The organism is Streptomyces sp. URMC 124 (assembly GCF_051386455.1).
Classification (GTDB): domain Bacteria; phylum Actinomycetota; class Actinomycetes; order Streptomycetales; family Streptomycetaceae; genus Streptomyces.
The window spans coordinates 1-45,273 of sequence record NZ_JBPQTS010000045.1; the positions used below are offsets into that span (position 1 = coordinate 1).

Genomic DNA, 45,273 nt, shown 5'->3' on the forward strand with positions numbered 1-45,273 from the left:
GGCCCGCCCCTGACGCCCCCGGTCAGTTCTCCGCGAGCTCCGCGTACAGCTGCGACAACTCCGGTGCTCCGTCGGCCGCCCACTCCCGGCCCGCCTCGACCACGTCGACCTCCCGGCCGTTGGCGAGCCGCACGACCGGCTGGCCGTCCGGCCAGATCCACCAGCCCGCGCCCGGCACCGTGCGGATGACGACCGTGCCCAGGTAGAGGCCCGCGTCGTTGCCCAGCCAGGGCACCAGCTCCGGGTCGTCCCGCCAGCGCGGCTGCAGCTGGTCCAGCGCCTCCAGGGAAGCGGGCGAATCGTCGAGCACCACTCCTGCGGACTGTGCGTGCGTGCGCAGCAGTTCGCACTCGGACAGCAACTCCGCGAGACCTTCCGGGTCGCGGTCGACCGCGTTCGCCAGTGCCGCACCGCGCCCCGGTCCGTGTCGCTTTCGCCAACTGTCCAAGAAGGGAATGTTCATACCAACAGGATCGCACTCGCACGGATGGCCCCACCACAGGCGCGCGGCGCCCGACGTGACCGGATGGCCTCCTTGACGTTGCCCACGTGTCTCCTTAGCTTCATGCAGCCACTGACCGAGCGGGGAACCGAGGGAGGCATGAGACACATGCTCCGAACGCAGACGCCGGGCGGTACACGGCACAGACGGTGGACGGGGGCGCGGGCCGCGGTGGGGATCGTGGGCGCTGCCTGCGCCGTCGCTGCCGCAAACGCTCCGGCGCTCGCCGCCGGCACACCACCCCAAGCGCAACCCGACAGAGAGCCGCTCCCGCTGGAGCGGCTCTTCGACAACAGGGCCGTCAGTGACGACGCCCGTCCCGGCGGTGCCGACTTCGACGGGGCCGGTAACTCCCTGTCCGCCCAGGACCTCGGGGCCGCCGGCTGGACGCCCGGCCGCGAACTCGCCTTCGACGGCGCCCGGCTGCACTGGCCCCGCTCCGCCGCCGGGAAGCCCGACAACGTGCGCGCCGACGGTCAGAGCGTCCGGCTCGGCGGCCGCGGAGAGGCCCTGACGTTCCTCGTCGCCGGCACGACGAAGGGCGCGCCGGGCGCCGATGCCGCCGGCACGGGCACGGTGCGCTACCGCGACGGCTCGCGCAGCACCTACCGGCTGGCCGCGCCGGACTGGCGCAGCGGCCTCCTGACGACGAAGGCCGTCGGCCTGCCCCACCTCAACACGCGCAGCGGGCGGCAGACCGCGACCACCCGGCTGTACACGGTGTCCGTGCCGGTCGCGCCCGGCCGCGAGGTCGCCTCGGTCGTGCTGCCGCGCGACCCCGGAGCGGAGCGCGACCTGCACGTGTTCTCGCTCGCGCTGCGCGGCGGCAGCCGCGGCTGGACGGGCACCTGGGCCGCCTCCACCTCCGGCTACGCGGCCGTCGGGCCGTGGACGGACCGCACGCTGCGGCTGGTCGTGCACAGCAGCGCCGGCGGTCCCGCGACGCGCATCCGGCTGGAGAACACCTTCGCGCCGCGCCCGGTGCGCATCGGCCACGCCACCGTCGCCCTGCAGGGCAAGGGCGCGGCCGCGGCCGGCGCCCCGCGGGCCCTGGCCTTCGGCGGGCGGGCGGAGACCGTGATCCCCGCCGGCGCCCAGGCGTTCAGCGACCCGCTGGGCTTCCGGGTGCCCGAGGGCACCAACCTGCTGGTGAGCATCCACCTTCCCGGCACCGTGCAGGCCGTGCCCGTGCACAGCTACACCAGCCAGGTCTCCTACCTGACCGGTGACGGCAGCGGCGACCGTACGGGCGAGCGCGGCGCGGGCGCGTACACGGGAACGCTCTCGACGTGGCCGCTGCTGACGGGTGTGGACGTCGCGGACGGGCCCGGGTCCGTGGTGACGCTCGGCGACTCCATCACCGACGGCGAGCGGTCGACGCCCGGCGCCAACGGCCGCTGGCCCGATCTGCTGGCACGGCGGCTGCAGGGGCAGCACGGCCTGCCGCGGTTCGGGATCCTCAACCACGGCATCTCCGGCAACCGCGTGGTGACCGACCGCTACCCGGGCGACGGGACCAGCACCATCATGAGCGGCGTCAGCGCCCAGCACCGGCTGGAACGGGACGTGCTCGCGCAGACCTCGGCCCGTACGGTCATCGTCTTCGAGGGCGTCAACGACATCCGGTCGGGCACGAAGGCCGAGCAGGTCATCGCGGGGCTCAAGGCGATCGCGGCGCGCGCCCACGAGCGCGGGATGCGGGTCATCGCCGCGACCATCGCGCCCTGCGGCGGCTTCTACGACTGCACGCCCGACGCCGAGGCCCAGCGCACCGCCATCAACCGGCACATCCTGGCCGGCGGCGGCACGTACGACGCCGTGTTCGACTTCGACGCGGCGATCCGGGACCCGCAGCAGCCGGACCGGATGCTGCCGGCCTACGACGGCGGCGACCACCTGCACCCCAACGACGCCGGGATGAAGGCGTTCAGCGACGCGATCGACCTGCGCAAGCTGGTCTGACCGCGCCGGCCGCCGGCAGTGCGCGGCGGCGCGGGGCGAAAGAGCGCGGCGGGCGGGGCGCCCGGGCTCAGACGTCCAGGTCGACGACGACCGGGGCGTGGTCCGAGGCGCCCTTGCCCTTGCGCTCCTCGCGGTCGACGAAGGCGTCCTGCCTGGCCTTCGCGAAGGGGGCGTTGCCGTAGACCAGGTCGATGCGCATGCCCCGGTTCTTGGGGAAGCACAGCTGGCGGTAGTCCCAGTACGTGTAGGGGCGGTCGTACTTCAGCGGGCGCGGCACGACGTCGGACAGGCCCAGGTCGCGCAGGGCGCCGAGCGCCGCCCGCTCGGCCGGGGTGACGTGCGTGGCGCCCTCGAAGACGGCCGGGTCGTAGACGTCCTCGTCGGTCGGGGCGATGTTGTAGTCACCGAGGACGGCGAACGGGCGCTCGCCCTCCGCGTCGGCGGCGACGGCGTCGCGCAGGGCCTCCAGCCAGCGGAGCTTGTACGCGTAGTGGTCGTGACCGACCTCCCGGCCGTTGGGCACGTAGACCGACCAGACGCGGACGCCCCCGCACGTCGCCGAGATCGCGCGGGGCTCCTGCCCGCCGTCGTAGTCGGGCCCGCCCGGCAGGCCGCTCACCACGTCCTCCAGGCCGACCCGGGAGACGATCGCCACGCCGTTCCACCGGCCCGTGGCGTTCACCGCGGCCTCGTAGCCCAGCTCGCGGAGCTCGTCGAACGGGAAGGCCTCCTCCGCGCACTTCGTCTCCTGTATGCACAGCACGTCCGTGCCGCTGCTCTCCAGCCAGGCCAGCAGCCTCGGGAGACGGGCGGTGATCGAGTTCACGTTCCAGGTGGCGATGCGCATGCAGCAACCCTAACGGCCGGGTCCGACATTCAGCCGCCTCACAGGGTGATGGTCTCCCCGGGCGCCAGCCGGGCGTGTTCGGCGCCGACGCGGGGCGGCGTCAGCATCCGGTCGTACACCGGCCGCGCCAGGTCGGTCAGCAGCGCGTCGTGGATGTCGATCGCCAGGCGCGGCGCGAGCTCCCGCACGTAGTCGATGATCTCGGAGATCTTGTTCCACGGCGCCATGACCGGCAGCATCAGCGTGTCCACCGGCACCTCCGGCAGGGTCAGCGCGTCGCCCGGGTGGAAGACCGAACCGTCCACGAGGTAACCGACGTTCGTGATCCGCGGGATGTCCGGGTGGATCACGGCGTGCAGTTGCCCGTGCACCTGCACGTCGAAGCCCGCCGCCGTGAAGGTATCCCCCTCCCCGACCGTGTGCACCCGGCCCGGGAAGGCCGGAGCGATCTGTTCCGCGACGCTGCGCAGCGTCCACAGCTCGGCCGCGGGGTTCGCGTCCAGCGCGGCCCGCAGCCGGTCCTCGGCGAAGTGGTCGGGGTGCTCGTGGGTCACGAGGATCGCGTCGGCACCGACGGCCGCGTCCGCCTCGCTGAAGGCCCCGGGGTCGATGGCGAGCGTGCGGCCGTCCTTCTCCAGGCGGACGCACGCGTGGCTCTTCTTCGTCAGCTTCAGCTCCATGAGCCCATACTGCTACGCCCCCGTGCCCGCCTCCTCGGCGATGACACGCTGCGCGGCGGCGAACGCGGCGCCCGCGGCCGGCAGGCCGCAGTAGACGGCCGTGTGCAGCAGCGTCTCCTTGATCTCCTCGGGGGTGACGCCGCTGCGGAGCGCTCCGCGGGTGTACGAGGCGATCTCGTCGACGTGGCCGCGGGCCGTGAGGGCGGTCAGGGTGATCAGGGACCGGGTGCGGCGGTCGAGACCGGGCCGGGACCAGGCGCCGCCCCAGGCGGAACGGGTGACGAGGTCGTGGAAGTCGCCGGTGAACCCGTCCCGGTCGACGGGCTCGTCGCCCAGGACCTCGCGCCGGACGCGCTCACCGCGGTCGTGGGCGCCATCGCCGTCGTGGCCGGGCCCCATGCCGGCGGGCGGCGGCCCGAACGCGCCGGGTATGCGGACACCGGCGTGCCCGCCTGCGGCGAGCGGACCGGGAGCCGGGGCGTGGCCGCTGGGCGCGGGCATCCCGGGAGCGGCGAGGCCACCCGGCCCGGGAGCGCCGAAACCGGCGCCGGCACCGCTGTCGCCCGATGCCGGTCCCGGCATGCCGGAACCCGCAGCGCCCGGAGAGCCGGGTGCGCCAGCGGACCCGAAGGGCCTGCCCGGAGCGTCGGCGGAACCGGAGCCGGAGCCGGAAGCCCCGGGGCCGGGGACGGCGGGGCCGGTGCCCGGCCCCCCGAAACCGGCACCGCCGGGCGCCGCGGACCCCGCGCCCGCGGCGCCGAAGGCGGACTCGGCAGGAGCCGCGCCCGGAGCGCCGGGGCCGCCGTCGGCGTGGCCCGGCATGCCCGGCCCCGACGGGGCCGCACCCGGCGCACCGAACCCGGACCGCGTGCCGTCCGCGCCGCCGCCGGGCGTGCCCGCCCCCGTACCGCCGAAGACCCCACTCGCACCCGGCGGCACGGCCGGGCCCGCGCCGGTACCGGTCGCCGCACCGCCGAAGGCGCCGCCCGCCCCGGACCCCGGAGCGCCGAAGGCCGTGTGCGGGCCGTCCTGACCCGTGCCCGGTGGCACGCCCGGGCCCGCGCCGGACCCGGCGCCGCCGAAAGCCCCGGCCTTCCCCGGGCCGCCGGCCGGCGTGCCCGCAGCCGAGCCCTGCGCAGCGGCGCCCGGAGCCGCCGGTGCCGCGGATCCCGCCTGCGCCGCCTGCCCCGTCGCGCCCGCAGGACCGTGCGCCGCGGAGGAACCCGCCGTCACCGGCGACAATCCCTGCTGCGTCGACAGCTGCCAGGCGGTCGTGAAGTGGCGGACCAGCAGGTCCGTCACCGCCGCCGGCTGTTCGACCGGGGCGAGGTGGGCCGCCCCCGGCACCACGGCCAGCTTCGCGTCGTGGATGCCCGCGACCAGGACCCGCGCGTCGGCGGGCGGTGTCGTGGTGTCCTCGGCGCCGACGATGACGAGCGCCGGCACGCTGATCCTGGTGAGCTCGGCCCGTACGTCGAACGCGGCCAGCGCGTCGCAGGCGGCGATGTAGGAGTACGTGTCGGTGGTGCCGACCATCTGCACGGCCCAGTCCACGATGGCGGGCTGGGCGCCGGAGAAGTTCGCGGTGAACCAGCGCTCGGGCGCGGAACGGGCGACGGGGTCGAGCCCGTCCCTGCGGACCGTGGCGCCGCGCTGCCGCCAGGAGTCGGCGGTGCCGTAGCGGGCGGAGGCGGCGATCAGGGCGAGGGAGGCGAGCCGGTGCGGGTGGCGCAGCGCTAGGTCGATGCCGACGGCGGCGCTCAGGGAACAGCCTGCGTAGCCGAAGCGGTCGACGCCGAGCGAGTCGAGCGTGGCGACGAGCCGGTCGCCGAGGTCGTCGACGGAGGCGGCGGGCGCGGCGGGGGCGCCGCCGTGCCCGGGCAGGTCGAACCGGAGCACCCGCCAGTGCCGGGTCAGTTCGGGTACCTGGCGGTCCCACATGTGCCATGTGGTCCCGAGGGCCGGGCCCAGTACCAGGACCGGGGCGTCCTCCGGCCCGTCAGAGCGGTATTGCAGGGTGTTCGGCGTAGGCTCACTCACCCGCTCACGCTCCCACATCTCACGACCGCCCCTGTGGTGGGGGTGCTGCGGCGGAGTCAGCCGGAGGCCCGGTGCTTCCCTCGTGCGCACCGGCCGGTCCGGCCGACGCACTCAGGCGGAATCGGAACCGGAACCGGAAGCGGACCCGTCTGATTCCTGCTTCGCCATGCGGCGGTACTCGGCGTTGATGCGCTGTGCTTCCTCGAGCTGGTCCTCGAGGATGACGATGCGGCAGGCGGCCTCGACCGGTGTCCCTCTGTCGACCAGCTCGCGGGCGCGAGCGGCGATCCGGAGCTGGTAGCGGGAGTAGCGCCGGTGTCCGCCCTCGGAGCGGAGCGGAGTGATGAGCCGGGCCTCGCCGATGGCCCGGAGGAAACCCGGGGTGGTGCCGAGCATCTCGGCGGCCCTGCCCATCGTGTACGCAGGGTAGTCGTCGTCGTCCAAACGATCACTCAGTGGACTGTCTGCTGTCATGTCACCTCGTTCTGCAACGCGTCGAGGGGCCCTGGCGCCGTACGGCACCAGGGCCCCGAAGGAATTGAACACCATCTGCCGGCGCTAGTGCCGCGCCGCCCTTCTGTTTCCGCCGCCGGGCCCGGCAAGGGGCAGGGCGTACGGGGATCGCGGTTGCGTGACCGGGGACCACCTTCCGTTCCGGGGCCTGCGGTACCCGGACCGAACACTCTCGGGCCGGGCGATCCTGATGGCGTCTGCTCCCTCCGTCCTTCCTCCGGTGAATCTGTGTGCGAGAACCGGCGCTGCGGTCCTCTCTGCCGTCCCGCCAGTTCATGTCTGCCGGGCATCTCCGACTGCGTCTACGAGAGAAACTCTAACCAGGCGCCCGAGCAATGTCTACTCTGACAAACATAGATTTTGCTTGAGTCGGGCCCCAAGTATCCTCACGCCACCGCCCGCTGGATAGAATCGGCCCCCATGTCGAACCCTGACGAACTGCTCGTAGGCATCTCCGCCATGGTGGAGTCCGGGCAGAGCAATCAGATGTCGCTGACCGTGGTGGTCGGTGGTGCTGTCATCACCGGCCGGCTGGCTCCCGAAGCCGTGTGGAGGGAGCGGGTCTCGGAGGTGCTCGGAGACTCGGACCATCTCGGTTCGTTCTCCGGCCTCTTCGTCACGGACCGGCCGCAGGACCGCGCCGGCCCCGGGGAGGCGCCCACGCATCTGCACTTCCATCTCGCCCGGATCCTCCAGGGCAACATCGGAATTCCCGAGACCGGCGGGATGTACCGCGTCGCGATCAAGGATGTCAGCGCCTGGACCGTGGGCGACTTCAGCTACTCCGACCACTGAGACACCGCACCGGGACGACCGGAGCAAACGGAGCAACCGGACGACGACAGTGATGAAGGGGCCCTTCCGGCGCGCGCCGGAAGGGCCCCTTCATCACTGTCGTGTGCCGGACGTCGTCCGGTGGATCAGCTGTCCGCGGTTGTCGTCACCGCGCCGGGGGGCTGAGGATGCCCCAGCAGCGCCGACGCGGTCTCGAACGGCGTGGGGGCGTGCGAGGCGCCCGGGGCGGGCACGGCCTCATGGCTGCTGCGGCAGGTGAAGCCCAGCCGCGCCATGGCCCGGCTGACCTCTGCGGCGGTGAAGTCGCGGCGGTCCTGCCGGGTGATGACTTCGCCCACCTGCTTGACGGGATAGTAGCGGCGGCCGATGAGCACGGACTCTCCCGTGATGGGCTCGGGCTTCACGCCCTTCATCGAGTCCAGCACACCGCTGTGGGTGAGGTCGAAAGGGAACCGGGCGATGATGCAGCGCATGATGCCTCCACGGGGGAAGGGAAGAAGGGGATCGGGCCGACCAGGGGGGCGGGACGGGGCGTATGGCGGTGCCGGACGCGGCGGATCTAGGCGGCCGCGCCGGCGGCGGACGAGCGAGGGGACCCGCGGCGAGCCGCCTCGCCGGCGGACCGACCCCGCCCGCCGCGACCCTGCCGGCCACGGCCCGAGGGGGCGGCGCGCCGGAGACGTTCCGTGGCGGGCGCGGTGATGGTGACGGGGATGCCCGAGGGCGCCCGGGCACCGGTGATGCGGCTCAGTTCGGCGTCGCCCGAGCACACCTGCGTGGTCTGCGGGATGATTCCGGCGGCGGCCATCAGCCGGCTCACGTCACGGCGCTGGTGGGGGGTCACCAGCGTGACGACGCTGCCGGACTCACCGGCGCGGGCCGTGCGCCCGCCTCGGTGCAGGTAGTCCTTGTGGTCGCCGGGCGGGTCGACGTTCACCACCAGATCGAGGTTGTCCACGTGGATGCCGCGCGCCGCGACATTGGTCGCCACCAGCACCGTCACATGCCCGGACTTGAAGCGCGACAGGGTCCGCGCACGCTGCGGCTGGGACTTGCCTCCGTGCAGGGAGGCGGCGCGAACGCCATGGTTCAGCAGGTGCTCGGTCAGCCGGTCCACCGCGTGCTTGGTGTCCAGGAACATGATCACCCGGCCGTCCCGGGCCGCGATCTCGGTGGTCGTCCGGTGCTTGTCCGCGCCGTGCACGTGGAGTACGTGGTGCTCCATGGTCGTCACCGCGCCCGCGGACGGGTCGACGGAGTGGACCACCGGGTCGGTCAGGTAGCGGCGGACCAGCAGATCGACGTTGCGGTCCAGCGTGGCCGAGAACAGCATGCGCTGTCCCCCGGGACGCACCTGGTCGAGCAGCTTGGTGACCTGGGGCATGAAGCCCATGTCGGTCATCTGGTCGGCCTCGTCGAGCACGGTGACGGCGACCTCGTCCAGGCGGCAGTCGCCACGGTCGACGAGGTCCTTCAGCCGGCCCGGCGTGGCGATGACGACCTCCGCGCCGGTGCGCAGCGCACCGGCCTGCCTGCCGATCGGCATGCCGCCGACCACGGTGGCCAGCCGCAGCCTCACGGAGCGGGCGTACGGAGCGAGGGCATCGGTGACCTGCTGGGCCAGCTCGCGGGTCGGCACGAGGACGAGGGCCAGCGGCTGCCGCGGCTCGGCGCGCTGCCCTGCCGTCCGCGCAAGCAGGGCGAGGCCGAAGGCAAGGGTCTTGCCCGAACCGGTGCGGCCACGGCCGAGTACGTCACGGCCCGCGAGGGAGTTCGGCAGGGTCGCCGCCTGGATCGGGAACGGTACGGTCACGCCCTCGTGCCCCAGCGCACTCAGCAACTGCGCCGGCATGTCGAGATCGGCGAACGCCTCGACGGCGGGCAACGCCGAGGTGACCGTCTTCGGCAGTGCGAACTCGCCCTGGAGCGAAGGCCGCCGGCGTCCGTCGCCTTCGGCACGGTGCGGGGCGGCGGAGCGGTTCCCGCCCCTCGCGGAGCCCGGATTTCCTGAGCGAGTGCGGGCGGAGCGATCGCTTATGCGCGTGCGGTTCACATGGAACCTTCCTCGACGCGGCACGTACCAAGGAATTTCCGCAGAAACGAGCAGTGCAGAGATCGCAAGAACGAGCCGGAGAAAATAGGAGCCGATTCGGATGAGCAGTCGAACCGGCGGAGGGTTGCTCGTGGAGTCTTCGCAGGAGCGCACGATGCGATTCCCGCGCGGGGCCGGGCGTTCCGCAGGGAGGCCCCGACGGATTTTCGCCCGGCAGTCAGGCGGGACCCGGACAGCGGATCGCGGATCCCCTGAAACGCGGCGAGCCGGGGCCCGCACCCCAAGGTGCGGGCCCCGGCTGCGAGGTGCATGCCGACGTCAGGCGGGAACGATGTTCTCGGCCGTCGGGCCCTTCTGGCCCTGCGCGATGTCGAACGTGACCTTCTGGCCCTCCAACAGCTCGCGGAAGCCCTGGGCGGCGATGTTCGAGTAGTGGGCGAAGACGTCGGGGCCGCCGCCGTCCTGCTCGATGAAGCCGAAGCCCTTTTCCGAGTTGAACCACTTCACGGTTCCGGAAGCCATATTGTTTCTCCTTCGGGGCGGTGCCCGGAGTCCACACTGCGTGCACTCCGCGTCGCCGTGATGATCACCCCGCCGGAAATAAACCGGAGCCAAAAAGGATCGCCACCGGAATGAACCGGTGGGGACACTTGCAAGATTTCGGGAACCACAACTGCAACTGAGATCGAGACTAGCACGGCACGGTCGGCCGCGGGCGGCGAATAACTTCAACCCGCCTGCCGGGTAAGGAATGTTCATCGTGCTCCGACGTTAATTCTCACTTCGCGAGCACAGATATTGGCGTGCCCGGGCCCCCTTTTCCCGGGCGGGCCGGGCCGGACCGGGCGTTGTCGGATGTGCGGACAACCCCGGACAACGCCGGACAACCGTTGACGCCCGGGGCACAGGGCGGGAAATCTGGCGCAGGCAGAGATTTCCCGGAGGCCCGGCTACGGCGCGGTGGCCGGGACGCCCAGGCAGTTCAGTGCCAGGCGGATGCCGAGCGAGCTGCTGGGGGCGTCCGTCGTCCGGGTGCCGCCACCGGACGGGCGGTGGTCCCGTACGACGCTCTCACCGGCCAGTTCCGCAGCGTAGGCGCCCAGGAGCGAGTCGCAGAGGTAGCGGCCCGGAGCCGTGAGTTCCAGGAGGTTGTTCCGGTGCAGGACTTCCATGAGCCGCGCGGCAGCGGCCGGGGGGACCCCGAGCACGTCCGCCGCGTCCCGTACGGGCATGCCCGCGCCGGCGCGCGGTCCGAGCAGCCGGAAGGCGCGGGCCGCGTCCTCCTCCAGCCGTGCGTACGACCAGGAGAAGGTGCTGCGCACCGAAGCGGTCGGGTCCTCGGGGCAGTGCAGGAAGTCCAGCAGCGCTTCCGGTGCGTCCAGCTCCCGGACGACCGCGTCCAGTCGGCCGGGAGGGAACGCCGACAGCCGCTCGGCGGCGATGCGCAGGGCCAGCGGCAGCAGGCCGCAGCGCTCGGCGAGCGCGGACACGGCTTCGGCAGGGGCGTCCCGCAGCCCGGGCCCGGCGGTCCTGGCCAGCAAGTGCGACGAGTCGGCGAGGGAGAGGGACCGCAGGGACAGTCGCGCGGCGCCGTCCCGCGCCACCAGTCCGGCCATGCGGCTGCGGCTGGTGACGAGGACCGTGCAGCCGGGCGTCCCGGGCAGGAGCGTACGGACGTCGTCGGCGCTCGCCGCGTTGTCGAGGACGACGAGGACCGAGCGCCCGGCGAGCACGCTCCGGTGGAGCGCGGCCCGCTCCCGGGGGTCGGCGGGCTGCGCGCCGTGCTCGACGCCCAGGGCGCGCAGGCCGGCGGCGAGGGCCTCGTCCGCGCGGACCGTGGACCCGGCGGGGCCGTACGCCCCCAGGTCGTGGAAGAGGACGCCGTCGGGGAAGGACGCGGCGTTGCGGTGGGCCCATCGCAGCGCCAGCGCTGTCTTGCCCACGCCGGGTTTGCCGTCGATCAGCACCACGGGCGCGGCTCCCCCGCCCGCGGGGCCGGGCAGGGCCGCGAGCGCGTCGAGCTCGGCCGTCTCTGCGTGCCGGCCGGTGAAGTGGCGCGGGTCGGGAGGGAGCTGGAACGGCGGGCAGGACGTACGCCCCTGGGACCGCTCGGTGCTGAGGGCCCGGTGGGCGGCGAGCAGCTCGCCTCGTGCCCCGAGGGCCTCGTCGCACCGGCGGGCCAGGTCCTCCGAGGGCCGTTTGTCCCCCGATTCGATCCGGCTCAGATGCCCCTTGCTGTAGTGGATCGTCTTCGACAGTCCGGCGAGGGAAAGCCCCTGCTCCAGCCGCCGTTCGCGCAGCGTCACCCCGAAAGTCATGCTCACGACCCTGGCAGCACCCGGCAACCGGTGGTAGGCGGGCGATGGATCATCTACCTGCCATGCACGTTGCGGAGGCATGGCCGCCGGAAGTCTCCGGGGCCCGCCCCGGGGTACCTGCCGCGCCTCACGGGGCGTCGTCGTGGTGAGGGTGGGAGGTCAGCCCCCGGCGTTCGGCGACGACTCCGGCCTCGAAGCGGCTCTGCACGCCGAGCTCGTCCATGAGCTCGGAGATGTGGCGGCGGCAGGTGCGCAGCGAGATGCCGAGCCTGCGGGCCACGGAGTCGTCCTTGAGGCCCTTGGCGAGCAGGACGAGGATGCTCTGTTTGAGGGTTCCGGACACCTCGTGCGCGGCGCGCGGACCGGTGGCGAAGGGCGTGGCGTTGGCCCAGTCGCGGTGGAAGACGGCGAGGAGGTAGGCGATCAGGTCGGGTTCGCGCACGACGAGCGCACCGCCCTTGCCCGCCGGAATGAAGGCCATGCGGCCGTCCACCACGATCATCTGCGGGACGACCTCGGGCAGGGTGCGGATCTGCGCCCCGGCGCGGATGAGCTCGGCCGCGTGGGCGCGCGTGGCCTGGTCGTAGCGGGTGGTGTGCTGGTAGAGGCAGTGCATGCGGATGCCGCGCGCGAGGAGCGCCAGATCGCGTGGAAGGGCTTCGCGCAGCGCGTTGGGCGGGAAGGAGCCGCCGTGTTTGGACACCAGGATCTCGCTGGTGCAGCTGTCGATGACCTCGGTGAGCAGGGTGCGCACGGTGCCCTTGTCGGGCAGCCGGTCGATGGTCGCCCGGGGGAAGGCGGTCTGCCGGGACTGGAGGTAGACCGGGACGAGGGCGCCGAGGGCCTCGTGCTCGCGCTGCAGCTGGGTGCGCCGGCGGTGCAGGTCGTCCTCGCGCAGCCGGAGTTCGGCGCCCCGGGTGGCCAGCAGCCGGTCCGAGGCGGCCTGCGGGCTGACCGCCTGCCAGGCGACGGATCCGCCCTGGTCGACCTCGCGCACCAGGCAGGCCCGGGTCAGGGCCGCCAGCGCCCGGTGCAGCGCCTCCGTGTCCAGGCCGGTCGCGGCGCACACCTCCGGCAGGTCGCCCGAGGTGATCTGGTGGTGCCGGATGGCCCAGCGGTAGAGCACGACGGTGTCGTCGTCGATCGCGGACGGTTCCTCAGAGACAGCGTGGATCAATGTCGCCCCTTGCAACATAAAACTGCCATGGCACTTTTATGATCCCTTAGCCGCCTACCGTTCATGATCAGCGGGTGACAGGCTTGCCGCGTCGGGAGGGCCGGTGTGCACGGCCCGGGGAAGCGGACGTGACTGAGGGGCTGACATGCGAGCGGTTGTGCGGGTTGCGGTGACGGCGGTCGTGCTGGGGACGTGCCTGGGCTGGGGCGGTGCGGCGACGGCCGACACCGGCCGGGCGGAGGCGGGCGCGTCCGTGACGGCCCCGGTGAAGTTCGAGCTCCCCGACGGCTGGGAGACGCGCGGCCCGCACGGCGACGACCACTGCATCACGACCACGGCGTGGGGCGACTCGGTGTGCCCCGGCAAGCCGCTCCTGTGAGGCCGGGGCGCCCCTGACCGGCGCTCCGTGACACCCGCGCGCCCCGGCAGGCCGCTCCGGTGAGGCCGGGCCGGTCAGGGCATGCCGGTCAGGGCGTGGTCGTGGACACCACGAAGACCCGCGGATACTTCGGGTCGTCGAGGTTGGCGGTGATCTCCAGGGACGGCTTGGGCTTGTCCTGATCCACGGTGGTGCCCGCCCAGTGGTGGCCCTCGCCCAGGTCCCAGCCGACCTCGGCGGCCTCGTCCTCGTCGATGGTGACCTCGCCGTCCTCCAGCTCGGAGGCGCTGGTGCCGACGTCGGAGAGCCACTTGTCGAACTTCTCGCGCGTGGTGGTGAACTGCAGGAAGAGCGAGCTCGCCTTCCACGCGTTGGTCTCGTAGCTGGCGACGTCCTCCGCGTAGGGCGGGACGGTCACCTCGTACAGGCGGCGCTGGAGCCGGGTGGGCCAGCCCTCTTCCAGGCCGGACGCGGCCGCCTGCTCCTTCTTGGACTCGCTGCCGCCGCGGCTCTGCATCGCGGAGATGTAGAGGTAGCCGGCGGGGATGGCGACGAGCAGGAAGACGACGACGGCCTTGAGGCAGCGGCGGCCGAAGCCGCCGTCCGCCCGCGGGGGGCCGGGCGGCAGCTCCGTGCGCTCGGCGGAGTGCTCCGTGGTGGTCATCAAGCGCGGCCCGCCCTCGCGTACCGCTCGTAGCGCTCGACGCGGCGGCGGTTGGCGCGCCGGAAGCGGCGGGCGACGAGCCGGGCCAGGTCCGCGGCGCCGACCATGCCGGCCTCGGGGCCGAGCTGAGCCTTGACGATGCGGGCCTCAGGGCGGTAGCCGCGGCCGGTGAGGTGGCGGCGGAAGGCGTCCCGGGCGGGGCCGATCAGCAGGTCGTCGGCGGCGCTGACACCGCCGCCGATGACGAAGCAGGAGGGGTCGAGGGCGGCGGCGAGGTTGGCGATGCCGACGCCGAGCCACTGGCCGATGTCCTGCAGCAGCTCCACGCACATGGCGTCGCCGGAGCGGGCCAGCTCGGTGATGAGCGGGCCGGTGATCTCGGGGATGTTGCCGCCGACGCGGTCGATGATCCCGTACGCGACGGGGGACTCGGCGGCGGCCAGCTCGCGGGCCTCGCGCACCAGGGCGTTGCCGGAGCTGTACTGCTCCCAGCAGCCGCGGTTGCCGCACGGGCAGCGGTGCCCGCCGGGCACGACCTGCATGTGGCCGAACTCGCCGGCGACGCCGAACTTGCCGCGCTTGACCTGGCCGTCCTCGAGGATCGCACCGCCGATGCCCGTACCGAGGGTGATCATGACGAGGTGGTCCTCGCCGCGGCCCGCGCCGAAGCGCCACTCCGCCCAGGCGGCGGTGTTGGCGTCGTTGTCGACCATGACGGGGACGGCGAGGCGGCCGGCGAGGCGGTCGCGCAGCGGCTCGTTGCGCCAGGACAGGTGCGGGGCGAACAGGACGCGGTTGCGGTCGGCGTCGACCCAGCCGGCCGCGCCGATGCCCACGGCGTGGACGTCGTGCCGGTCGGAGAGGTCGAGGACGAGCTCGACGATGGTGTCCTCGACGACCTTGGGGCTCTTGGACTTGTCCGGCGTCTCGGTGCGGACCTTCTCCAGGATCGTGCCGTCGGCGTCCACGACGCCCGCCATCACCTTGGTGCCGCCGATGTCGATGCCGACGGTGGGCACGCGCGGGGCGGTCAGGTGCGAGCGGCGCTCGCGCGTGCCGACGGTGCGCAGCACGGTGGCCCTCGCCGCACCCCGGTGGAGGTCGCGGTACATGCTCACGACACCACCGCCACGGCGTGGAGCTGTGCGGTTCTACGGTCGCTCCGGTTGCGTGCTCGCAAGAGTCGTCGTCCCTGCGGTGGTCTCGGGAGGTGGCTGCCTCGTGGATACGGTCGTCGCCGATTGTGCCTCAAGGAGGCGTCGCTTACCGCATCGCGGGAAGCGGGCCCGCCGCCGGCGGGCCCGCCCGGTGAGAGCTGCGTCACCCCTCGCCGGGGGCGACCGGCTTGCCGCCGATCACGTCCGGTCCGGGGGCCCGCTGCAGCTCGTGGCTGAGCTGTTCGAGCTCGCTGCCGCCCGCCATCTGGCGGGTGAGCTCGTCGAGCGCGATCTCCGACTTGGCGTGGCTGCCGGCCATCGCACCGCGCTTGAGCAGCACGAAGCGGTCACCGACCAGATACGCGTGGTGCGGGTTGTGGGTGATCAACACCACGCCCAGGCCGGCGTCGCGCGCCGCGGCCACGTACTTCAGGACGACGCCCGACTGCTTGACGCCGAGCGCCGCGGTCGGCTCGTCGAGGACGAGCACCTTCGCGCCGAAGTAGACCGCCCGGGCGATGGCCACGCACTGCCGCTCGCCGCCGGAGAGGGTGCCGATGGGCTGGTCGACGTCGCGCAGGTCGATGCCCATGCGCAGCAGCTCGCTGCGCGTGGTCTCGCGCATGTGCTGCACGTCGAGCCGCTTGAAGGGGCCGGCGCCCTTCGTGGGCTCGGAGCCGAGGAAGAAGTTCCGCCAGACCGGCATCAGGGGGACGACCGCGAGGTCCTGGTAGACCGTGGCGATGCCGCGGTCGAGGGCCTCGCGGGGGGAGGCGAGCTTCGTCTCCTCCCCCTCGATCTCGAAGCTGCCGGCGTCGTGCTGGTGCAGACCGGCGACGATCTTGATGAGGGTGGACTTGCCGGCGCCGTTGTCGCCGAGCACACAGGTGATCTCGCCCGCGTGGACCTCCAGGGAGACCCCTTCGAGGGCGCGGATGTTCCCGTAGAACTTGCTGACGTCGGTCAGCTTGACCAGGGCAGCAGCACTCATTTGCGGGCCTCCGCCCTCTTGCGCACCCAGGCGTTCAGCAGCGTGGCCAGGAGCAGCATCGCGCCGAGGAAGAACTTGAACCAGTCCGGGTTCCACTGGGCGTAGACGATGCCCTTGCTGGCCATGCCGAAGATGAACGCGCCGACCGCGGAGCCGATGGCGGAGCCGTAGCCGCCGGTCATCAGGCAGCCGCCGATGACGGCCGCGATGATGTAGAGGAGTTCGTTGCCGACGCCCTCGCCGGACTGCACCACGTCGTAGGACATGAGCAGGTGCTGGCCGGAGATCCAGGCGCAGAAGGCGACCGCCATATAGAGGGCGATCTTGGTGCCCTTGACGGGGACGCCGACCGCGCGGGCCGCGTCGGAGTTGCCGCCCACCGCGAAGATCCAGTTGCCGGCGCGGGTGCGCAGCAGGACCCAGGTGGCCAGGGCCACCAGGCCGAGCCACCACAGGATGGTGACCTGGAGGTCCACGCCGCCGACCGTCAGGTGGGAGGCGAAGACGGCGCGGGCGGAGTCGAAGCCCTCCATGTCCCCGATGGTCTTGGTGGAGACGGTGCCGCCGATGAGCTTGGTGAAGCCCAGGTTCAGACCGGTCAGCATCAGGAAGGTGGCCAGCGTGATGATGAAGCTGGGCAGCTTGGTGCGGGTGAGCACGAAGCCGTTGAAGAAGCCGACGGCGAGCATGGCGAGCAGCGAGACGCCGGCGCCGACCCAGACGTTGGCCGTCATCTGGTAGCTGAACATCGAGGAGACCAGCGCGGCGCTGGTCACCATCACACCGGCCGACAGGTCGAACTCGCCGCCGATCATCAGCAGCGCCACGGGCACGGCCATGATGCCGATGGTCGAGGAGGCGTAGAGCACCGTCGACAGGCTGGACGTCTGCAGGAAGCTGTCGGCGACGACGGAGAAGAAGACGAAGACCGCCAGCGCACCGACGACCGCGCCGAGCTCGGGGCGCCCGAGCAGCCGGCGCACGTGCGAGCGCTGCACCAGCCGCTCGTCGGGGGCGTCCTGGACGGGGGCCGTTGCGGGGGCGCTCATCGCGTGCCCCGCTTGGCGTACTCGGCGAGCTGCTTGGCGTCGTCCTTGGTGACGATCTGCGGGCCGGTCAGGACCGGGTGGCCACCGCCGAGCATGTCGCGGTTGTAGCGGTAGAGCCACAGCAGGTCGACGGCCTCGTAGCCCTGGAGGTACGGGTCCTGGTCGACGGCGAAGCCGAGCTTGCCGGACTGCAGGTCCGCGGCGACCTGGCCGTTGAGGTCGAAGGTGTCGACCTCGGCCTTGCTGCCGGCCTGCTCGGCGGCCTTGACGGCGGTGGGGGCGAAGGGCGCACCGAGCGTGACGACGGCGTCGATGTCCTTGTCGGACTGCAGCTTCGCCTCGATCGAGGACTGCACGCTCGGCATGTTCGTGCCCTCGACGTAGAGGTTCTGCACCTCGCCCTTGAAGGACTTCTTCACGCCGTCGCAGCGCTGCTCGTGGCCGACGTTGCCCTGCTCGTGCAGGACGCAGACCGCCTTCTTCTTCCCGCGCTGGTTGAGCTGCTCGCCGACGGCCTCGCCGGCGATGACCTCGTCCTGGCCGATGTGGGTGAGCGCGCCGAACTCCTTGGACTTGTCGGAGCCCGAGTTCACGGTGATCACCGGGATGCCGGCCTTCTTGGCCTTGGCCACGACGTCCTTCATGGCGTCGGGCTTGGCGAGCGTGACGATCAGGCCGTCGACCTTCTGGTCGATCATGGCCTGGACGCTCTGCGCCTGCTTGTTGCCCTCGGCGTCGTGCGCGTAGAGGAAGTTGATGTTGTCCTTCGCGGCCGCCTGCTTGGCGCCGCTCTGGACGATGTCCCAGAAGTTGTCGCCATCGCCCGAGTGGGTGACCATCGCGAAGGTCCAGCGCGGCGTGTCGACCGCGGCGCGGCCCTGCGCGGCCTTGGCGGCCCGCTCCTCCGCGCGCTTGCCGCCCGTAGCGCTGCACCCCGCCAGGGTGGCGCCGAGCACCGCTGCCAGCACGGCGCTCACCGCACGTACGCCTGTCCGAACCCTTGCCACGAGGAGTTGCCCTTCTCACTGTCTGTCACGGTGCGGCCGGGCCCCGATCGCGCGGGCCCAACCGCCCAAGTATCCGTCACCATCCGTCACCGCTGACCGCGGGGGCTTCAGCGGGTACCGCCGGGGGCTGCTGCATGTGGGTGGAGTTCTAGTGGCGGGCGCCCCACCGCGTCAAGGCTTTGTCCGAACATTCTGATGGCCTGACGTTACAGAGCCGGGCTGCCGGGGGCGGCGGGTCGCACCGCTACGAGCGGACCAGCAGCTGGAATTCGAAGGAGTAGCGCGAGGCCCGGTAGACGTGCGAGCCGAACTCGACGGCGCGCCCCGTGTCGTCGTACGTCGTCCGCTCCATCGTCAGCAGCGGCGCGCCCACCGGCTCGGCCAGCCGCTCGGCCTCCTCGGCGGTCGCGGCACGGGCGCCGACCGTCTGCCGGGCGCTGTGCAGCGTGATGCCGGCGGCACGGATGAGGCGGTAGAGGCCGGTCTCCTCCAGGCGGGCGGGATCGGCGTCGAGGAGGCCCACGGGCAGGTGGTTGCACAGGTGGGCCATCGGCTCGCCGTGCGCGAGGCGCAGCCGCTCGATCCGCAGCACCTCGGTGCCCTCGGGCACGCCGAGCGCCGCGGCGACCCCCGCCGTGGCGGCTTCGGCCGCGTGGTGCAGCACCCGCGTGGCGGGCTGCTGGCCCGCCGCTTCGAGGTCGTCGTAGAGGCTGCTGAGCTCCAGGGGCCGCTTGACCTGGCTGTGCAGCACCTGGGTACCGACGCCGCGGCGGCGGATGAGCAGGCCCTTGTCCACCAGCGACTGGATGGCCTGGCGGACGGTGGGCCGGGACAGGCCGAGCCGCCCGGCGAGGTCGATCTCGTTGCCGAGGAGGCTGCCGGGAGCGAGCCTGCCCTGCTCGATCGCTGCTTCGAGCTGCTGGGACAGCTGGTAGTAGAGCGGGACGGGGCTGCTGCGGTCCAGGCTGAACTGGAGGGGTGGTTGGTTCGCCACGAAGGGAGCCTAGCCGCGGGACCGGATGACGGGAAGTTCGTAGGTCAGGTTGTCCGGACAAATCACGGTGCGTATCCGGCGTTACCGATACGAGTGACCGCGGCGTCAACCTCGTGCCCCGTACAGACGTCTTGTGCAATACAGAAGTTGGAACCAATATCACTGGATATCCACTGATTTTCACCTATGCCTCCTGCAGGGGTCGGTGAGGAGAGATGGGCAGCACCGTGGAAGAGCTGGCTCTCGGCGTGGCACTCGGCTTCAGCGCGGGGATCAGCCCGGGCCCGCTGCTCGCGCTGGTGCTCTCGGGGACCCTGCGCGGCGGTCTCGGCGTCGGGCTGCGGGTAGCGGCCGTCCCCCTGCTCACGGACCTGCCGGTGATCGTGCTGGCCGTGACGGTGCTGGCCGTGCTGCCCGAGCGGGCCATCGCGGCCGGCGGCGTGGTCGGCGGCCTCTTCCTCGCCTGGCTGGCCGTCTCGACCCTGCGCGAGGCCCGCACCGCCGAGGTGCCCGACGTCCGCGACACCGAGGAGGCCCGGGTCCAGGGCCGGCGGACGCTCCGGCAGGGCGCGCTCGTCAACCTCCTCAGCCCGCACCCGTGGATGTTCTGGCTGACGACGGGGGCGCCGCTGCTCGTGGCCGCCTGGCGCAACGGCCCGCCCGGCGCCGGGGGCTTCCTCTTCGGCTTCTACGGGCTGCTGGTCGGCAGCAAGGCCGCGCTCGCGGTCGTGGTCGCCCGGGCGCGGCACCGGATCGGCACCCGCGGCTACCGGCTGCTGCTCGGCGGCTCGGGCGTACTGCTGCTGGCGGCCTCGGCCTTACTGCTGGTGGAGTTCGGCTCCGCGCTGACGGCGTAGCCCTCCTGGTCCCGATGGACGCCCGCCAGGGAGGTCATAGGACTGTTTTGCCCCGATCGCTCAACCTCGGTCCCGGTCCGGCCGGTTTTTCTGACTGACCGGAGTCCGGCTGACCGGAGAGCGTAACGGGGAGACACCCATGAACCACCGAGACGACCACCGCACACTCCCTGACGGCGGCGGGGCGGACGCCGGCCTCGCGCGCATCAGGCTCTACGACCCGCAGGAGGCCGCCGCGCACGACGTGCTGGGGCCCGTCGACGACTGGGTCCGCGGACGCATCGCCCGGCCCCACCCCGACCTCGGCCGCCGCGGGGCGGTCTGCCCGTTCGTGCCGCTCGCCCAGCGGCTCGGGCTGATCCGCTACGCGCTCGCCGAGCCACCGGTGCACGACGAGGCCGGGCTCGCGGCCGCCGCGGCCGCGCTCAAGGCGCACTGGCTGGCCATGGAGCCGCGCCGCGGCCCGCACACCATCGACAAGACCATCGTGCTGGTGCTGCCCGGCGTGGCCGCCGGGACCGTGGTCCGCGTCCACGAGCGGCTCAAGCCGGAGTTCGTGGCGGAGGGGATGATGCTCGGCGAGTTCTTCCCCGGGCACCCGGGGCCGGGCCTGCACAACCGGGGCTTCCGCCCGCTGCACAGCGACACCCCGCTGCTCGTCGCCCGCAGCATGGTCGGCAACGACCTGCCGTTCCTCGCCGAGGAGCGCTACCCGCCGGCGCGGCGCGCGGGATTCGTCGAGGCCTTCCTGCGGCACCAGCCGGGGGCGAGCCCCGAGGCCCGGCAGCGGGCCCGCGCCGAACTGGAGCGCGCCCGCGACGAGCTCGGGCACCCGCCGGTCGACTGAGGACGGGAACGAGGAGAGCGAGCGGGAGGGAGAAGAGGGGCGGGCGAGCCGGCTCAGAAGCGGACGGGCAGCCGGTGCGGGCCCCGGATGAGGAGGCCCTCGCGCCAGGTGAGGGCGTCCGGGTGGGCGTCCAGGGCGAGATCCGGGCAGCGCTCCAGCAGCGAGCCGATGGCGATCCGGGCCTCCAGCCGGGCCAGCGGGGCGCCGAGGCAGTAGTGGATGCCGTGACCGAAGGCCACGTGGCCGCGGGCGTCACGGCGGATGTCGAACCGGGCGGCGTCGGAGAAGCGGGCCGGATCGCGGTCGGCGTCGGCCAGCACGGGCAGCACGAGCTCGCCGCCTCCGGGGATGAGCGTGCCGCCGATCTCCACCGGCCCGGTGGTGAAGCGGTAGGTGGGGGTCTCCAGCGGCCCGTCGTAGCGCAGCATCTCCTCGACGGCGTTGTCCATCAGGCCGGGGTCGGCGCGCAGCGCGGCAAGCTGGTCGGGGTGCTGCAGGAGGGCGAGGACGCCGTTGGAGATCAGGTTGACGGTGGTTTCGTGGCCGGCGACCAGCAGGAGCCATGCCATGCCGAGGAGTTCGTCGGGGGAGAGCCGGTCGCCGTCCTCGTCCGCGGTGGTGATCAGGGCGCTCATCAGATCGTCACCGGGCTCGTCCCGCTTGGCGGCGATGAGGGCGTTCAGATAGGCGGTGACTTCCCGGGCGACGACTATCTTCTCCTCGGCAGGCCCCGCGCCGACGCTGGTGTTCGACCAGTGGCGGAAGGCCGCGCGGTCGAGGGACGGCACGCCGAGCAGGTCGCAGATGACGGCCATGGGCAGCGGGAAGGACAGGGCCTCCACCAGGTCGGCGCGGCGGCCGGGCGCCGCCAGCATGGCGTCGAGCAGCTCGTCCGTCATCTGCTGCACGCGCGGCGCCATCTCCTCGACGCGCCGCGGCGTGAACTCCTTGGCGATGAGCTTGCGCAGCCGGGTGTGGTCCGGGGCGTCCAGGACCAGCATGTTCGGCCCGGCGGAGGCCCGGATCAGGCTGATGTCGGCGGCGGCCTTCGCCCAGTCCTTCGTCAGCCGGGGGTCGTTGAGCGTGGCGCGCACCTCGTCGTAGCCGACGACGAGCCAGGCCTCGGCGCCCTCGGGCATGAACACGCGGTGCACGGGGCCCTGCTCGCGCAGGGCGGCGTAGACCCGGTGCGGGTGCCGGGTGAACTCCTCCCCCATGGCCGCCAGATCGACGATCGCCGCTGCTTCGGCCGCTCCCATGGCAATCCCCCTCGCTCCGAAAGATCATCATGAGATGCGGAGAGTGATCGACTCAAGGGCGTTTTCCGGACAGCCGTTCACCCTCCGGGCGATTCACCGCCGGGCGGGCCCGCCTCCGGTCCGCCTCCGGTCCGCCTCCGGTCCGCCTCCGGCCAGGAGCGGAGGGTGGCGACCTTGTTGCGGGCGTCGGCCGGTCCGCCCGCCCCGCCGACGACGTGCCGCAGGGCGCAGTCGCCGTCGAGCGAGACGGCGACGAGGCTGTGGAGGCGTACGCCGGGCCTGCGGGGCGCCTCGAAGGCCCGGTCGGCCACGAGCCCGGGCGCGGCCTTGAACGTGCAGTAGCTGCCCAGGCCCCAGGCCTCGTGGCGGGTCACGGAGGGGGCGACCCGGTAGGCGGGGTAGCCCGTGGCCCGGCCGTCGCTCCAGGCGGCGCGGCCGGGAGGGTCGTAGGGCAGCTCGTTCTGGAAGAAGTAGGTGCGGCCGCCTTCGCCGTTCCACAGCGTCTGCCGGCGCTGGTAGTGCTCCACGAACAGGCCGTACATCGTGACGTTCGCGCCGTCGACGACCAGCCCCTCGGCTGCGGTGTTGACGGACCATCCGACGCCGCGGCCGTGGTCGGCCCGCCACAGCCACAGGTTGTCGCCGATGACGTCCGAACTGTGCACGGCCAGGCTCCTGACGGCCCGCCCGGGACCGGCTCCGCCGATGCGGAAGTAGACGTCGTGCAGCGAGACGGGGTCGGCGGCGTGGCGGCGCCGGGCGCCGGGCGGGCCGATCTCCATCAGCACCGGCGAGGCCGTGCGCCCCGCGTCGACGAGCAGGCCGGCGACGCGCACGCCGTCGACGTCGGCGACGGTCAGGGCGGCGGTGCCCCGGTCCGGCACGAGGGTGGCGAGCCCCAGGCCGAGGACGACGGTGCCGGGGCGCCTGACGCGCAGGGGCCGGTCGAGGTGGTGCACACCGGGCGTGATCAGCAGGTCCCTGCCCCGCGCGAGCTCGTCGTTGATCCGGGCGGCGCCCGTCCCCGGCCGGACGACGAAGAAGCGGCCGAGCGGTCGCGAGGTGCCGGGGCCGGCCGCCCCCGCGGACCAGGTGACACCCCGGGCGTTCCTGCGCAGGGCGGGGACGAAGACCCGGTAGGCGCCCGAGCGGTCGATGTACAGGAAGGGCTTCTCGCGGATGACGGGGGTGCGCTCGACGGTGGTGCGGGCCGGATCTGGGAAGGTCGTCGGCGGGGCGCCCGGCACCCCGGCGAACACCATGTTCCACAGGGCGCCGGACCAGCCGCCGCCGAGCTCGCTGTTGCGCGTGAACCACTGCTGCTGGGTTCCCGAGAGGACCCGCCCGTCGATCACCGAGTCGGCGGTGAACCCGCCGCTCGACCAGCCGCCGTCGTCCAGGCGGAGGTCGCCGCGCAGGTGCACGCGGCGGTACGGGGCGGCCTGGGAGACGGCCCAGCGGTCGCTGCCGGAGGCGGGGGTGACGGAGAGGTTCTCGGCGGCGCGCCAGAAGTTCTGCGTCGCGTTGCCCTGGAACCAGTCGGCCTCGGCGTGCACCGCGCCCCTGATGGTGACGTCGTCGGGCCGCAGCCCCAGGCCCGCCACCTGCGTGTAGAAGCCGACGTCGACGTCCACGTCGTAGGTGCCCGGCTTGAACAGCAGCGCCTCGCGGCCGGGGCCGAACTGGGCGCTCTCCTGCCGCCGGAAGACCTCGTCCAGCGTGCGCTGGACGCGCCGGCGGGGCATGGCCGGGTCGAAGACGTGGACGCCCGGCCCGAGGTCGGGGGCGCCGGCCGCGGCGGGTGCACCCTGCGCGGCAGGTGCCGCGGGCGGCTGCTGCAGGGCGGGGGCGAGGCAGGCGGCGGCCGCGGCGGCGAGGGCAAGGGCGCCGAGGCGGACTCGGCACCCCGCGGGCCGGGTTCTGGACAAGGGCCGGTGTCTCCTCACGCGTGGGTCGGCTGCCCGGTGACCGGGTCTACCCGCTTCCGCGCGTGAGGAGACGGTGGATGAGCGCAATCCGCTCGGATGGCGCTGGGATGACGATCGATCAGCAGCTGCTCAGCAGCCGAAGTCGACCCGGTTGAACGTCGCGTAGTGGTCGCCGGTGTAGTAGTCCTCGTGGTCGCCCTGGCCCGCGACGATGCGGCGGGCGCCGCGGTCGGGCGAGCCGGGGGTCTTGACCGTGTACTCGTGGTAGTAGCCCGAGGACTGCTTGGGGAGCACGCCCTCGCGGTTGGAGAAGACGGTGCCGTCCTTCGGGTACGGGAACGGGCCGCCCGCGTCGATCAGGCGCAGCGTGTCGTGGGCCTGGGCCGGCAGGGCCGACTTGCAGATGTCGCCGACCGACTTCGCAGCGGCCGGGGCCGCGGCCGTGACGGCGACGGGGGCCGCCGGAGCGGCGAGCGGGGCGGCGACGGCCGGGCCGCCGGCGAAGAGGGCGGAGGCCAGCGCGGCGAGGACGGCCGTGCGGGCGAAGCGCGAAGAGCGCGGGGTGCGGTGGGGGGTTGCGTTCATGGGCCCAGCATGACGCGCGTAGCGGATGTCATGTCAATGACAACGCCGACTGTTTTCCAGGAGTTAACCGGAGGCGTCGTCCGACTGGGCGGAACCTTTGCTTCAGGGCGAGGTTTTGCCTCATGGGCAAAACTTTTGCCTTTCAGGCAGGAACGGTCCTATACCGGAAGCATGACACCGCTGCCCGACGAGCCCGCGGCCGACCTGCCCACCGTGGCCCCGCGCCTGCGTGACCTGCGCACCCGCAGTGGGCTGACCCTGGAGGCCGCCGCCGCGCGCGTCGGCCTGTCCCCCGCCCACCTGTCCCGGCTGGAGACCGGCCGGCGGACGCCGTCGCTGCCGATGCTGCTGGCCCTGGCCCGGACCTACGGAACCACGGTATCCGACCTGCTGGGCGAGGCCGCGCCCGAGCGCGACCCCATCGTGCGCGCGGGCCACATGGAGCCGCAGCGCGCCGGAGGCTGGACGTACTGGCGGGCCGGCGGCTCCGGCCGTGCCCTGCAGGCCCTGCGGCTGCACGTGCCGCCGGAGGCGGGCGGACAGGCCGAGCTGGTGCGCGTCCACCCGGGCGAGGAGTGGCTGTACGTCACGGGCGGGCGGCTGCGCCTCACGCTGGGCGGCAGCACCCACCTCCTGGACCCCGGCGACGCCGCCCACTTCGACTCGCTCACCCCGCACCGCATCGCCGCCGCGTCGCGCGGCGGAGCCGATTTGCTGTTCATGCACACGCTGCTGCAGAGCGGCGCGACCGAGCTGTGCCTCGGGGGCGCCGCACCCACCCGGAGGGACATGCCGTGAAGGACGCCCTGAACGACGCATCCGCGCACACCGGCGAGGCCACGGACGGGCTCGTGCCCGCGGCCCCCGCCCACAAGCCCATGGACGAGGAGGACCGGGCCCCCATGGGGATGACCGTCCGGGTCGTCATCTACCTCGTGGCCGTCCACTTCTTCGCCGCCTTCCTCTTCCTCCTCTTCTTTCTCGCCGGAGGGTGAGGCGCCCCTCCCGCAGGCGCCCCCTCCCGCCCGGGTGAGACGGTCCGCGTGCCTCCTGCGGACGCCGACGCCCCGGACTACGATCGCGGGAGGCAGCACGCGGACCGTCCCGGGACAGGAAGGCGGAGCGATGACCCGTACGGCCCAGGAGGTCCTGGCGGACGCGGTCCGGGAGCTCGCTCCCGGCGAGGGCGCGGGCCGCACCGTCCCGCTGATCGCGGCGGGCGAGGCCCCGCGCGAGGTGATCACCGCGTTCGCGCTCGAACAGCACCACGTCATCGCCGCCGACCGGCGCAGCTTCGTCCACCTCGCCGGGCGCGCGGCGGACGAGCCGGCCGCGGCCCGGTTCTTCGAGTCCCTCGCCCTCGGCGAGGACCTGGCCCTGAGCCTGCTCGGGCCGCTGGCGCTCGCGTGCGGGCTCGACGAGGAGGCCGTCCGCGCCCACGAGCCGCGCCCGGGCTGCCAGGCCTACCCCTCGTACGTGGCCTGGCTCGCGCTCAACGCCGATCCCGTGGACGCGGTGGTCGCCCTGACGGCCAACTTCGCGGCGTGGGGCGGCTACTGCGCCGCCGTCGGCGCGGCCCTGCGCGAGCACTACGGCTTCGACAACCCCGCCTGCGGCTTCTTCGACTTCTTCGCCGGTCCCGCGCCCGAGGCGGAGGAGCGGTCCGTCGAGGCCGTGGAGGCCGGCCTGGCGAGCGGGCGGCTGTCCGAGCCGCTGGCGCACCGCTACGGACGGCTGCTGCAGGCCTACGAGTCGATGTTCTGGGACGGAATCGCTGTACGGTAAAACCATGCCCGTAGCCGCACAGCCCGCAGCCGTCGTCTACCGCCCCGCCCGCCCCGGCGAGTTCGCCGCGGCCGAGGCGATCGACAACTCCTTCACGACGGCGACCGTCCTCGAAGTCAGCGCGTCCGGCGAGGGGTTCCGGCTGCGCGAGACGCCCGTCGACCCGCCCCTGCGCAAGGTGTACCCGGCCGAGGACGAGGAAGAAGAGGACGGCGGCGAGGGGGCCCACGTCATCGTCGCCCTCGACGGGGACGCCCTGTGCGGCGCCGTCACCCTCACCCACTCGGCGTGGAACGACCGGCTGGTGATCGCCGACATCAGGGTGGCGCCCGGGCACCGCGGGCGGGGCGTCGGTCCGGGCCTCATGGAGCAGGCTCTGGCCCACGGCCGGGAACTGGGCGCCCGTACGGCCTGGCTGGAGGTCACGAACGTCAACGCACCGGCCGTACGGGCCTACCGCCGCATGGGGTTCGCGCTGTGCGGGCTGGACACGTCCCTCTACCGGGGCACGGCCTCGGAGGGCGAGACGGCCCTGTTCATGAGCCGTCCGCTGTAAGGCCCGCGTCGGCACCCGCGGCGAGGCCCGCGGTAAGACCCGCTGCGAGGCTCCGCGCCCCCGTCTCCGTCAGCGAGCCGTGCACCCGCAGCCGTGCCACGCCCCCGTCCGGGTGGATGTCGACGCGCACGTGGGTCGCCACCGGGGCGCCCGTCAGGGGGAACCGGTGCACCGCGTCGGGCTGGAGGCGGGTGCGGGGCACGACCGCCGTCCAGCCGGCCGAGGTGCCGGCCGGGTCGGCGCCCGCCGCCGCGTCGAGGACGGACACCTCCGCCCAGCCCGCGGCATTGCCCTTGTAGCACCCGGTGTCGATCTCGACGGCGCGCAGCACCGCCTGCCCGGTGAGGCGGTAGCGGACCCAGTCGTGCCCGCGGTCACGGCGGCGGCGCGTCTCCCAGCCGTCGTCCATCTTCCGCGAGCGCCCGGGCAGCACGGTGTTGAGCGGGGAGGAGTAGAAGCGGTCCGAGGCGTCCTCGGGGAGGCCGCCGTTCTCCAGCGCGGCGAGGTCGAAGGTGCCGAGGGCGGCGAGCCAGGCCGGGTCGGGGCGCACCTCGCCGTGCACCCGCAGCCGGGCGATGCCGCCGTCGGGGTACTGGCACAGCCGGAGGTGGGTGAAGCGTTCCTCGCAGCGGACGGCGAAGCCGTTCGCCGCGTGGCCGCCGACGGGCGTACGGGGCACGAGGACCGTCCATGCGACGTCGTCGGCGAGGAGTTCGCCGGGCGAGGGCGTGCCCGGGAGGCGGGCGGCCTCGACGGAGACGGCCTGCGGGTGGTTGCCGCGGAAGTGGGCGGTGTCGACGACGAGTCCGCGGATCACCCCGGGGGCGCCGAGGCGGATCAGCGCCCAGTCGTGGTCGTCGTCCGTGGGGTGCGGGTGTGCGGCGTCCGGTCCGCGCCTGCGGCGGGTTTCCCAGCCGTCCATGACCTTGCCCTTGTGGCCGAAGAGAGCGGGGTCGAAGTGCGCGGGGGCAGGAGTGAGGAGATTCTCGCGTTCGGCGAAGAACTCGTCGTTGGCGGCGATGACGCCCGCGCCCAGGCGGCGGTCGGCGAGGTCGGGCAGGGAGGCGAAGGGGAGGTCCGCGGCGCGGTAGTCGGCGTACGGGTCGCCGCCCGCGTACGGTGCCGCGCCGCCGGTGAAGGAAGGTATGCCGGAGCTGCCGTCCGGTGTGCTCGTCATGCGCTGCGCTGCCTTTCGAGGAGGAGGCCGGCGGGCTCGGCGAGGGCGCCGTGGTGGGCGATCCTGCGGCCGCGCAGCCAGGTGGACCGCACGACGCCGTGGAGGGTCCTGCCGGCGTAGGCGGTGACGTGGTTGCGGTGGTGGAGCGCGCCCGGGTCGACGGTGAAGGCGGCCTCGGGGGCGAGGACGGCGAAGTCCGCGTCGCGGCCCGGCGCGAGGGCCCCCTTGCGGTGCAGGCCGGCCAGCGCCGCGGGGCCCGCGGACATCCAGCGGGCGACGTCGCCCAGGGTGTGCCCGCGGCGGCGGGCCGCCGTCCAGACGGCGGGGAGGCCGAGCTGCAGGGACGATATGCCGCCCCAGGCGGCGGCGAAGTCGGGAACCTTGAGGTCGGCGGTGCAGGGGGAGTGGTCGGAGACGACACAGTCGATCGTCCCGTCGGCCAGGGCCGCCCACAGGGCGTCCTGGTTGGCCGCCTCGCGGATGGGCGGGCAGCACTTGAACTCGGTGGCTCCGTCCGGGACTTCCTCGGCCGTCAGCGTCAGGAAGTGCGGGCAGGTCTCGGCGGTGACGGGGAGGCCCTCCGCCTTCGCCCCGGCGATCAGCGGGAGGGCGCCGGAGGACGACAGGTGCAGGACGTGCACGCGCGTGCCCAGGCGCCGGGAGATCTCGACGAGGCGCCCTATGGCCTCGTTCTCGGCGGCGCGGGGGCGGGAAGCGAGGAAGTCGGCGTAGCGCGGGCCGCCGCGCTGCGGCGCGCGCTCCAGGTGGGCGGGGTCCTCGGCGTGCACGATCAGCAGGCCGTCCAGCTCGGCGACGCGCGCCGCGACCGTCTCCAGATCGCCGGGGCCGAGCGCCGGGAACTCTTCCACGCCCGACGGCGAGAGGAACGCCTTGAAGCCGAAGACGCCCGCCTCGTGCAGGGGGCGCAGGTCGTCCGCGTTCCCCGGCACGGCGCCGCCCCAGAAACCGACGTCCACGTGGACGCTCGGGCGCGCCACGTCCCGCTTCACCCGCAGGTGGGAGACGGTGGTGGTGGGCGGAATGCTGTTGAGCGGCATGTCGAGGAGCGTGGTGACGCCGCCGGCCGCGGCGGCGCGCGTGGCCGTACCGAAACCCTCCCAGGCCGTGCGGCCGGGGTCGTTCACGTGCACGTGGGTGTCCACGAGACCCGGCAGCAGGGCGTCGTCGCCCAGGTCCGTCACGGTGGCGCCCGGGGGCGGGGGCGCCCCGTACGGGCGGACCGCGGTGATCGTGCCGCCCGTGACGGCGACCGAGGCCGGGCGGGTGCCCTCCGGCGTGACGACGCGCGTCGAGCGCAGCACCAGGTCATCCGTGGACACGCGGGCCACGTCCCCTCCCGGAAATTCAACGTTCTGTTGAACGACGGTGGGGGCAGTCTTCTGTCGCGCCCCTCACCCGTCAAGACCTCCGGGGGCGGAGGAGGGCCGCGCGAGCCCGGTAGGCTGCTCCCACCCCGTACCCGAAAGGACCTGCCGTGCCCCCGTCCGCCGAGCCCCGAACCCCCGCCCCCAGCGGAGGCGTCCAGTCCCTGGAGCGCGCCTTCGACCTGCTGGAGCGGATGGCCGACGCGGGCGGCGAGGTCGGGCTCAGCGAGCTGGCCACCAGCAGCGGGCTGCCGCTGCCGACGATCCACCGGCTGATGCGCACGCTCGTCGCCTGCGGGTACGTCCGCCAGCAGCCCAACCGGCGGTACGCCCTCGGGCCGCGGCTCATCCGGCTCGGCGAGAGCGCCTCCCGCCTGCTCGGCACGTGGGCGCGGCCCCACCTCGCGCGGCTGGTCGAGGAGACCGGCGAGACGGCGAACATGGCGCTGCTCGACGGGGACGAGGTCGTCTACGTGGCACAGGTGCCCTCGCGGCACTCGGTGCGGATGTTCACCGAGGTCGGGCGGCGGGTCCTGCCGCACACCACCGGCGTGGGCAAGGCCCTGCTGGCGCAGAGCCCCGACGAAGAGGTGCGCTCGATCCTCGCCCGCACCGGGATGCCGGCCGCCACCGAGAAGACCATCACCACGCCCGAGGGCTTCCTGGAGGCGCTCGGGCGCGTCCGCGAGAACGGCTTCGCCGTGGACGACAACGAGCAGGAGATCGGCGTCCGGTGCCTGGCCGTGCCGGTGCCCGACTCCCCCACCGCGGCCGCCATCTCCATCTCCGGCCCGGCCGGCCGCGTCACGGACGCGGCCACGGAACGCATCGTGCCCCTGCTGAAGGAGGTCGCGGCGGCCCTGTCGACGGACCTCGCGGGCGCCAGCGCGAACGCGAGCGCCGGGCTCGCTTGATACGCGTGCCCGGCGGGGCGGCGGCTCCTGCCGGCACGGAGCCGAGGCCGGCCGGGCCGGGCTGACGGCGCCCACGCGTGAGGCAGCCCCGCCGGGCTCGGCCGTTTCCCCCGTCGCCACCGCGTAACCATCACGGCGGAGACCGGCGGTGCCATGCCGACGGCAAGCCCGGCACCGCCGACGACGTCGCTCGTGGCTGCTCGCCGTCGCGGGGGAAAGAGATGCCGCCCCCAAGCGCCCCGCGCCGCTACGCGCCCCCTCTTGGCGGGGGGACCCGGCCGTCCGGGGACGGGTCCGCGAAGCGGTCCACCGCTGCGCGGAGGTCCGTCAGGGTCGGGGACAGGGCGCTCACCGAGCCGACCGCTCCGGCGACCAGCAGCAGGGAGCGCCGCAGGCGGGTGATTTCGGGCTCGCCGGCCCGGGCCATCGCGTCGAGCGCCGCGAGCTCGTCCTCCGCGGCGTCGCGGTCGGGTAAGGGCGCGGGGTGGCTCGCGAGGGCCCGGCGGAGCCGGGAGACCGCGCCCCGCAGTTCGCTCACCCTCGGATCTCCGGCCACTACGGTGCCTTCCGTCACGGCACTCCCCCTCCCACGCGCTCGCGCGGATCAGTTAACGCCACTTTCCGTACAGAGCGCCATACGCTCAGCGAAATGAAGTCCGGAGGTCGCACGCACGGGTGATGGCAGGTCGCCCGTCGCACCGCCGTCAGCGATGCGGTATGCAGGGGCCATGACATCCACCCCCTCACCGGTCGCCGGCCTGCTGCTCGCCGCGGGCGGCGGGCGGCGCCTGGGCGGGCGCCCCAAGGCCCTGCTCGGCCTGCACGGCCGGCCCCTCGTGGAGCACGCGGCACGGACGTTGCACGAGGGCGGCTGCTCCCGCGTGTACGTGGTGCTGGGCGCGGCGGCCGCGGACGTGCGCGTACACGCCCGCCTCACCCACTGCACCTTGGTGGACAACCCCGGCTGGCCGGACGGCATGGGCTCCTCGCTCCGGGCGGGCCTCGCCGCGGTCGCCGCCTCCGGCGCGCGGGCCGTGCTCGTCGCCCTCGTCGATCAGCCGCGGGTCACCGCCGCGGCGGTGTCCCGCGTGCTGGCCGCGCACCGTTCGGGCGCGGAGCTCGCCGCGGCCTCCTACGACGGCGAGCGCGGCCACCCCGTGCTGTTCGCGCGCCCCCACTGGGAGGGCGTGGCGCGCGCGGCCACGGGCGACCGCGGCGCCCGCACGTACCTGCGCGAGCACGCCGCGGCCGTGACGCTCGTGGAGTGCGGGGACGTCGCGGGGCCGGAGGACATCGACACCCCGGAAGATCTGCGGCTGCTGGGGTGAAGCCGTCCGGCAGCCCCGGTCCCGGCACCACGCCCCATTGAACTTCCACCATGAGGAAACTAGCCTCCGAAAGGCCACGACTCATCAAGGGAGTGACCACCCATGTCCGCACCAGCTCCGTCCTCCCCGGCCACCGTCACCGCCCGGCCCCTGGACCGGCAGGAGGAGGTCCTCACGGAGCCCGCGCTCGCGTTCGTCGCCGAGCTGCACCGCCGCTTCACCCCGCGCCGCGACGAGCTGCTCGCCCGCCGGGCCGCACGCAGGGCCGAGATCGCCCGTACGAACACGCTCGGCTTCCTGCCCGGGACGGCCGCGGTCCGCGAGGACGACTCCTGGCGCGTGGCCCCCGCGCCGCCCGTCCTGGAGGACCGCCGGGTGGAGATCACCGGCCCGACGGACCGCAAGATGACGGTCAACGCCCTCAACTCCGGTGCCCGCATCTGGCTCGCGGACTTCGAGGACGCCTCCGCGCCCACGTGGGAGAACGTCGTCCTGGGCCAGCTCAACCTCATCGACGCCTTCGAGCGGCGCATCGACTTCACCGACGCCCGCGGCAAGGCGTACGCGCTGCGGCCCGCGGACGAGCTCGCGACCGTCGTCGTCCGCCCGCGCGGCTGGCACCTGGACGAGCGCCACGTCACCGTCGACGGCCGCGCCGTGCCCGGCGCCCTGGTCGACTTCGGCCTGCACTTCTTCCACAACGCCCACCGCCTGATCGGCCTCGGCAAGGGCCCGTACTTCTACCTCCCCAAGACCGAGTCGCACCTGGAGGCCCGCCTCTGGAACGACGTCTTCGTCTTCGCCCAGGAGTACGCGGGCCTGCCGCACGGGACCGTCCGCGCCACCGTGCTGATCGAGACGATCACCGCCGCGTACGAGATGGACGAGATCCTCTACGAGCTCCGCGACCACGCCTCGGGCCTCAACGCCGGCCGCTGGGACTACCTCTTCTCCCTCATCAAGAACTTCCGGGACGGCGGCGCCCGCTTCGTGCTGCCCGACCGCAACGCCGTGACGATGACGGCCCCGTTCATGCGCGCCTACACCGACCTCCTGGTGCGCACGTGCCACCGGCGCGGCGCCCACGCCATCGGCGGGATGGCGGCGTTCATCCCCTCGCGCAGGGATCCGGCGGTCAACGAGGCCGCGTTCGAGAAGGTCCGGGCGGACAAGGACCGCGAGGCGCGCGACGGCTTCGACGGCTCGTGGGTCGCCCATCCCGACCTCGTCCCCGTCGCCCGCGCCTCCTTCGACGCGGTCCTCGGCGACCGCCCGCACCAGAAGGACCGGCTGCGCGAGGACGTCGCCGTGACGGCCGATCAGCTCATCGCCGTGGACTCGCTCGACGCCCGCCCGACCTTCGCGGGCCTGCGCAACGCCGTGGCCGTCGGCATCCGCTACATCGAGGCGTGGCTGCGCGGCCTGGGGGCCGTCGCCATCTTCAACCTGATGGAGGACGCGGCCACCGCGGAGATCTCGCGCTCGCAGATCTGGCAGTGGACCGCTGCCGGCGTCGTCCTCGACAACGGCGAGAAGGTCACGGCCGGGCTCGTCCGCGCGGTCGCCGCCGAGGAGCTCGCGGCGATCCGCGAGGGGGCGGGCGAGGAGGCCTTCGCGGCCGGGAAGTGGCAGCAGGCCCACGACCTGCTGCTGAAGGTCGCCCTGGACGAGGACTACGCGGAGTTCCTCACCCTGCCCGCCTACGAGCTGCTGGACTGAGACCTCACCTCACCGGGGCCGCACCTCACCGGGACCTCACATCAGGGCCCCCAGCGCCACGAAGCCGCAGATCAGCACCGTCAGCAGCACCAGCAGCGGCCAGACGAAGCGCAAGTACTTGTCGTAGCCGACCTTCGCCAGCGCCACCCCTCCCATGACGACGGCGGTGGTCGGCACCCACAGGTTCATCACGCCGCTCGCCGACTGCCAGGCCGTGACCACCACGGAGCGCGGCACGTCCGCGAAGCCGGCGAGCGGGGCGAGGAGGGGCATGGCGAGGGTGGCGTGGCCGGAGGTGGAGGGGATGAGGAAGGCCAGGGGGAGGTTGACGACGTAGACGAGGATCGCGAAGACCACGGGTGGCGTGCCGGATACGGTGCTCTCGACGGTGTGCAGCACCGTGTCGATGATCTTCGCGTTCGTCATCACCACGGTGACGCCGCGGGCGAGGACGATCACCAGCGCCGGGGCGATGAAGTCGGCCGCGCCCTGGACGATCGTGGCGCTCAGGCGCTGTTCGCCCAGCCGGGCCAGCAGCCCGATCAGCACGGCGGCGACGAGGAAGAGCGCCGCCAGCTGGGCGAAGGACCAGCCCAGTTCCCAGGCGTACGGGGTGGCGTCGGCCTCTCCGGTCAGGGCGCTCGCCCAGGGGATCACCGAGAAGACCATGAAGGCGAAGACGAGGGTCACCGCCACGAGCACGGCCCGGTGCAGCCGCGTCAGCTCCGGCGGCTCCGCGGCTGCTTCGGCCGCCAGCTCGCGGTCCCCGGGCAGGAAGCCCGTCAGGGAGCGGCCCGGGGTGGCGCGCACGCGGTGCGCGTACCGCAGGACGTAGCCGATGGTGACGGCCGTCAGGACGACCCACATGACGAAGCGCAGGCCGATGCCGTCGCCGAGCGAGATGTCGGCGGCCGAGGAGGCCACGCCCGTGGAGAAGGGGTTGACGGTCGAGGCGAGGACGCCGACGCCCGCGCCGAGGATGATCGTGCCGGTGGCGACCATCCGGTCGTAGCCGAGCGCGAGCATGAGGGGCACGATCAGGCCGTAGAAGCCGAGGGTCTCCTCGGCGAAGCCCTCGACGGTGCCGAGCAGCGAGAAGACGGTCATGACGCCGGCGATCAGCAGGGCGCCGCGGTCGCGCAGCCGGTGGGCGAGGCGTTCGATGCCGCGGTCCAGGGCGCCGGTGGCGAAGACGACGGTGATGAACGCGCCGATCGCCAGGACGAAGAGGAAGACCCCGGCGCTGCCGTAGAGCGCGCCGGTCGCGTCGGGGGCCACTTCGCCGGTGACGGTGTCGCGGATGCCGTAGAGGCCGTTGACGGGGGCGAGGAAGAGGTCGCCGAGGCGGTGCAGAAAGCCGCCGGGTGCGGCCTCGCGGTGGTAGGTGCCTTGGAGGGGGCGGCCATCCGCGTTGCGCTTGTAGGTGCCGGCGGGGATGACGAAGGTCAGGATCCAGACGGCGATCGTCACGGCCGCGAGGACGGTCAGCGCGCTGGGGAAGACGAAGCGCCGGCGCCCGCCGGGCGCCTTCGGGCCGCCGGCTGTCGCGTCCTCGGCTTCCGCGTCCACGACGGAACCCCTCTCCGCACTGAGGGTGGTCAATTTGACCTTATTGTCGCGAAACGCGGAGCTCGGCCCTAGTCGCCACGCACGGGAGCGGGCTCCGGCGATGCGGCGCCGGGCGGCGCGTCCCGTTCCCCCTCGCTCCGTCGCCCGCCCAGGTGGTTGAACGCGAGGTTGAGCACCACCGCGGTCAGACAGCCCGCGCTCACGCCCGAGTCCAGGAGCGTCCGCAGCGTCTCGGGGACGCCGGAGCCGTCGTAGAACGTCCGCGAGACCACCGGGATCGTGCCGATGCCCAGCGAGGCCGCCGCCACCAGCAGGTTGTCCCCCTTGTCGAGGCCGGCGCCGAGCAGGACCTGGATGCCGCTCACGGCGACCGTCCCGAACAGCACGATGCCCGCCCCGCCGAGCACCGGCCGCGGCACGACGGCCACCAGCGAGGCGAAGGCGGGGCTCAGGCCCAGCAGGACGAACATCGCCCCGCACGCGGCGACGACGAAGCGGCTGCGGACCCGGGTGATCGCCACCAGGCCGATGTTCTGCGCGAACGCGCTGTTGGCGAAGCCGTTGAAGACCGGGCTGACCGCGGTGCCCAGGGTGTCCGCGCGCAGCCCGCGCGCGATGGTCCGCTCGTCCGCCGGACGGCCGACGACCTGGCCGAGCGCGAGCATGTCGGCGGTGCTCTCCGTCATGCACACCAGCATCAGCACGCACATCGAGACGATCGCGGGGAGCGTGAACTGCGGGGCGCCGAAGTGGAAGGGCGACGGGAAGCCGACGAGGCCGGCGTGGGCGGCCGGCCCGAAGTCGACCGCCCCGGCCGGGACGGCTATCAGGGTGCCCGCCGCCAGGCCCAGCAGGATCGCGATCTGCCGCAGGAAGCCCTTCAGCACGCGGCGCAGCACGAGGACGATCACGAGGGTGGCCGCGGCCAGGCCGAGCCCCGTCGGGGTGGCCGGGCGGCCCGGGTCGCCGCCCTGGATCCAGGAGAAGGCCACCGGGAGGAGGGTGAGGCCTATCAGGGTGATCACGGTGCCGCTCACCAGCGGCGGGAAGAAGCGGACGAGCTTGCAGAACCAGGGGGCGAGGACGAAGCCGAGAGCACCGGCGACCATCACGGCGCCGAAGATGACGGGGAGGGCGTCCCTCTTGTCGGCCTGCGTGTCGGCCACGGCGATCATCGGGGCGACGCCCGCGAACGAGACCCCGTTGACGAAGGGCATCCGCGCCCCGACCTTCCAGAAACCGATGGTCTGCAGGAACGTGGCGATGCCCGCCGTGAAGAGGGCCGCGCCGATGAGGAAGGTCGTCTGGAGCGGGGGAAGCGCGAGGTACGCGCCGAGGACGAGGGGCGGGGCGACGACGCCCGCGTAGCTGGCGGCGACGTGCTGCAGCCCGCCGATGAGCAGTTGCCCCGGCCGGAGCACCTCGTCGACGGGGTGCACACCCGTGCCCTCGCCGGCCTCGCCTGTGCTGCCTGCAACCACGACGTGCCTCCTTCGCTCGCCGTTGCGGCGGGGTGGGTGTCCGCCGCCGCGGCGCGCGACCGCGGCGGCGGAGCCCGGCGGGTGGCGGGGTGCGGGCCCGGCCGAGGGCCGTCCCCCTCGGCCGGGGGTTTCAGGGGGTGCCGGCGATGCGGGCCAGGCGCCGGGCCTGTGCACGGGCGTCGCGGGCCACTTCGTCCTCGTCGACGGTCACGAGCCGACCGTTCTCGACGACGGGCCGGCCGTTGACCAGGGAGAGGGTGACGGGCGCGGGGGCGCCGAGGACGAGCGCCGCGACCGGGTCGGCGATGCTCGAATGGCCGAGCCCGTCGAGCTTCCACAGCACCACGTCGGCGAGTTTCCCCGGCTCCAGTGAGCCGATCCCGTCCGCCCGCCCGAGCACCTGCGCACCCCCGTACGTGCCGAGCCGCAACGCCTGACGCACGTTCAGCGCCTTCTCGCCCCCGGCCAGCCGGTGGACGAGCAAGGCGGTGCGCAGCTCGGTGTGCAGCTCGCCGGACTCGTTGGAGGCGGTGCCGTCGACGCCGAGGCCGACGGGGACCCCGGCCCGCAGCAGCTCGGGCACGCGGGCGGTGCCGGCCGCGATCCGGGCGTTGGAGGAGGGGCAGTGGGCGACGCCCGTGCCGGTGCGGGCGAAGGCGGCGATGCCGGCGTCGTCCATGTGGATGCAGTGGGCCATCCACACGTCGTCGCCGAGCCAGCCCGTGGACTCGAAGTAGTCCGTCGGGCTCATCCCGAACTTCTCCTTGCAGTACTGCTCCTCCTCGACGGTCTCGGCGCCGTGCGTGTGCAGGCGCACCCCCTTGCGCCGGGCGAGCGCGGCCGCCTCGCGGAGCAGTTCGGTGCTGACGGAGAAGGGCGAGCAGGGCGCGACGCCGAGGCGCAGCATGGAGTCGTAGGCCGGGTCGTGGTGGGCGTCGACGGCCTCCTCGGTGGCGGCGAGCGCGGCCTCGGTGCTCTCGACGGCGAAGTCCGGCGGCAACCCGCCGTCGGAGGAGCCGAGGTCCATCGAGCCGCGCGTGGGGTGGAAGCGCACACCGGCCTCGCGCGCCGCACGGATCTCGGCGCCGAGGAGGTCGCCGGCGCCCTCGGGGAAGACGTAGTGGTGGTCCATGGCCGTCGTGACGCCGCCGCGGACCATCATCGCGAGGGAGCCGCGCGCGGCCGCGTACATCATGGGTTCGTCGATGCGGGCCCAGACGGGGTAGAGGGCGACGAGCCAGTCGAAGAGGTTGCAGTCCTGGGCGAGCCCGCGGGTGATCCACTGGTAGAAGTGGTGGTGGGTGTTGACCAGGCCAGGGGTGGCCAGGTGGCCGGTGCCGTCGACGCGCCGGACGACGCCGGTGAGGCCTTGCGGCGCGGGCCCGGGGCCCACGGATTCGATGCGGTTGCCGGCGACGACGACGTGGCCCGAGTCGTGCTCGGTGTCGTGGGCGTCGACGGTGGCGATCGCGCAGTTCTCGATGACGATGCGCTCGGTGCCGCCGTGCGCGGTGCCGCCGTGCAGAGTGCCTTCGTGTGCAGTGCCTTCGTGTGCAGTGCCTTCGTGTGCAGTGCCTTCGTGTGCAGTGCCTTCGTGTGCAGTGCCGTCGTGCGCGGTGCCGCCGGCTGTTCCTGCGGGGGGTCGGGCCACGGTGATTCCTCGCTGTCGGTTCACGGAAGGTTCGTCAGGTCGGGCGGTACGGCCGCCCGCGCACCCTCGCGCAGGACGGTGGCCTCGATGAGCCCGTAGGGGCGGTCGGCCGCGAAGTAGACCTCGTTGTCGTTCTCGAGGCCGAACGGCCGGAGGTCGGCCAGGAAGTGGTGCTTGTTGGGGAGCGAGAGCCGGATCTCGTCGATGCCGGGGCCGTGTTCGACGGCGCGCGAGCCCATGGCGTAGAGCGTCTGCTGCAAGGAGAGGGAGTAGGTCTCGGCGAAGGCGGCCAGCAGGTGGCCGCGCGTCCGTTCCCAGCTGCCGTCCCAGTCGGGCGCGGCGGACCCGTCGACGCCGCCACCACCGCCACCGCCGCCGTCCCAGGCGTGCCGCCAGCAGGCGTTGACCTCGGTGGCGAGGATCCGGTCGCGGGTCTCGGGGAGGGTGGTGTAGCGGTCCTTGACGTAGCCGTGGAACTCGGAGTCGGTGGTGTTCATGACCACGAGGCCCTTGAGCCCGGAGAGGACCTGCCACCGCTCGCCCGCGCCGTCGAAGGTGACCTGCGCGGTGCGCGTCTCCCGGCCGCGGCGGACGAAGGAGTGCTCGGCGGGGCCGGGCGTGGCGATGCGGTCCCAGGCGTACTCCTCGATGCGGACCCGGGCGGTGCCGATCGACTCCTGGCCGGTGACGAAGTGGCGCGCCAGCCGCAGGGCGAAGTCCTCGGCGGACGCCACGCCGTGCTCCTTGGCGAACGCGAACACGGTGTTCTTGGTGGTGTCCGTCGGCAGGACGCGGGCGTTGGAGCCGGAGAGGTGGACCTCCTCCATGGCACCGGAGAGGGCTATGGAGACGTTGAGGTCTCTGATGTGGTGGACGGGCCCGTCGCGGGTGACCCGCACGACGCGGGTTTCGGCTTTGCCGTACTGGTTCTGGCCGAGAACGGTGGGCATGGGTGCTAGCTCCCTCGGTACACGGAATAGCCGAACGGACTGAGCAGCAGGGGTACGTGGTGGTGCTCGCCGGGCGCGACCGCGAACGCGACGGCCACTTCCGGGAAGAACGCGGTGCGCTGCGCGACGTCGAAGCGGAGCCGTACGTGGGTCGTGCCGGCCGGTGGCGCCGGGAGGTCGGTGCAGCGGCCGTCCGCGTCCGTCGCGGAGGCGCCGCACGCGCTCCAGGGCCCGTCGGCGCCGCTCCGCGCGGACAGCTCGACGGCGACGCCCTCGGCGGGGCGGCCGGCGGCCGTGTCCAGGACGTGGGTGGAGACGGACGTGGTCGGTTTCGCGGTCAACGGTCAGCTGCCTTCCTGTGTGCCGACCACCAGCCGGGCCAGCCTGATGCGGTTGATCCTGCCGAGTTCCTCCCGCACGATCTCGCGTTCGCGTTCCGGCGTGTTGCCGGTGCGGCGGCGGATCGCGTCGAGCATGTGTGCGGCGTCGAGACCGGTGGCGCAGATCAGGAAGACGTGCCCGAACTTCTCCTGGTAGGCCAGGTTGAGTTCGAGCATCTCCGCGCGGAGGCCGGGAGGGGCCTGCGCCATGCCGCGCTGCTCGCGGGCCGAGGCGAGGTCGCCCGGCTCCGGGCGCCCGATCGGCGGGTGCGCCGCCATGGCCTCGCCCAGACCGGCCTCGTCCAGTGCGGCCGTCGCGGCGTCGCTCGCTCCGTAGAGCGCCTCGGCGTCGGCGTAGGGCCGGCGGGCGAGGACGGCGTCCGCCCAGGCCCCCGCGGAGCAGACCGCGCGCAGTGCGGCACGGGCCGCGCCGGGGCCGGCCGCGTTGAACCGGGTGAGACCCGGTGTCTGACCCATCGGACTCATCGGACTCGTCGGACTCGAAGACACGAGCGCCTCCGTGGTGGGGACGGGCTGCGCATGGCTGTCGGGCTGCGCATAGCTAACGCCCCGCGGAACGCCGCGTCAACAGTTTGTTGAAGAACTCGGCCGCGGCCACGGCACGGTGACGGTTGCTACGTCAGCGGTGCGCAGCGCTACGTCAGCGCTACGCCGGTTGCCGCGACCGGCTTCCGGTCCGGGGCAGCGAGGCGTCCAGAGCGGCGCAGAGCCAGTCGTGCGCGGCGCCCGGGGTCGGCTCCGGCGGACCGTACGGCGGGGAGGTCAGGTCGGCCACGAGCTGCCAGTAGTGGTCGATGCGGGGTTCCGCGGCGAGTTGGGCGCCGAGCCGGTGACGGAAGGCGGCGGTGCCCCTGGCGCCGCGGGCGCGGGCGTGGGCGGAGACGAAGCAGTCGAGCGCCTCGCCCGGGTGCGGCGGCCGCTGCGCCCGCAGGTCCGGCGCCGCCAGCGCGAAGGCCTCGCGGAGGCCGTCGTAGAGCACGGCGGGACGGTAGCCCCGGCCGGACCGGTGAACCTCGGGCTGGCCGCGGTCCTCGCCGGTGCAGGGACCGGAGGTGAAGGCGTGCAACCGGGCGAAGGCCAGGACCTGGGCGGGGGTCGGGTCGTCGGGAGGCTGCGGCACCGCCTCCTCGACGATCGCGGCGACCAGCCGGGCGGGGAGCCGCGGGGGCAGCCAGCGCCGCCAGAATCCGGCCAGCGCGGCCGTGCTCGGCGGGGTGGAGACGGCGCCGATCAGGCTCAGCCGCTCGGCACGCTCCTCGGGGGTGCAGTCCTGGAGCAGCCGGAGGGCGGCCTCGCGCCAGCGCAGGGCGGTCAGTTGCGAGCCGAGTTCGCGCAGCTTGCCCGCGACGACGTCCTCCAGCGCGTCGTCCTGCTCCAGGACCCGGCCGACGTCCGGGACCGGCACGTCGAGGGTGCGCAGGGAGCGGATCAGGCGGAGCCGGTCGAGCGCCTCGGGGCCGTACCGGCGGTGGCCGCCGCCGCTGCGGGCGGCTTCCGGCAGCAGGCCGCGGTCGGAGTAGAAGCGGACGGTCTTGACGGTGGCGCCCGCGCGCTCGGCGAGCTCTCCGATGCTCCACGTGACGTCGCCGGACAAGGCTGGAACCTCTCCCTCGGGGCCCGGGGAGTTCCTACCGTACCGGCGGGTAGGGGCGGGTCGGGCGGCCGCCCTAGCGGGAGCCCCCGGAACCGCTCTCCCGGTTCAGGTAGTTGTAGACCGTGAAGCGGGAGACGCCGAGCGCCGCGGCCACGGTCTCCACGCCGTGCCGCAGGGCGAAGGCGCCGCGCTCCTCAAGGGTGCGGACCACCGACTGCTTGGTCCTGCGGTCGAGTTCGGCCAGGGGCCTGCCGTGGCGGCGTTCCAGGTCGGCCAGGATGTGATCGAGCGAGGCGGACAGGCGCGGCAGCCGCACGGCGACGACCTCGCGCCCCTCCCAGGACAGCATCACGTCGTCCGCCGCGGCCTGTTCGGGGTCGAGCATCTGCCCGCCCATGGCGGCTACCAGCGGGGCGACGGCCGCGCGCAGCGGGTGCGCGGCCGCGGCCTCGCCGACCGCGGGCTCGCCGACCGCGGGCTCGCCGGTCACCGCCTCGCCGGTCACCGCCTCGCCGGTCACGGCCTCGCCCGTCACGGCCTCGCCCGTCACGGCGTCCGCTCCTCGTCGACCACGCTGACCTGCAGTGACACGCGCGTGGCGCCGGATCGCAGCGACGCGCTCAGCACCTGCTGCACGGCGGCGAGCACCGCGTCGCCGACGCCCTCCGCGGAGTTCCCGAAGGGGCCCACGTCCACGGCGTCGAGGCCGGCGCCCTGCAGGACGTCCCGGGCGGCCTCGGCGTGGGGCGGCACCCGGTCGAGATCGAACGGTTCGGTCGTGAACTCCACTCGCAATCGCACGGTGGTCAACCTACCCGCCTTGACAGCAGTGAGGAACGGCAGCACGCTTCCGTAAAGCAGAATTGGATTTCCGCAATACGGAAGGAGAGTGGGTGGGATGCCTCTCCCCCGCCACCGCTTCGCCGTCAACCTCTCGATGCTGTTCACCGAACTGCCGCTGCCGGAACGGCCCGCGGCGGCCGCGGCGGCCGGCTTCCGCGCCGTCGAACTGTGGTGGCCCTGGCCCGCGACGCCCACGCCCGCGGCCCGCGAACTCGACGCGCTGCGCGGGGCGCTGCGCGACGCCGGCACGCAACTGGTGTCCCTCAACTTCTACGCCGGGCAGCTGCCCGGGCCCGACCGCGGAGCGCTCTCGGTGCCGGGGGAGGAATCCGGGCGCTTCCGCGCCAACCTCGGCGTCGCGGCGGACTTCGCGGCCTCGGTGGGGTGCACGGCGCTCAACGCCCTGTACGGCAACCGCGTCGCGGGTACGGACCCCGGGGCGCAGGACGCGCTCGCCCTGGAAAACCTCGTCCTGGCCGCGCGGGCGGCCGGCCGGGTGGGCGCGACGCTCCTGATCGAGGCGCTCAACCCGCTGGAGTCCCCGGCGTACCCGGTCACCGGATCGGCGCGCGCCGTGGAGCTCGCGGAGAAGGTCAACGAGGCCTCGGGGCTCGGCAACGCCCGGTTCCTGATGGACCTCTACCACCTGGCCATGGCCGGCGAGGACCCGACCGCGGCGATCTCCGCCTACGGGGCCGCGCACACGGGACACGTACAGGTGGCGGACGCCCCGGGCCGGGGCGAACCGGGCACGGGGACGTTGGACGTCCCCATGCTGCTCAAGCGGCTCGAACAGGCCGGGTACGACGGGTGGGTGGGCCTGGAGTACCGCCCATCCGGCCCGAGCGCGGACGCCTTCGGCTGGCTGGAGGGGTAACGGGTGCGGCCGGGGGCGGTGCGTGGTGGCGGCCCGGGCCGCCACCCACCAGCCCTCCGGCCGGCTCGGCACCGCCGGGATCCGCCATGGGGGTTTCCCACCGCTGCGGCGGAAGGAAGTGCCGTGCCCGGCACCACAACCGGGCCCCCGGACCGGCGCCCCCCGGCCCCACCGGAGCCTCCGGCCGCCCTGCATCCACGGATGCCCCGGCCTGCGCGGCACCGCCGGGGTCCGCCGTCGCGGTTCCCGCCGCTGCGGCGGAAGGAAGTGCCTTGCCCGGCACCGCAACCGGACGCCCCCCCGATCCGGCGGGTTCGCGGTGCCGGGGTCCATCGTCGTGCTGCCGCCACTGCGGCGGCGGCAGGAAGAAGGGAACCTCCATGTCCTCGCACACCCCCTCACCCCTCCCCCGCGTCGCGTGGATCGGTCTCGGGATCATGGGGTTGCCCATGGCGTCGAACCTGCTCAAGGCCGGGTACGACGTAACCGGGCACACCCTCGAGCAGGCCGGGCTCGACCGGCTGGCGGCCGCGGGCGGCACGCCCGCAGCCTCCGTCGCGGAGGCCGTCCGCGGCGCCGACGTCGTCGTCACGATGCTTCCCGCCTCACCGGAGGTGGAGTCCGTGGCGCACGGCGAGCACGGCGTCCTCGCCCACGCCGCGCCCGGCACACTCTTCGTGGACATGTCGTCCGTCACCCCCCGCACCGCCGTCGAACTCGCCGAAGCCGCCGCCCGCAAGGGCATCCGCGTCCTGGACGCGCCCGTGTCCGGCGGCGAGGCCGGTGCCGTCGAGGGCGTCCTGTCGATCATGGCCGGCGGCGAGCGGGCCGACTTCGAGCGGGCCCTGCCGCTCTTCCGCGCCCTCGGCACGACGGTCGTCCTGTGCGGCCCCCACGGGGCCGGCCAGACCGTGAAGGCCGCCAACCAGCTGATCGTGGCGGCGAACATCCAGGCGTGCGCCGAGGCCGTGGTCTTCCTGGAGAAGTCCGGCGTGGACCTGGAGGCCGCGCTGGACGTCCTCGGCGGCGGCCTCGCCGGCTCCGCCGTGCTCAGCCGCAAACGGCACAACTTCCTCTCCCGGCACTATCCGCCGGGCTTCCGGATCGACCTGCATCACAAGGACATGGGCATCGTCACGGACGCCGCCCGCGCGGTCGGCGCCGCCGTCCCGGTGGGCGCGCTCGTCGCGAGCCTGGTGGCCGCGGCGCGCGCTCAGGGCGACGGCGGGCTCGACCACTCGGCGCTGCTGCGGGGCGTAGAGCGGCTCTCCGGCATCGAGCGGCCCGCCGGCCGGACAGTGGCCGACGCCGGGTCCGGGCCCGAGTCCGGGTCCGCCTCCGCGTCCGGGAGGACGGGCCGATGACGACGATGCCCGCCATGCACGCCGCCGTCCACATCCTCAAGGACGAGGGCGTGGACGTCGCCTTCGGCTGCCCCGGCGCCGCGATCCTGCCGCTGTACCAGGCGCTCGAAGCCGTGGGCGGCATCGAGCACTTGATCGTCCGGCACGAGGCGGGGGCCACGCACATGGCCGACGGCTGGGCGCGCACCAACGGCAGGCCCGGCGTCGCCATCGCCACGTCGGGCCCGGGCGGCACCAACTTCGTCACCGGCCTGTACACCGCGTTCGCCGACTCGGTCCCGATGGTGTGCATCACCGGGCAGGCGGTCTCCGCCAAGCTCCACCAGGAGGCGTTCCAGGCCGTGGACATCGTGGAGATCGTCCGGCCGGTCACCAAGCGGGCCGTGCAGATCAAGGAGGCGGCGCAGATCCCGTGGGCGTTCCGGGAGGCGTTCCGCACCGCGCGCGAGGGCCGCCCCGGTCCCGTCCTGATCGACATCCCCGTCGACGTGGCCCGCCGGGAGATCCGCTACGACCCGGCGCTGGACACGCGGTTGCCGGTGCCCGTCGTCGCGCCGCACCCGCCGCGCGTGGAGGCCGCGCTGGACCTGCTCCTGGCCGCGGAGCGGCCGCTCGTCCTGGCCGGCGGCGGGGTGATCCTCTCGGACGCGGCGGAGGAGCTGCGGGAACTGGTGGAGTACCTGGGGGTGCCGTTCCAGGTGACGCTCATGGGCAAGGGTGTCATCGAGGACGACCACGAACTGCACATGGGCACCACCGGTATCCAGACCTCGCAGCGGTACGCCAACGCCTCCTTCCTGGAGGCGGACTTCGTCCTGGCGGTCGGCGCCCGCTTCGGCGACCGGCACACGGGGGCGGACCTGTCCGTGTACCGGGGGCGGCGGGCCTTCGTCCACGTCGACGTCGACCCGTCCCAGCTCGGCAAGGTCTTCGAGCCGGACCTGGGCGTCGTCTCCGACGCGAAGCTGTTCCTGGCCGCGCTGCTGGCGGCGGCGAAGACGCGGACCCGGTCCGCCGGGCCCGTCCAGCCCGCCCCGTCCACCCGGCCCGCCCGCCCCCGGCACCGCGCGTGGGC

At 73.5% G+C, this 45,273-nt stretch carries 45 protein-coding genes and 2 pseudogenes; 15 read left to right on the forward strand and 32 right to left on the reverse strand.

Translation table 11 applies throughout. The annotated features are described in order from the left end of the window. Positions 1-22: 22 nt before the first annotated feature. Entirely contained in the window at positions 23-463 is a 441-nt protein-coding gene (locus ACSNOG_RS12400) for a DUF6278 family protein (RefSeq protein WP_058043997.1), read from the reverse strand. A 147-nt stretch (positions 464-610) separates the two neighbouring features. Between ACSNOG_RS12400 and ACSNOG_RS12405 the strand changes: the two genes are divergently transcribed. Beyond that, a complete protein-coding gene (locus tag ACSNOG_RS12405; RefSeq protein WP_436752665.1) occupies positions 611-2,464 on the forward strand; it encodes an SGNH/GDSL hydrolase family protein in 1,854 nt (617 codons plus the stop codon). A gap of 67 nt (positions 2,465-2,531) precedes the next feature. On the opposite strand, the gene ACSNOG_RS12410 is transcribed toward ACSNOG_RS12405, so the two are convergent. The 5 genes and pseudogenes from ACSNOG_RS12410 to ACSNOG_RS12430 all read right to left on the reverse strand — a co-directional run bounded on the left by ACSNOG_RS12410 (position 2,532) and on the right by ACSNOG_RS12430 (position 6,505). Further along, positions 2,532-3,311, reverse strand: coding sequence for an exodeoxyribonuclease III (locus ACSNOG_RS12410; RefSeq protein ID WP_436752666.1), 780 nt, complete (start codon positions 3,309-3,311; stop codon positions 2,532-2,534). Between the two features lie 38 nt (positions 3,312-3,349). Further along, complete coding sequence (locus ACSNOG_RS12415; protein WP_436752704.1) at positions 3,350-3,985, reverse strand: MBL fold metallo-hydrolase; 636 nt, start codon at positions 3,983-3,985, stop codon at positions 3,350-3,352. Positions 3,986-4,003: 18 nt separating this feature from the next. Then, a pseudogene (locus tag ACSNOG_RS12420) lies at positions 4,004-4,522 on the reverse strand (carboxymuconolactone decarboxylase family protein); the annotation flags it as partial. Positions 4,523-5,251: 729 nt separating this feature from the next. After that, a pseudogene (locus ACSNOG_RS12425) lies at positions 5,252-6,049 on the reverse strand (alpha/beta fold hydrolase); the annotation flags it as partial. A 93-nt stretch (positions 6,050-6,142) separates the two neighbouring features. Then, positions 6,143-6,505, reverse strand: coding sequence for a MerR family transcriptional regulator (locus ACSNOG_RS12430; protein ID WP_436752667.1), 363 nt, complete (start codon positions 6,503-6,505; stop codon positions 6,143-6,145). Positions 6,506-6,964: 459 nt separating this feature from the next. Here ACSNOG_RS12430 and ACSNOG_RS12435 point away from each other — a divergent pair, with 459 nt between their 5' ends. Next, positions 6,965-7,339 (forward strand): hypothetical protein, encoded by a 375-nt coding sequence (locus ACSNOG_RS12435; protein ID WP_436752668.1) that lies wholly within the window; start codon positions 6,965-6,967, stop codon positions 7,337-7,339. A 125-nt stretch (positions 7,340-7,464) separates the two neighbouring features. Here ACSNOG_RS12435 and ACSNOG_RS12440 read toward each other — a convergent pair whose 3' ends face one another. The 5 genes from ACSNOG_RS12440 to ACSNOG_RS12460 all read right to left on the reverse strand — a co-directional run bounded on the left by ACSNOG_RS12440 (position 7,465) and on the right by ACSNOG_RS12460 (position 12,887). Further along, on the reverse strand, positions 7,465-7,812 hold the full coding sequence (locus ACSNOG_RS12440; RefSeq protein ID WP_436752669.1) for an SCO5918 family protein: 348 nt from the start codon (positions 7,810-7,812) through the stop codon (positions 7,465-7,467). An 86-nt stretch (positions 7,813-7,898) separates the two neighbouring features. Continuing rightward, the gene (locus ACSNOG_RS12445) at positions 7,899-9,392 is read right to left on the reverse strand and encodes a DEAD/DEAH box helicase (RefSeq protein ID WP_436752670.1); all 1,494 of its coding nucleotides are present in this window, start codon (positions 9,390-9,392) and stop codon (positions 7,899-7,901) included. A gap of 318 nt (positions 9,393-9,710) precedes the next feature. Then, complete coding sequence (locus ACSNOG_RS12450; protein WP_217143812.1) at positions 9,711-9,914, reverse strand: cold-shock protein; 204 nt, start codon at positions 9,912-9,914, stop codon at positions 9,711-9,713. Between the two features lie 428 nt (positions 9,915-10,342). Next, a complete protein-coding gene (locus tag ACSNOG_RS12455) occupies positions 10,343-11,710 on the reverse strand; it encodes a helix-turn-helix domain-containing protein (RefSeq protein WP_436752671.1) in 1,368 nt (455 codons plus the stop codon). 127 nt (positions 11,711-11,837) lie between these two features. After that, on the reverse strand, positions 11,838-12,887 hold the full coding sequence (locus tag ACSNOG_RS12460) for a LuxR C-terminal-related transcriptional regulator (RefSeq protein WP_436752672.1): 1,050 nt from the start codon (positions 12,885-12,887) through the stop codon (positions 11,838-11,840). Positions 12,888-13,032: 145 nt separating this feature from the next. On the opposite strand from ACSNOG_RS12460, the gene ACSNOG_RS12465 reads away from it, so the two are divergent. Beyond that, a complete protein-coding gene (locus ACSNOG_RS12465) occupies positions 13,033-13,266 on the forward strand; it encodes a hypothetical protein (protein WP_436752673.1) in 234 nt (77 codons plus the stop codon). Between the two features lie 88 nt (positions 13,267-13,354). Here the strand turns inward: ACSNOG_RS12465 and ACSNOG_RS12470 are convergent, their stop codons facing one another. From ACSNOG_RS12470 to ACSNOG_RS12495, 6 genes are all read right to left on the reverse strand, one after another. Then, positions 13,355-13,930 carry a hypothetical protein gene (locus tag ACSNOG_RS12470; RefSeq protein WP_436752674.1) on the reverse strand — a complete coding sequence of 192 codons (576 nt, stop codon included), beginning with the start codon at positions 13,928-13,930 and terminating at the stop codon, positions 13,355-13,357. Then, the gene (locus ACSNOG_RS12475; protein ID WP_436752675.1) at positions 13,930-15,048 is read right to left on the reverse strand and encodes an ROK family glucokinase; all 1,119 of its coding nucleotides are present in this window, start codon (positions 15,046-15,048) and stop codon (positions 13,930-13,932) included. The genes ACSNOG_RS12470 and ACSNOG_RS12475 overlap by 1 nt, the downstream gene beginning before the upstream one ends. Before the next feature lie 202 nt (positions 15,049-15,250). Continuing rightward, positions 15,251-16,078 (reverse strand): ATP-binding cassette domain-containing protein, encoded by an 828-nt coding sequence (locus ACSNOG_RS12480; RefSeq protein WP_436752676.1) that lies wholly within the window; start codon positions 16,076-16,078, stop codon positions 15,251-15,253. Then, entirely contained in the window at positions 16,075-17,127 is a 1,053-nt protein-coding gene (locus tag ACSNOG_RS12485; RefSeq protein WP_436752677.1) for an ABC transporter permease, read from the reverse strand. The genes ACSNOG_RS12480 and ACSNOG_RS12485 overlap by 4 nt, the downstream gene beginning before the upstream one ends. Then, complete coding sequence (locus tag ACSNOG_RS12490) at positions 17,124-18,104, reverse strand: sugar ABC transporter substrate-binding protein (RefSeq protein WP_436752678.1); 981 nt, start codon at positions 18,102-18,104, stop codon at positions 17,124-17,126. The genes ACSNOG_RS12485 and ACSNOG_RS12490 overlap by 4 nt, the downstream gene beginning before the upstream one ends. 274 nt (positions 18,105-18,378) lie before the next feature. After that, a complete protein-coding gene (locus tag ACSNOG_RS12495) occupies positions 18,379-19,098 on the reverse strand; it encodes a GntR family transcriptional regulator (protein WP_436752705.1) in 720 nt (239 codons plus the stop codon). Positions 19,099-19,343: 245 nt separating this feature from the next. On the opposite strand from ACSNOG_RS12495, the gene ACSNOG_RS12500 reads away from it, so the two are divergent. Next, the gene (locus ACSNOG_RS12500; protein WP_436752679.1) at positions 19,344-19,985 is read left to right on the forward strand and encodes a LysE family translocator; all 642 of its coding nucleotides are present in this window, start codon (positions 19,344-19,346) and stop codon (positions 19,983-19,985) included. Positions 19,986-20,124: 139 nt separating this feature from the next. Further along, positions 20,125-20,832: a DUF6875 domain-containing protein gene (locus ACSNOG_RS12505; RefSeq protein WP_436752680.1), complete on the forward strand. Its 708-nt coding sequence runs from the start codon at positions 20,125-20,127 to the stop codon at positions 20,830-20,832. A gap of 53 nt (positions 20,833-20,885) precedes the next feature. Here ACSNOG_RS12505 and ACSNOG_RS12510 read toward each other — a convergent pair whose 3' ends face one another. From ACSNOG_RS12510 to ACSNOG_RS12520, 3 genes are all read right to left on the reverse strand, one after another. Then, positions 20,886-22,091 (reverse strand): cytochrome P450 family protein, encoded by a 1,206-nt coding sequence (locus ACSNOG_RS12510; RefSeq protein ID WP_436752681.1) that lies wholly within the window; start codon positions 22,089-22,091, stop codon positions 20,886-20,888. 77 nt (positions 22,092-22,168) lie between these two features. Then, positions 22,169-24,019, reverse strand: a complete 1,851-nt coding sequence (locus ACSNOG_RS12515; protein WP_436752682.1) for a coagulation factor 5/8 type domain-containing protein — start codon at positions 24,017-24,019, stop codon at positions 22,169-22,171. Positions 24,020-24,148: 129 nt separating this feature from the next. Continuing rightward, positions 24,149-24,604, reverse strand: a complete 456-nt coding sequence (locus tag ACSNOG_RS12520; RefSeq protein WP_436752683.1) for a ribonuclease domain-containing protein — start codon at positions 24,602-24,604, stop codon at positions 24,149-24,151. A gap of 171 nt (positions 24,605-24,775) precedes the next feature. On the opposite strand from ACSNOG_RS12520, the gene ACSNOG_RS12525 reads away from it, so the two are divergent. The 4 genes from ACSNOG_RS12525 (at position 24,776) to ACSNOG_RS12540 (ending at position 26,945) form a co-directional block, all read left to right on the forward strand. Next, positions 24,776-25,402, forward strand: a complete 627-nt coding sequence (locus ACSNOG_RS12525; protein ID WP_436752684.1) for a helix-turn-helix domain-containing protein — start codon at positions 24,776-24,778, stop codon at positions 25,400-25,402. Continuing rightward, positions 25,399-25,599: a DUF6126 family protein gene (locus ACSNOG_RS12530; protein WP_436752685.1), complete on the forward strand. Its 201-nt coding sequence runs from the start codon at positions 25,399-25,401 to the stop codon at positions 25,597-25,599. Before ACSNOG_RS12525 ends, ACSNOG_RS12530 begins: the two co-directional genes overlap by 4 nt. 130 nt (positions 25,600-25,729) lie before the next feature. Continuing rightward, on the forward strand, positions 25,730-26,389 hold the full coding sequence (locus tag ACSNOG_RS12535; RefSeq protein WP_436752686.1) for a transcriptional regulator: 660 nt from the start codon (positions 25,730-25,732) through the stop codon (positions 26,387-26,389). A 4-nt stretch (positions 26,390-26,393) separates the two neighbouring features. Next, complete coding sequence (locus ACSNOG_RS12540) at positions 26,394-26,945, forward strand: GNAT family N-acetyltransferase (protein ID WP_436752687.1); 552 nt, start codon at positions 26,394-26,396, stop codon at positions 26,943-26,945. On the opposite strand, the gene alc is transcribed toward ACSNOG_RS12540, so the two are convergent. Both alc and allB read right to left on the reverse strand, forming a co-directional pair. Further along, the gene (gene alc, locus ACSNOG_RS12545) at positions 26,926-28,122 is read right to left on the reverse strand and encodes an allantoicase (protein WP_436752688.1); all 1,197 of its coding nucleotides are present in this window, start codon (positions 28,120-28,122) and stop codon (positions 26,926-26,928) included. The genes ACSNOG_RS12540 and alc overlap by 20 nt on opposite strands. Beyond that, the gene (gene allB, locus ACSNOG_RS12550; RefSeq protein WP_436752689.1) at positions 28,119-29,462 is read right to left on the reverse strand and encodes an allantoinase AllB; all 1,344 of its coding nucleotides are present in this window, start codon (positions 29,460-29,462) and stop codon (positions 28,119-28,121) included. The genes alc and allB overlap by 4 nt, the downstream gene beginning before the upstream one ends. A 155-nt stretch (positions 29,463-29,617) precedes the next feature. On the opposite strand from allB, the gene ACSNOG_RS12555 reads away from it, so the two are divergent. Continuing rightward, positions 29,618-30,421 carry an IclR family transcriptional regulator gene (locus ACSNOG_RS12555; RefSeq protein ID WP_436752690.1) on the forward strand — a complete coding sequence of 268 codons (804 nt, stop codon included), beginning with the start codon at positions 29,618-29,620 and terminating at the stop codon, positions 30,419-30,421. Positions 30,422-30,668: 247 nt separating this feature from the next. Here ACSNOG_RS12555 and ACSNOG_RS12560 read toward each other — a convergent pair whose 3' ends face one another. Next, complete coding sequence (locus tag ACSNOG_RS12560) at positions 30,669-30,959, reverse strand: DUF5955 family protein (RefSeq protein ID WP_436752691.1); 291 nt, start codon at positions 30,957-30,959, stop codon at positions 30,669-30,671. Positions 30,960-31,149: 190 nt separating this feature from the next. Between ACSNOG_RS12560 and ACSNOG_RS12565 the strand changes: the two genes are divergently transcribed. Both ACSNOG_RS12565 and aceB read left to right on the forward strand, forming a co-directional pair. Next, a complete protein-coding gene (locus ACSNOG_RS12565) occupies positions 31,150-31,749 on the forward strand; it encodes a nucleotidyltransferase family protein (protein WP_436752692.1) in 600 nt (199 codons plus the stop codon). Positions 31,750-31,851: 102 nt separating this feature from the next. Further along, a complete protein-coding gene (gene aceB / locus ACSNOG_RS12570; protein WP_436752693.1) occupies positions 31,852-33,468 on the forward strand; it encodes a malate synthase A in 1,617 nt (538 codons plus the stop codon). 36 nt (positions 33,469-33,504) lie between these two features. On the opposite strand, the gene ACSNOG_RS12575 is transcribed toward aceB, so the two are convergent. From ACSNOG_RS12575 to ACSNOG_RS12615, 9 genes are all read right to left on the reverse strand, one after another. Beyond that, positions 33,505-35,037, reverse strand: coding sequence for a YfcC family protein (locus ACSNOG_RS12575; RefSeq protein ID WP_436752694.1), 1,533 nt, complete (start codon positions 35,035-35,037; stop codon positions 33,505-33,507). Between the two features lie 68 nt (positions 35,038-35,105). Continuing rightward, positions 35,106-36,518 (reverse strand): nucleobase:cation symporter-2 family protein, encoded by a 1,413-nt coding sequence (locus tag ACSNOG_RS12580; RefSeq protein WP_436752695.1) that lies wholly within the window; start codon positions 36,516-36,518, stop codon positions 35,106-35,108. Between the two features lie 130 nt (positions 36,519-36,648). Beyond that, entirely contained in the window at positions 36,649-38,043 is a 1,395-nt protein-coding gene (locus ACSNOG_RS12585) for an 8-oxoguanine deaminase (protein WP_436752706.1), read from the reverse strand. Between the two features lie 146 nt (positions 38,044-38,189). After that, a complete protein-coding gene (gene pucL, locus ACSNOG_RS12590; protein WP_436752696.1) occupies positions 38,190-39,119 on the reverse strand; it encodes a factor-independent urate hydroxylase in 930 nt (309 codons plus the stop codon). 5 nt (positions 39,120-39,124) lie between these two features. After that, the gene (gene uraH / locus ACSNOG_RS12595) at positions 39,125-39,460 is read right to left on the reverse strand and encodes a hydroxyisourate hydrolase (RefSeq protein WP_436752697.1); all 336 of its coding nucleotides are present in this window, start codon (positions 39,458-39,460) and stop codon (positions 39,125-39,127) included. 3 nt (positions 39,461-39,463) lie between these two features. Next, the gene (gene uraD / locus ACSNOG_RS12600) at positions 39,464-39,976 is read right to left on the reverse strand and encodes a 2-oxo-4-hydroxy-4-carboxy-5-ureidoimidazoline decarboxylase (RefSeq protein WP_436752698.1); all 513 of its coding nucleotides are present in this window, start codon (positions 39,974-39,976) and stop codon (positions 39,464-39,466) included. A 190-nt stretch (positions 39,977-40,166) separates the two neighbouring features. After that, complete coding sequence (locus ACSNOG_RS12605) at positions 40,167-41,114, reverse strand: MerR family transcriptional regulator (RefSeq protein ID WP_436752699.1); 948 nt, start codon at positions 41,112-41,114, stop codon at positions 40,167-40,169. Between the two features lie 73 nt (positions 41,115-41,187). Then, positions 41,188-41,511, reverse strand: a complete 324-nt coding sequence (locus tag ACSNOG_RS12610; protein WP_436752707.1) for a helix-turn-helix domain-containing protein — start codon at positions 41,509-41,511, stop codon at positions 41,188-41,190. A gap of 149 nt (positions 41,512-41,660) precedes the next feature. Next, complete coding sequence (locus ACSNOG_RS12615; RefSeq protein WP_436752700.1) at positions 41,661-41,915, reverse strand: hypothetical protein; 255 nt, start codon at positions 41,913-41,915, stop codon at positions 41,661-41,663. Positions 41,916-42,012: 97 nt separating this feature from the next. Between ACSNOG_RS12615 and ACSNOG_RS12620 the strand changes: the two genes are divergently transcribed. The 3 genes from ACSNOG_RS12620 to ACSNOG_RS12630 form a co-directional block, all read left to right on the forward strand. Next, positions 42,013-42,834 carry a TIM barrel protein gene (locus tag ACSNOG_RS12620; RefSeq protein ID WP_436752701.1) on the forward strand — a complete coding sequence of 274 codons (822 nt, stop codon included), beginning with the start codon at positions 42,013-42,015 and terminating at the stop codon, positions 42,832-42,834. 380 nt (positions 42,835-43,214) lie between these two features. Next, positions 43,215-44,198, forward strand: a complete 984-nt coding sequence (locus ACSNOG_RS12625) for a 2-hydroxy-3-oxopropionate reductase (protein ID WP_436752702.1) — start codon at positions 43,215-43,217, stop codon at positions 44,196-44,198. Beyond that, positions 44,195-45,273 (forward strand): thiamine pyrophosphate-binding protein (locus ACSNOG_RS12630; protein WP_436752703.1); only part of this gene is annotated, 1,079 nt, incomplete at its 3' end. The genes ACSNOG_RS12625 and ACSNOG_RS12630, both read left to right, overlap by 4 nt.

Coding starts and splice junctions, on each gene's coding strand:
- ACSNOG_RS12400 (WP_058043997.1), bottom strand. CDS start 463: ATGAACATTCCCTTCTTGGACAGTTGGCGAAAGCGACACGGACCGGGG.
- ACSNOG_RS12405 (WP_436752665.1), top strand. CDS start 611: ATGCTCCGAACGCAGACGCCGGGCGGTACACGGCACAGACGGTGGACG.
- ACSNOG_RS12410 (WP_436752666.1), bottom strand. CDS start 3,311: ATGCGCATCGCCACCTGGAACGTGAACTCGATCACCGCCCGTCTCCCG.
- ACSNOG_RS12430 (WP_436752667.1), bottom strand. CDS start 6,505: ATGACAGCAGACAGTCCACTGAGTGATCGTTTGGACGACGACGACTAC.
- ACSNOG_RS12435 (WP_436752668.1), top strand. CDS start 6,965: ATGTCGAACCCTGACGAACTGCTCGTAGGCATCTCCGCCATGGTGGAG.
- ACSNOG_RS12440 (WP_436752669.1), bottom strand. CDS start 7,812: ATGCGCTGCATCATCGCCCGGTTCCCTTTCGACCTCACCCACAGCGGT.
- ACSNOG_RS12450 (WP_217143812.1), bottom strand. CDS start 9,914: ATGGCTTCCGGAACCGTGAAGTGGTTCAACTCGGAAAAGGGCTTCGGC.
- ACSNOG_RS12455 (WP_436752671.1), bottom strand. CDS start 11,710: ATGACTTTCGGGGTGACGCTGCGCGAACGGCGGCTGGAGCAGGGGCTT.
- ACSNOG_RS12465 (WP_436752673.1), top strand. CDS start 13,033: ATGCGAGCGGTTGTGCGGGTTGCGGTGACGGCGGTCGTGCTGGGGACG.
- ACSNOG_RS12470 (WP_436752674.1), bottom strand. CDS start 13,930: ATGACCACCACGGAGCACTCCGCCGAGCGCACGGAGCTGCCGCCCGGC.
- ACSNOG_RS12480 (WP_436752676.1), bottom strand. CDS start 16,078: ATGAGTGCTGCTGCCCTGGTCAAGCTGACCGACGTCAGCAAGTTCTAC.
- ACSNOG_RS12485 (WP_436752677.1), bottom strand. CDS start 17,127: ATGAGCGCCCCCGCAACGGCCCCCGTCCAGGACGCCCCCGACGAGCGG.
- ACSNOG_RS12500 (WP_436752679.1), top strand. CDS start 19,344: ATGGGCAGCACCGTGGAAGAGCTGGCTCTCGGCGTGGCACTCGGCTTC.
- ACSNOG_RS12505 (WP_436752680.1), top strand. CDS start 20,125: ATGAACCACCGAGACGACCACCGCACACTCCCTGACGGCGGCGGGGCG.
- ACSNOG_RS12510 (WP_436752681.1), bottom strand. CDS start 22,091: ATGGGAGCGGCCGAAGCAGCGGCGATCGTCGATCTGGCGGCCATGGGG.
- ACSNOG_RS12520 (WP_436752683.1), bottom strand. CDS start 24,604: ATGAACGCAACCCCCCACCGCACCCCGCGCTCTTCGCGCTTCGCCCGC.
- ACSNOG_RS12525 (WP_436752684.1), top strand. CDS start 24,776: ATGACACCGCTGCCCGACGAGCCCGCGGCCGACCTGCCCACCGTGGCC.
- ACSNOG_RS12535 (WP_436752686.1), top strand. CDS start 25,730: ATGACCCGTACGGCCCAGGAGGTCCTGGCGGACGCGGTCCGGGAGCTC.
- ACSNOG_RS12540 (WP_436752687.1), top strand. CDS start 26,394: ATGCCCGTAGCCGCACAGCCCGCAGCCGTCGTCTACCGCCCCGCCCGC.
- alc (WP_436752688.1), bottom strand. CDS start 28,122: ATGACGAGCACACCGGACGGCAGCTCCGGCATACCTTCCTTCACCGGC.
- ACSNOG_RS12565 (WP_436752692.1), top strand. CDS start 31,150: ATGACATCCACCCCCTCACCGGTCGCCGGCCTGCTGCTCGCCGCGGGC.
- aceB (WP_436752693.1), top strand. CDS start 31,852: ATGTCCGCACCAGCTCCGTCCTCCCCGGCCACCGTCACCGCCCGGCCC.
- pucL (WP_436752696.1), bottom strand. CDS start 39,119: ATGCCCACCGTTCTCGGCCAGAACCAGTACGGCAAAGCCGAAACCCGC.
- uraD (WP_436752698.1), bottom strand. CDS start 39,976: ATGGGTCAGACACCGGGTCTCACCCGGTTCAACGCGGCCGGCCCCGGC.
- ACSNOG_RS12610 (WP_436752707.1), bottom strand. CDS start 41,511: ATGGGCGGGCAGATGCTCGACCCCGAACAGGCCGCGGCGGACGACGTG.
- ACSNOG_RS12620 (WP_436752701.1), top strand. CDS start 42,013: ATGCCTCTCCCCCGCCACCGCTTCGCCGTCAACCTCTCGATGCTGTTC.
- ACSNOG_RS12625 (WP_436752702.1), top strand. CDS start 43,215: ATGTCCTCGCACACCCCCTCACCCCTCCCCCGCGTCGCGTGGATCGGT.